Source organism: Variovorax sp. M-6 (assembly GCF_052114385.1).
Taxonomy (GTDB): domain Bacteria; phylum Pseudomonadota; class Gammaproteobacteria; order Burkholderiales; family Burkholderiaceae_C; genus Variovorax.
This window is the reverse complement of the sequence record NZ_JBFREQ010000006.1, coordinates 54828-109585: the sequence shown is the minus strand read 5'-3', so window position 1 is coordinate 109585 and position 54758 is coordinate 54828. Positions and strand designations below refer to the sequence as shown.

56 protein-coding genes and 1 tRNA gene (1 of these 57 only partly in view) are annotated in these 54758 nt (G+C 68.3%); 32 read left to right on the top strand and 25 right to left on the bottom strand.

Annotated features, from left to right (window positions below; all coding sequences use genetic code 11):
• From ssuD to AB4Z46_RS09190, 5 genes are all read right to left on the bottom strand, one after another.
• On the bottom strand, positions 1-568 hold the beginning of the coding sequence (gene ssuD / locus AB4Z46_RS09210; protein WP_442283180.1) for an FMNH2-dependent alkanesulfonate monooxygenase. It extends 602 nt beyond the left edge of the window; only the first 568 of its 1170 coding nucleotides appear in the window; the start codon lies at positions 566-568; its stop codon lies off the left edge, out of view.
• Positions 569-637: 69 nt separating this feature from the next.
• On the bottom strand, positions 638-1594 hold the full coding sequence (locus tag AB4Z46_RS09205) for a sulfonate ABC transporter substrate-binding protein (protein WP_442283179.1): 957 nt from the start codon (positions 1592-1594) through the stop codon (positions 638-640).
• A gap of 31 nt (positions 1595-1625) precedes the next feature.
• Positions 1626-1766 (bottom strand): hypothetical protein, encoded by a 141-nt coding sequence (locus AB4Z46_RS09200; RefSeq protein WP_442283178.1) that lies wholly within the window; start codon positions 1764-1766, stop codon positions 1626-1628.
• Positions 1767-1866: 100 nt separating this feature from the next.
• Positions 1867-2451, bottom strand: a complete 585-nt coding sequence (gene ssuE / locus AB4Z46_RS09195) for an NADPH-dependent FMN reductase (protein ID WP_442283177.1) — start codon at positions 2449-2451, stop codon at positions 1867-1869.
• A gap of 19 nt (positions 2452-2470) precedes the next feature.
• Positions 2471-3499 carry a sulfate ABC transporter substrate-binding protein gene (locus AB4Z46_RS09190; protein ID WP_442283176.1) on the bottom strand — a complete coding sequence of 343 codons (1029 nt, stop codon included), beginning with the start codon at positions 3497-3499 and terminating at the stop codon, positions 2471-2473.
• A gap of 128 nt (positions 3500-3627) precedes the next feature.
• Here AB4Z46_RS09190 and AB4Z46_RS09185 point away from each other — a divergent pair, with 128 nt between their 5' ends.
• On the top strand, positions 3628-3903 hold the full coding sequence (locus tag AB4Z46_RS09185) for an oxidative damage protection protein (RefSeq protein WP_442283175.1): 276 nt from the start codon (positions 3628-3630) through the stop codon (positions 3901-3903).
• A 20-nt stretch (positions 3904-3923) separates the two neighbouring features.
• Positions 3924-5798: an FAD-dependent 5-carboxymethylaminomethyl-2-thiouridine(34) oxidoreductase MnmC gene (gene mnmC / locus AB4Z46_RS09180; RefSeq protein WP_442283174.1), complete on the top strand. Its 1875-nt coding sequence runs from the start codon at positions 3924-3926 to the stop codon at positions 5796-5798.
• On the opposite strand, the gene AB4Z46_RS09175 is transcribed toward mnmC, so the two are convergent.
• Positions 5774-9016: a hypothetical protein gene (locus tag AB4Z46_RS09175; protein ID WP_442283173.1), complete on the bottom strand. Its 3243-nt coding sequence runs from the start codon at positions 9014-9016 to the stop codon at positions 5774-5776. The two genes, mnmC and AB4Z46_RS09175, sit on opposite strands and share 25 nt — an antisense overlap.
• A 111-nt stretch (positions 9017-9127) precedes the next feature.
• Between AB4Z46_RS09175 and AB4Z46_RS09170 the strand changes: the two genes are divergently transcribed.
• The 3 genes from AB4Z46_RS09170 to AB4Z46_RS09160 all read left to right on the top strand — a co-directional run bounded on the left by AB4Z46_RS09170 (position 9128) and on the right by AB4Z46_RS09160 (position 12687).
• Positions 9128-10024, top strand: a complete 897-nt coding sequence (locus AB4Z46_RS09170) for a transglutaminase N-terminal domain-containing protein (protein WP_442283172.1) — start codon at positions 9128-9130, stop codon at positions 10022-10024.
• Positions 10025-10215: 191 nt separating this feature from the next.
• Positions 10216-11229 (top strand): patatin-like phospholipase family protein, encoded by a 1014-nt coding sequence (locus AB4Z46_RS09165; RefSeq protein ID WP_442283171.1) that lies wholly within the window; start codon positions 10216-10218, stop codon positions 11227-11229.
• A gap of 3 nt (positions 11230-11232) precedes the next feature.
• Positions 11233-12687 (top strand): GntP family permease, encoded by a 1455-nt coding sequence (locus AB4Z46_RS09160; RefSeq protein WP_442283170.1) that lies wholly within the window; start codon positions 11233-11235, stop codon positions 12685-12687.
• A 9-nt stretch (positions 12688-12696) separates the two neighbouring features.
• Here AB4Z46_RS09160 and AB4Z46_RS09155 read toward each other — a convergent pair whose 3' ends face one another.
• On the bottom strand, positions 12697-12960 hold the full coding sequence (locus tag AB4Z46_RS09155) for a hypothetical protein (RefSeq protein ID WP_442283169.1): 264 nt from the start codon (positions 12958-12960) through the stop codon (positions 12697-12699).
• Between the two features lie 216 nt (positions 12961-13176).
• Here AB4Z46_RS09155 and AB4Z46_RS09150 point away from each other — a divergent pair, with 216 nt between their 5' ends.
• The 13 genes from AB4Z46_RS09150 (at position 13177) to AB4Z46_RS09090 (ending at position 26654) form a co-directional block, all read left to right on the top strand.
• Positions 13177-15243: a carbon starvation CstA family protein gene (locus tag AB4Z46_RS09150; RefSeq protein WP_442283168.1), complete on the top strand. Its 2067-nt coding sequence runs from the start codon at positions 13177-13179 to the stop codon at positions 15241-15243.
• Positions 15240-15458 (top strand): YbdD/YjiX family protein, encoded by a 219-nt coding sequence (locus AB4Z46_RS09145; protein WP_442283167.1) that lies wholly within the window; start codon positions 15240-15242, stop codon positions 15456-15458. The genes AB4Z46_RS09150 and AB4Z46_RS09145 overlap by 4 nt, the downstream gene beginning before the upstream one ends.
• Before the next feature lie 53 nt (positions 15459-15511).
• On the top strand, positions 15512-17128 hold the full coding sequence (locus AB4Z46_RS09140; protein WP_442283166.1) for an MFS transporter: 1617 nt from the start codon (positions 15512-15514) through the stop codon (positions 17126-17128).
• A 204-nt stretch (positions 17129-17332) separates the two neighbouring features.
• A complete protein-coding gene (locus AB4Z46_RS09135; RefSeq protein WP_442283165.1) occupies positions 17333-19114 on the top strand; it encodes a nitrite/sulfite reductase in 1782 nt (593 codons plus the stop codon).
• Positions 19111-19503 (top strand): DUF934 domain-containing protein, encoded by a 393-nt coding sequence (locus AB4Z46_RS09130; RefSeq protein WP_442283164.1) that lies wholly within the window; start codon positions 19111-19113, stop codon positions 19501-19503. Before AB4Z46_RS09135 ends, AB4Z46_RS09130 begins: the two co-directional genes overlap by 4 nt.
• Before the next feature lie 43 nt (positions 19504-19546).
• A complete protein-coding gene (locus AB4Z46_RS09125; protein WP_442283163.1) occupies positions 19547-20167 on the top strand; it encodes a phosphoadenosine phosphosulfate reductase domain-containing protein in 621 nt (206 codons plus the stop codon).
• A 44-nt stretch (positions 20168-20211) separates the two neighbouring features.
• Positions 20212-21165, top strand: coding sequence for a sulfate adenylyltransferase subunit CysD (gene cysD / locus AB4Z46_RS09120; protein ID WP_442283162.1), 954 nt, complete (start codon positions 20212-20214; stop codon positions 21163-21165).
• A gap of 125 nt (positions 21166-21290) precedes the next feature.
• Positions 21291-22619 (top strand): sulfate adenylyltransferase subunit 1, encoded by a 1329-nt coding sequence (locus tag AB4Z46_RS09115; protein ID WP_442283161.1) that lies wholly within the window; start codon positions 21291-21293, stop codon positions 22617-22619.
• A gap of 41 nt (positions 22620-22660) precedes the next feature.
• Positions 22661-22990 (top strand): ferredoxin FdxA, encoded by a 330-nt coding sequence (gene fdxA, locus AB4Z46_RS09110; RefSeq protein WP_158719560.1) that lies wholly within the window; start codon positions 22661-22663, stop codon positions 22988-22990.
• The gene (locus tag AB4Z46_RS09105; RefSeq protein ID WP_442283160.1) at positions 22948-24012 is read left to right on the top strand and encodes an NAD(P)/FAD-dependent oxidoreductase; all 1065 of its coding nucleotides are present in this window, start codon (positions 22948-22950) and stop codon (positions 24010-24012) included. The genes fdxA and AB4Z46_RS09105 overlap by 43 nt, the downstream gene beginning before the upstream one ends.
• 94 nt (positions 24013-24106) lie before the next feature.
• A complete protein-coding gene (locus tag AB4Z46_RS09100; protein ID WP_442283159.1) occupies positions 24107-24673 on the top strand; it encodes a phosphatase PAP2 family protein in 567 nt (188 codons plus the stop codon).
• 116 nt (positions 24674-24789) lie between these two features.
• Complete coding sequence (locus tag AB4Z46_RS09095) at positions 24790-25005, top strand: FmdB family zinc ribbon protein (RefSeq protein WP_442283158.1); 216 nt, start codon at positions 24790-24792, stop codon at positions 25003-25005.
• Between the two features lie 311 nt (positions 25006-25316).
• Positions 25317-26654: a purine-cytosine permease family protein gene (locus AB4Z46_RS09090; protein ID WP_442283157.1), complete on the top strand. Its 1338-nt coding sequence runs from the start codon at positions 25317-25319 to the stop codon at positions 26652-26654.
• Here the strand turns inward: AB4Z46_RS09090 and thiD are convergent.
• The gene (thiD, locus tag AB4Z46_RS09085; protein WP_442283156.1) at positions 26599-27444 is read right to left on the bottom strand and encodes a bifunctional hydroxymethylpyrimidine kinase/phosphomethylpyrimidine kinase; all 846 of its coding nucleotides are present in this window, start codon (positions 27442-27444) and stop codon (positions 26599-26601) included. The genes AB4Z46_RS09090 and thiD overlap by 56 nt on opposite strands.
• 47 nt (positions 27445-27491) lie before the next feature.
• On the opposite strand from thiD, the gene AB4Z46_RS09080 reads away from it, so the two are divergent.
• The 5 genes from AB4Z46_RS09080 (at position 27492) to AB4Z46_RS09060 (ending at position 30720) form a co-directional block, all read left to right on the top strand.
• Positions 27492-28595 carry an FAD-dependent oxidoreductase gene (locus tag AB4Z46_RS09080; RefSeq protein WP_442283155.1) on the top strand — a complete coding sequence of 368 codons (1104 nt, stop codon included), beginning with the start codon at positions 27492-27494 and terminating at the stop codon, positions 28593-28595.
• A gap of 5 nt (positions 28596-28600) precedes the next feature.
• A complete protein-coding gene (gene thiS / locus AB4Z46_RS09075; RefSeq protein ID WP_442283154.1) occupies positions 28601-28798 on the top strand; it encodes a sulfur carrier protein ThiS in 198 nt (65 codons plus the stop codon).
• 11 nt (positions 28799-28809) lie between these two features.
• On the top strand, positions 28810-29628 hold the full coding sequence (locus tag AB4Z46_RS09070; RefSeq protein ID WP_442283153.1) for a thiazole synthase: 819 nt from the start codon (positions 28810-28812) through the stop codon (positions 29626-29628).
• A gap of 5 nt (positions 29629-29633) precedes the next feature.
• Positions 29634-30542 carry a thiamine phosphate synthase gene (locus AB4Z46_RS09065; RefSeq protein WP_442283152.1) on the top strand — a complete coding sequence of 303 codons (909 nt, stop codon included), beginning with the start codon at positions 29634-29636 and terminating at the stop codon, positions 30540-30542.
• Positions 30543-30644: 102 nt separating this feature from the next.
• Positions 30645-30720: transfer RNA gene (locus AB4Z46_RS09060), tRNA-Asn, on the top strand.
• Positions 30721-30826: 106 nt separating this feature from the next.
• Here the strand turns inward: AB4Z46_RS09060 and AB4Z46_RS09055 are convergent.
• Positions 30827-31210 (bottom strand): YkvA family protein, encoded by a 384-nt coding sequence (locus AB4Z46_RS09055; RefSeq protein ID WP_442283151.1) that lies wholly within the window; start codon positions 31208-31210, stop codon positions 30827-30829.
• Positions 31211-31245: 35 nt separating this feature from the next.
• Complete coding sequence (locus AB4Z46_RS09050) at positions 31246-32106, bottom strand: protein NO VEIN domain-containing protein (protein ID WP_442283150.1); 861 nt, start codon at positions 32104-32106, stop codon at positions 31246-31248.
• A 192-nt stretch (positions 32107-32298) separates the two neighbouring features.
• Between AB4Z46_RS09050 and AB4Z46_RS09045 the strand changes: the two genes are divergently transcribed.
• The gene (locus AB4Z46_RS09045) at positions 32299-32823 is read left to right on the top strand and encodes a thermonuclease family protein (RefSeq protein ID WP_442283149.1); all 525 of its coding nucleotides are present in this window, start codon (positions 32299-32301) and stop codon (positions 32821-32823) included.
• A 9-nt stretch (positions 32824-32832) separates the two neighbouring features.
• Here the strand turns inward: AB4Z46_RS09045 and AB4Z46_RS09040 are convergent, their stop codons facing one another.
• Positions 32833-33201, bottom strand: coding sequence for a hypothetical protein (locus tag AB4Z46_RS09040; RefSeq protein WP_442283148.1), 369 nt, complete (start codon positions 33199-33201; stop codon positions 32833-32835).
• Between the two features lie 142 nt (positions 33202-33343).
• On the opposite strand from AB4Z46_RS09040, the gene AB4Z46_RS09035 reads away from it, so the two are divergent.
• On the top strand, positions 33344-33949 hold the full coding sequence (locus AB4Z46_RS09035; RefSeq protein WP_442283147.1) for a DUF2939 domain-containing protein: 606 nt from the start codon (positions 33344-33346) through the stop codon (positions 33947-33949).
• A 38-nt stretch (positions 33950-33987) separates the two neighbouring features.
• Here AB4Z46_RS09035 and AB4Z46_RS09030 read toward each other — a convergent pair whose 3' ends face one another.
• Positions 33988-34149 carry a hypothetical protein gene (locus AB4Z46_RS09030; protein WP_442283146.1) on the bottom strand — a complete coding sequence of 54 codons (162 nt, stop codon included), beginning with the start codon at positions 34147-34149 and terminating at the stop codon, positions 33988-33990.
• A gap of 136 nt (positions 34150-34285) precedes the next feature.
• The gene (locus AB4Z46_RS09025) at positions 34286-34666 is read right to left on the bottom strand and encodes an FHA domain-containing protein (protein ID WP_442283145.1); all 381 of its coding nucleotides are present in this window, start codon (positions 34664-34666) and stop codon (positions 34286-34288) included.
• A gap of 119 nt (positions 34667-34785) precedes the next feature.
• Here AB4Z46_RS09025 and AB4Z46_RS09020 point away from each other — a divergent pair, with 119 nt between their 5' ends.
• Positions 34786-34989 (top strand): hypothetical protein, encoded by a 204-nt coding sequence (locus AB4Z46_RS09020; protein ID WP_442283144.1) that lies wholly within the window; start codon positions 34786-34788, stop codon positions 34987-34989.
• Positions 34990-35000: 11 nt separating this feature from the next.
• Here the strand turns inward: AB4Z46_RS09020 and AB4Z46_RS09015 are convergent, their stop codons facing one another.
• The 5 genes from AB4Z46_RS09015 to AB4Z46_RS08995 all read right to left on the bottom strand — a co-directional run bounded on the left by AB4Z46_RS09015 (position 35001) and on the right by AB4Z46_RS08995 (position 40015).
• Positions 35001-35330 carry a hypothetical protein gene (locus tag AB4Z46_RS09015; protein ID WP_442283143.1) on the bottom strand — a complete coding sequence of 110 codons (330 nt, stop codon included), beginning with the start codon at positions 35328-35330 and terminating at the stop codon, positions 35001-35003.
• Between the two features lie 141 nt (positions 35331-35471).
• On the bottom strand, positions 35472-36956 hold the full coding sequence (locus AB4Z46_RS09010; protein WP_442283142.1) for a Do family serine endopeptidase: 1485 nt from the start codon (positions 36954-36956) through the stop codon (positions 35472-35474).
• A gap of 199 nt (positions 36957-37155) precedes the next feature.
• Positions 37156-38460: an ATP-binding protein gene (locus AB4Z46_RS09005; RefSeq protein WP_442283141.1), complete on the bottom strand. Its 1305-nt coding sequence runs from the start codon at positions 38458-38460 to the stop codon at positions 37156-37158.
• Positions 38461-38543: 83 nt separating this feature from the next.
• Positions 38544-39203, bottom strand: coding sequence for a response regulator (locus tag AB4Z46_RS09000; RefSeq protein WP_442283140.1), 660 nt, complete (start codon positions 39201-39203; stop codon positions 38544-38546).
• A gap of 41 nt (positions 39204-39244) precedes the next feature.
• Positions 39245-40015 carry an IclR family transcriptional regulator domain-containing protein gene (locus AB4Z46_RS08995; RefSeq protein ID WP_442283139.1) on the bottom strand — a complete coding sequence of 257 codons (771 nt, stop codon included), beginning with the start codon at positions 40013-40015 and terminating at the stop codon, positions 39245-39247.
• A 122-nt stretch (positions 40016-40137) separates the two neighbouring features.
• Between AB4Z46_RS08995 and pobA the strand changes: the two genes are divergently transcribed.
• Positions 40138-41319, top strand: a complete 1182-nt coding sequence (gene pobA, locus AB4Z46_RS08990; protein WP_442283138.1) for a 4-hydroxybenzoate 3-monooxygenase — start codon at positions 40138-40140, stop codon at positions 41317-41319.
• Between the two features lie 13 nt (positions 41320-41332).
• Here the strand turns inward: pobA and AB4Z46_RS08985 are convergent, their stop codons facing one another.
• Positions 41333-43660, bottom strand: coding sequence for a xanthine dehydrogenase family protein molybdopterin-binding subunit (locus AB4Z46_RS08985; protein WP_442283137.1), 2328 nt, complete (start codon positions 43658-43660; stop codon positions 41333-41335).
• Between the two features lie 115 nt (positions 43661-43775).
• On the opposite strand from AB4Z46_RS08985, the gene aat reads away from it, so the two are divergent.
• The 3 genes from aat to AB4Z46_RS08970 are packed head-to-tail and all read left to right on the top strand — an operon-like array spanning position 43776 to position 46099.
• Positions 43776-44528: a leucyl/phenylalanyl-tRNA--protein transferase gene (gene aat / locus AB4Z46_RS08980; RefSeq protein ID WP_442283136.1), complete on the top strand. Its 753-nt coding sequence runs from the start codon at positions 43776-43778 to the stop codon at positions 44526-44528.
• Positions 44525-45274, top strand: coding sequence for an arginyltransferase (locus AB4Z46_RS08975; RefSeq protein ID WP_442283135.1), 750 nt, complete (start codon positions 44525-44527; stop codon positions 45272-45274). Before aat ends, AB4Z46_RS08975 begins: the two co-directional genes overlap by 4 nt.
• A gap of 30 nt (positions 45275-45304) precedes the next feature.
• Positions 45305-46099, top strand: coding sequence for an IclR family transcriptional regulator (locus AB4Z46_RS08970; protein WP_442283134.1), 795 nt, complete (start codon positions 45305-45307; stop codon positions 46097-46099).
• 3 nt (positions 46100-46102) lie between these two features.
• Here AB4Z46_RS08970 and AB4Z46_RS08965 read toward each other — a convergent pair whose 3' ends face one another.
• The 3 genes from AB4Z46_RS08965 to leuA form a co-directional block, all read right to left on the bottom strand.
• Positions 46103-47293 (bottom strand): serine hydrolase, encoded by a 1191-nt coding sequence (locus AB4Z46_RS08965; protein ID WP_442283133.1) that lies wholly within the window; start codon positions 47291-47293, stop codon positions 46103-46105.
• Between the two features lie 116 nt (positions 47294-47409).
• Entirely contained in the window at positions 47410-48948 is a 1539-nt protein-coding gene (locus AB4Z46_RS08960) for a 2-isopropylmalate synthase (RefSeq protein ID WP_442283132.1), read from the bottom strand.
• Between the two features lie 10 nt (positions 48949-48958).
• Positions 48959-50662, bottom strand: coding sequence for a 2-isopropylmalate synthase (leuA, locus tag AB4Z46_RS08955; RefSeq protein ID WP_442283131.1), 1704 nt, complete (start codon positions 50660-50662; stop codon positions 48959-48961).
• 255 nt (positions 50663-50917) lie between these two features.
• Between leuA and AB4Z46_RS08950 the strand changes: the two genes are divergently transcribed.
• Entirely contained in the window at positions 50918-51763 is an 846-nt protein-coding gene (locus tag AB4Z46_RS08950; RefSeq protein WP_442283130.1) for a helix-turn-helix domain-containing protein, read from the top strand.
• 97 nt (positions 51764-51860) lie between these two features.
• Positions 51861-52205, top strand: coding sequence for a VOC family protein (locus AB4Z46_RS08945; protein WP_442283129.1), 345 nt, complete (start codon positions 51861-51863; stop codon positions 52203-52205).
• A 17-nt stretch (positions 52206-52222) separates the two neighbouring features.
• Here the strand turns inward: AB4Z46_RS08945 and pssA are convergent, their stop codons facing one another.
• The 3 genes from pssA to ilvN all read right to left on the bottom strand — a co-directional run bounded on the left by pssA (position 52223) and on the right by ilvN (position 54747).
• Positions 52223-53047, bottom strand: coding sequence for a CDP-diacylglycerol--serine O-phosphatidyltransferase (pssA, locus tag AB4Z46_RS08940; RefSeq protein WP_442283128.1), 825 nt, complete (start codon positions 53045-53047; stop codon positions 52223-52225).
• 147 nt (positions 53048-53194) lie between these two features.
• Positions 53195-54211 carry a ketol-acid reductoisomerase gene (ilvC, locus tag AB4Z46_RS08935; protein WP_442283127.1) on the bottom strand — a complete coding sequence of 339 codons (1017 nt, stop codon included), beginning with the start codon at positions 54209-54211 and terminating at the stop codon, positions 53195-53197.
• 44 nt (positions 54212-54255) lie between these two features.
• Complete coding sequence (ilvN, locus tag AB4Z46_RS08930; protein WP_076998466.1) at positions 54256-54747, bottom strand: acetolactate synthase small subunit; 492 nt, start codon at positions 54745-54747, stop codon at positions 54256-54258.
• Between the last annotated feature and the right edge of the window lie 11 nt (positions 54748-54758).

The following is a 54758-nucleotide window of genomic DNA, read 5'->3' as shown; positions in this document are numbered from 1 at the left end:
CCGCCAGGTCGTGCGCCGCGGCCGACGAGCCGCCGAACCACACCGGCGGATAGGGCTTCTGGATCGGCGGGAACAGCAGCCTGGCGCCCTTCACGCTCAGGTGCTTGCCCTCGTAGTCGAAGCTCTGGCTGTCGTGGCTGCGCGCGATGATCTCGCGCCAGATGCGGATGAACTCGGCCGACTGTTCGTAGCGCGCGGCATGGCCTAAGAACACGCCATCGCCCTCGAGCTCGGCCTGGTCTCCACCGGTCACGAGGTTCACCAGCAGGCGCCCGCCCGAGAGCCGGTCGAAGGTCGCGGCCATGCGCGCGGCCAGGCTCGGCTGGTGCAGCCCAGGACGCACCGCGACCAGGAACTTGAGCCGCCGGGTCGCGCCGATCAGGCTCGAGGCGATGACCCAGGGGTCTTCGCACGAACGACCGGTCGGAATCAGCACGCCTTCATAGCCGAGCGAGTCGGCCGCGCCGGCGATCTGCTGGAGGTAGTCCAGGTCGACCGCGCGTGCCCCCTCAGTGGTGCCGAGGTAGCGGCTGTCGCCGTGGGTGGGGAGGAACCAGAAAACTTGCATGGGACTCTCTATTCAGTTGAGGACAGAGCAAAAACTGCTGCGCAGGTTCTTGGTCTGTCCCGCAAGGTCTCAGGCAACGCCAGCGGCGGCGGCGTCGAGCAGGTTGATCTTCTTGGGGATCAGCCCGAGCGCGAGAAAGGTGTCGGCGATCTGCTGCTGCTCGGCCAGGATCGCCTTGGTGATCGGGCCGGTGCCGAAGCGGGTGCGCGACACCGAGAGCTCGACCACCGGTTGCGGCAGGCCCCACAGCGCCGCGAGTTCGGCGGCGAAGGCCCCCTTGTTGGCCTGGGCCCACTGGTCGACCTTGTCGAGTTCCTCGATCAGGACCTTGATCACGTCGGCGTTCTTGCCGGCATAGTCGAGCGACGAGAAATAGAAGGCCCGGTTGCCCACCACGCCGGTCGCATCCGCAAGCAGCCTCGCGTCGAGCGTCTTCTGCGCCGCCGCGAGAAACGGATCCCAGATCACCCAGGCGTCGATCGAGCCCTTCTCGAAAGCGGCGCGCGCATCCGCGGGCGGCAGGAAGACGACGTTGACGTCGCCGTACGCGAGGCCGTTCTTCTCGAGCAGCTTGACCAGGAAGTAGTGGACGTTGCTGCCCTTGTTGAGCGCGACCTTCTTGCCCCTGAGGTCCCTGACCGACTGCAGAGTCGAGGCCTTCGGAACGATCACCGCTTCGGATTGCGGACGCGGCACGGTCGCCGCCACATAGGCCAGGGGTGCGCCCGCGGCCTGCGCGAAGATCGGCGGCGCCTCGCCGACGTCGCCGAAGTCGATCGAGCCGACATTGAGCGCTTCGAGCTGCACCGGGCCCGCGGTGAACTCGGTCCACTTGACGCTGACGCCCAAGGGCGCGAGGCGTTTCTCGAGCGTGCCGCGGCCCTTGAGCAGGCTCAGGTTGCCCTTCTGGTTGCCGATGCGCAGCGTGCGCGCGGGGGCCTGGGCGAAGGCGGCGAACGCCGGCAGAGCGACGGCTGCGGCCGCGCCCTGGATCAGTCGTCGGCGGATCGAGGAATGCGAGGTCATGGTGGTGTTGCTTTCGTTCGGAGGGCAGGAGTTACAGGGGCGCGGCGGTGGCCGCGAGGGAGCCGGTGATCAGCGCGACCGCGGCCACCACCAGCAGGCTGATCGCGAGGTCGGCCAGGATCCAGCGCAATGGGCGCGAATCGTGGAAGTCGTCGGTGAGAACAGGCGGCATGCGTTTCTTTCGGGCAAAGGAAGTCCCGCGCCGCGGGGCGGCGAGTTCGATGGGGACGGGGTTCTGGAGAGAGGAGGCGCCGCGAGAGACGCCGGGCGCTTCAGACGCTACATCGCACGCGTGCGAAATCGATCGCCTCGAAGCCCCAGGCCGGCGGCAGCCTGAGCCCCTCGCTGGCGAGCGTGTCGACCGCGTCGTCGAGCCGCTGCGCGAGCTCGGCCTGCAGCTGGTAGGCACCCTCGGGCTGCAGCGTGACCTGGCCGTCGGTCGCATAGACGCCCGGCAGGATGTGCCGCGCCGCCAGCGACTGCAGCACCGGGCGCAACGCGTAGTCGAGCGCCAGCATGTGGTGAGGACTGCCGCCGGTGGCCAGCGGCAGCACGGTCTTTCCCTTGAGCGCGGTCTGCGGCAGCAGGTCGAGAAAGACCTTGAGCACGCCGCTGTAGGCGGCCTTGTAGACCGGCGTCGCGATCACGACCACGTCGGCACGCCGCACTTGGTCGGCCGCGTGCTGCACCGACGGGTGCGAGGCCTCGCCGAGCAGCAGCGCATGCGCCGCGAGTTCGCGGATCGCGAGCCGCTCGACCGGCACATGGCGCTCGGCGAGCCGCGCGGCCACCGCATCGAGCAGCACCGCCGAACGCGAGGGCGCGGAAGGGCTGCCGGCAATCAGGAGAACGGACATCGGTGACCTTGCGCGCTCGTTACTTCTGCTTGTTCAGGTAGATCTGGTCGAAGGACCCGCCGTCGGCGAAGTGCGCCTTGTCGGCCTTGGCCCAGCCGCCGAAGGCATCGTCGATCGTGAACAGCGTGAGCTTCGGGAACTGCGTCGCGTACTTGGCCTTCGCCTTGTCGGAGGTCGGGCGGTAGTAGTTGCGCCCCGCCACATCCTGGCCCTCGTCCGAATAGAGGTACTTGAGGTATTCCTCGGCCACAGCGCGCGTGCCCTTCCTGTCGACCACCTTGTCGACCACGGTCACGGTGGGCTCGGCCAGGATGCTGATCGACGGCACGACGATGTCGAACTTGTCGGGGCCGAATTCCTTCAGCGCCAGGAAGGCCTCGTTCTCCCACGCGAGCAGCACGTCGCCGACGCCGCGCTGCACGAAGGTGATGGTCGAGCCGCGCGCGCCGGTGTCGAGCACCGGCACGTTCTTGTAGAGGTTGGCGACGAACTCCTTGGCCTTGGCCTCGCCGCCGTACTTGCGCTTGGCGAACTCCCAGGCCGCCAGGTAGTTCCAGCGCGCGCCGCCCGAGGTCTTCGGGTTCGGCGTGATCACCTGCACGCCGGGCTTCGTCAGGTCGTCCCAGTCCTTCAGGCCCTTGGGATTGCCCTTCTTCACGAGGAAGACGATGGTCGAGGTGTAGGGCGCCGAGTTGTGCGGCAGGCGCTTCTGCCAGTCGGGCTTGACCAGCCCGCCGTGCGCGACGAGGGCGTCCGTGTCGCCGGCCAGGGCCAGCGTCGCGACGTCGGCGTCGATGCCGTCGATGATCGAGCGCGCCTGCTTGCCGGAGCCGCCATGCGACTGCTTGATCGTGACGTCCTGGCCGGTCTTGGCCTTCCAGTACTTGGCGAAGGCCTGGTTGTAGTCGACGTAGAGCTCGCGGGTCGGGTCGTAGGAGACGTTGAGCAGCGTCACGCCCTCCGCGAACGACGGCATTGCCGTCAGGGCGATGCTGGCGGCAGCGGCGGCGCCGAGGGAAAGCTTGATAAAGTCGCGGCGAAGGCTCATGGTCTTGTGCTCGTAAATGGCATAACGCTGAAGCCACGTATTCTGGATACGGCATATGGAATCGAGAACGACCGAGTTCTCAGTTCTAAATAACGAAATCAACTAAGACACCCACAAAGGCATCCAAAATGGCACGTATGGTCCAGTGCATCAAGCTCGGCAAAGAGGCCGAAGGCCTCGACTTCCCGCCCTACCCTGGCGAGCTCGGCAAGCGACTGTGGGAAAACGTCAGCAAGGAGGCCTGGGCCGCCTGGCTCAAGCAGCAGACCATGCTGGTCAACGAGAACCGCCTGAACCTGGCCGACGCGCGCGCCCGCCAGTACCTGGCGCGGCAGATGGAAAAGCATTTCTTCGGCGAAGGCGCCGACGTCGCGCAGGGCTACGTGCCGCCGCCCGCTTCCTGAGTTCCGGGTTTTCGCGCGCCATGGCCGAGCCCGTAGCCTGGCGCGCCGACGGTGTTCCGCGCAGCGAGCGCTTCGATGACATCTACCACTCCGAAAGCGGCGCGCCGGCGCAGGCCCGGCATGTGTTTCTGGGCGGCTGCGGCCTGCCTGCGGCCTGGGCCCACCAGTCGCAATGGCGGATTCTCGAAACCGGATTTGGCTTCGGCCTTAATTTCCTGACGGTCTGGCGCGCCTGGCGCGAGGATTCGTCGCGCCCGCGCCTGCTGCACTTCGTCTCGATCGAGGCCTTTCCGGTCTCGCGCGACGACCTGCTGCGCGCTGCCGCCGCCTACCCGGAGCTTCTTCCGCTGGCCGAGGCGCTGGCGGCGCAGTGGCACGGCCTGCTGCCCGGCTTCCACCGCCTCTCGTTCGACGAAGGACAGGTGCTGCTCACGCTGTGCATCGGGGACGTCCAGCCGATGCTGCGCGCCCAGCGCTTCGAGGCCGACAGCATCTTCCTCGACGGCTTCAGCCCGCAGCGCAATCCGGCGATGTGGTCGGCCGACACGCTCAAGGCAGTGTCGCGCTTTGCCCGGCGCGGCACGCGGCTCGCCACCTGGACGATTGCGCGGGCGGTCTGCGACGCCCTCGCACAGAACGGCTTCCAGCTCACCAAGGCGGCCGGGCTGCCGCCCAAGCGCGACTGCCTGCAGGGCGTGTTCGCGCCGGCCTGGCAGGTCCGCCAGCGCGGGCCGGCGCCTGTGCCGCCCGCGACGGCCGGCCGTTGCGCGGTCGTCGGCGCCGGCCTGGCCGGGGCGGCGGTCTCGGCCAGCCTCGCGCGCCGGGGCTGGGAGGTGCAGGTGCTCGAAGCGGCCGACCGTCCGGCGGCCGGCGCCTCCGGCCTGCCGGCCGGGCTGCTGGCGCCGCACGTCTCGCCCGACGACGCCCTGCTCTCGCGCCTGACGCGCGCGGGCATCCGCGCCACCTGGCAGCAGTTGGCGCAGTGGCTGGTGGAAGGCTCGGACTGGCGCGCGAGCGGCGTGCTCGAGCGGCGCGCCGCCGACGACGATCGCCTGCCGGCCGACTGGGCCGCCGAAGGGCCCAACGAGTCGTGGCATGCCGATCCGGACCGGCTTCGCGCGTCGGGCCTGCCGGCCGGTTCATCCGCGCTCTGGCATGCGCGCGCCGGCTGGGTCCGGCCGGCACGGCTGGTCGAGGCCTGGCTCGCCCGGCCCGGCATCCGCGTGCAGACCGGCTGTCGCGTGGCCCGGATCGAGCGCATCGGCACCGACCGCGCGCAATGGGCCCTGCGCGACGCGAACGGAACGCTGCTGGCCGAGGCCGATCGGGTCGTCATCGCGGCCGGCTTCGAGAGCCGCGCGCTGGCGCCCGCCTATCCCCTGCAACCCGTGCGCGGCCAGGTCGAGTGGGGCCGCATGACGGACGCCATGCGCCTGCCCGAAGCGCCGGTGAACGGCGACGGCCACCTGATCGCCGGCGTGCCCGGCGCCGAAGGCGCACTGTGGTGCGCAGGCGCCACCTTCGACCGCGACAGCATCGATGCCAGGCCGCGCGCCGCCGACACCGCCTTCAACCGCGAGCGGCTGGCGCGCCTGCTTCCCGAGGCCGCGGCGCAGCTCGATCGCGCATTCGCGGACGGCACCGCCCAGGCCTGGACCGGCGTGCGCTGCGCCTCGGCGGATCGCCGGCCGCTGGTCGGTCCGCTGTCGCCCGAGGGGGCCGATGGCGTCTGGCTCTGCACCGCCCTCGGCTCGCGCGGACTCAGCTTCGCCGCCCTGTGTGCCGAGTTGCTGGCCGCGCGGTGGCACGGCGAGCCGCTGCCGCTGCCACTCAAGCTGGCGCAGGCGCTGGACAGCGCGCGAGCGGCCGATCAGAGGTTGGCCAGCGCCATGTAGTCGAGCAGCGTCGAGCCGCCCAGGGTCGCGAAAGGCAGCAGCACGGCCTTCAGCAACGGCTGTTGCCAGAACGGCGCGAAGGCGCCCTCATGGAGCCCCTCCACCCGCGCATGAAGGAGCTTGAGCTGCTCGACCGTCGGTTCATCGGCAGGCGGCGAGCCGTTTGAAACGAGATCGGTGCGGCCGGCATGGGCCCGCATCAGCGCATCCCGGATCTGGTCGAGCGCGCTGCGGCGCGAGGCCTCGGCCGCCAGCCGCAGCGCCAGCGCGCAGCCCACCGCGATCGCCGCACCCGCCCCGGCCAGCATGATGGTGCTGGTCGGCATGAACCAGTCGTCGAAGGCGGCACTGCGCGACAGCAGCAGCAGCGACAGGACGATGAACGGGTAGTAGATCAGGCGGGTGACGCAACGCGTGCGCAGGGCAATGAACTGAAGGTCGATCCAGCTGTCGAGGAACTCGCTGGGTATGCCGAGCCGACGCTGGAAGGCTTCCTTGGTGGAAGTCGGCCAGTTGGCGGCCTGCTCGCGCAGGCCGCCAACGAAGCCGACGCACAACGTGGTGGCGTCGACCACGAAGAACTCCAGGTAGTACATCGCCACCACGGCAGGGATCAGCAGCGCCCGGTGCACGTGGCGCGAGAGCTCGCCGCGCTGCGGCACGAACAGGTCTTCGCCGAGGGCCTGCATCAGCAGCCAGCTCAGGCCCAGCATCAGCGCGACGTAGACCGTGGTCCGCACCAGCCGCGCGCTCAGGCGGTTCTGCACGATGTGCCGCTTCCAGAAGTCGAGCGCCACCGCAGGCATCCCGTGGCCCGGCAAGGTCTGCGGCGCCGAGCGGGGCACGAACTCCAGCGAGAACATGCACAGCAGCCGCTCCCACCAGGGCAGGCCGGCATCGACCGCGCGCTGCTCGGCCACCAGCTCGCGCCGCGTCGGGCCCAGGCGAAACCGGCCGCTGATCTCGTCGAGGTTGCGGTCCAGCATGGTCCAGCCACGCATCAACAGGTAGAGGCACAGCAGCAGCGCGAACAGGCGGATGGCTTCGGTGGGCCAGAGGCTGATGCCCTCGAAAGCCACCAGCGGCTTGCCGTCGCGCGTCAGCCAGTCGGCAAAGGGCTGCCACAGCGAGGCCATCCACCAGGGCAGCGCAAACTGCAACAGCACCAGCCCCAGGGCCAGCGCGCCGTACCGCAGCAGTCGCCCGGTCGGCCCCGCGGCGCCGGCGACGAAGCCCGCCAGTGCGCGCCGCGCTGCGCGGCTGAGCCACAGCGCGGGGGCCCACAGCGCGAGCAGTGCCGCGCTCAGGATCAGGGCCAGCATCGCACGGCGAGGCTCCGGATAGCGCGGCGAGCCCGGCGGGTGGATGTGCTCGCAACTCATCCAGTCCCGCTCCCTGCAGGGCTTGACCTGGGCCTCTCCCGCGCTGAAGTCAAAGGCCGTGGTTCGCCCGATTTCGAAGATGCGCGGGGTGTCGAACCAGCTGCTCCTGATCTCGGCCTGCGTCGCGGATCGGCGTGCGCCGTCGTCGTGCGCGGTCGAGAAGCCGGCGCGCTGCGCATCGTCCATCGCGATGCGCGTCGAGAAGAAGGCCGAGGTCTGATAGCTGTCGCGAAACGGCGGTGCGCCGCCCTGCAACCGGCTGTCGAGACTGAGCCCGAAGTTCGAAACGACCAGCAGGTTGCGGCTCCAGGCCTGCTCGCGCGGATGCAGGAAGCGGGCATCGAGATCGGTGGTGAAGAAGATTGCGTTGGGAAACTCGGGCTGCAGGGCCTGCAGCACCAGCAGCTTGTCGTGCACGTCGTTGCCCAGCACGCCGATCGCGCGCAGCCCGCGCCCGTCGGGACTGGACTTGCGCACCCTCTGGTCCTGCGCATGCATCTGCACGGCCAGCCGGCGCAGGTAGTCGAACTGGCTCTGGCCTTCGGCGCGTTCGACGAAGGTGCCGTCCTTGCGGCGGGCCGCATCCTTGTCGTTCGGCGCCGGCTTGCCGTTGTCGCCGGAACCCGCCGCGCTGTCGGCGCCGCTGCCGGTGGGCAACTGGCCATCGAGCCCGCGCACGTAGTTGAAGCGATCGACGCAGAAGCCCGGCTCGCCCTTCTTCGCCATGAAGGCGCGCCGAAGGCTGCGTCCGTACAGCGTGTCCCATTCGGCGACCACCGCGATATGGCTCGGCGAGCCGCGCCGCGCATCGCCCTGGGGACGACAGGCGGCCGCGTAGCCGCCTGCGATCTCGGCGCCCTCGTTGGCTTCCAGCTGGCGCGCGACCAGGCCGCGGCGCACCAGCTCGCCGACCAGGGCGGAGACCAGTTGCTGGTCGCTGCCGATGGTCCTGAGCAGCGTCACGCCCTTGGTCGCGAGGAAGTCGGACAGGTTCGATTGGCCGTCGTAGTCGGCCTTGTTCTCCAGCAGCGTGCCGTCGGGCACGGTCGCGTAGTGGGAGTAGTAGCTGACCCGCTTCAATCCGAGCGTCGCAGGCTGGAAGTCCCGCTCCACCGTCTCCTCGACCATCGCCTTGAGGCCGTCCGATCCCCACGGGCCAAGCACCCGCCAGTTCACCCGCGCCGGCTCGAAGACGCGGGTCAGGTCCTTCATGCGCTGCAGCGGATGGTCGGCGAAAGCCTCGCTCTGCAGCCACATCACGAGCACGGTCGGGCGGGGCCGGTCGCCCTCTCGCGGGCGCATGTCGACGGCGGGCTCGAACCACTCGTAGGGCACGGCTTCCTGCAGGCTCGTCGTCGTCGAGCTCGCGGGCGGCGGGATGAAGTAGCCCAGATGCTCGTTGTCCACGGGCGCGTAGCCGCTGACATTGAGGCCTGCCAGCACGGCGTAGCGCGTGCGGCGGCGGCTTTCCACGCTGTCCGAGTACGGACCGCCGCCGAGCATGACGGCGAGAATCTCCACGCCCTCGCGGCGCCGGACCGCCTCGGCCAGCTTCTCCGCGCTGCGCTGCTGCGCTTCGTCCTCGGCCGTCTTGGACGGCGGCTTCTTGCGGGCCTCGGCGCGCCCCTTGGCGACGGCGCTGAAGGGGTCCTGCCACAGGCGCGCATCGATGTCCTGCAGCGAGAAGTGCTGCTCCATCCGCTGATCGCCCGCCGGCGGGCGATGGGTCTCCAGCGGGATCTCGCGCACGAACAGTGCGCCGGTGGCCAGCAGCAACACGGCGATCAGGCCATTTCCGGAGAGCCCTCCGGCGCCGGATTTCGACTCCTTGTCCATGCGGCCCCCTGTCCCTGCCCGGGATGCGGCAGGCCTGCTCATTTCACGCCGCGGACCCGGCCGGGCGCAACCCCAAATGGAACGAAAACGCCAGCGCGGCCACAATGCCCCATGGCCATCCAGTACGACATCACCCACACCACCGTCTACCGCTACAGGACGCCCGTCACCTTCGGGCTGCATCGCGTGATGTTCAGGCCGCGCGACAGCCACGACCTGCGGGTGCTCGCGACCGACCTGGAGGTCAGCCCCCAGGCCTATGTGCGGATGATCCAGGACCCGCACTCCAACTCGGTGGCGCTGGTGCAGCCGATGGGCGAGGCGACCGAGCTGCGCATCGTCTGCTCGTTCACCATCGAGCACGTGCCCACGCCGCTGAACGAACTGGCGCTGGAGCCTTCGGCGGAGCTGCTGCCCTTTGCCTATTCGGTGCAGGAACGACTCGATCTCGAACACTACCTGCGGCCGCACCACGACGACCCCGACGGCACGCTGATCCGCTGGGCGCACCAGTTCCTCCACACCGACCAGCCCAACAGCACGCGCGAGGTTCTGACCCGCATGAACGCCCACATCGGCCAGAGCCTGCGCTATGTCGCGCGCGACGAGGAAGGCACGCAGACACCGCTGCAGACGCTCGCGCTGGGCAGCGGCAGTTGCCGCGACTACGCGCTCCTGATGATGGAAGCCGCGCGCCGCCTGGGCGTCGCGACGCGCTTCGTCTCCGGCTATCTCTACGACGCCGCGCTCGACACCGGCGAGGCGGAGCCGGGGCAGGCGGTCACCGGTTCCGGCAGCACGCATGCGTGGCTGCACGCCTACCTGCCGGGCGCCGGCTGGATCGCGTTCGACCCCACCAACAATCTGATGGCGAGCACCCAGCTGATCCGCGTCGGCGTCGCCCGCGACCCGGCCCTGGCGGCGCCGATCTCGGGCAGTTGGTACGGCGACGCCGAGGCCTATGAGGGGCTGGAGGCGAGCGTGGTGGTGCGGCGGGTGTCGAGCTGATTCCCGGGTGGCCGCGTCGCCGGCAGGCGCCCCGTGAAATCCGCGTGTCGGCCGCATGAAGCTTTTTTGAAGTTGCCGGCACGCGAATTGCGTTGCCGTTGGCGAGCCGGGCCGCCGGATTCGGATTTAGGATTCGCCCCAGCCAACAAAAACCGCACGTTCCGTGCAACACAGCGCCTGAGGAGGCCCCATTGAAGATCATTCCCATTGACCTTGCCTTGCAGGGTGGCGGTTCACATGGTGCTTTCACATGGGGCGTTCTCGACCGCATGCTGGAAGTGCCGTCGGTGCGTCTCGACGGCATCTCGGGCACCTCGGCCGGCGCGATGAATGCGGCGGCACTGGTGTCCGGCTATGCCGCTGGCGGTGCCGAGGGCGCGCGCGAATCGCTCGACAAGTTCTGGCGCGGCGTCTCCGATGCCGCCAAGTACAGCCCCTTCAAGCGCGGCTGGATCGACATGATCACCGGGACCTGGAGCCTCGAGAACTCGCCGGCCTTCATGGCCGCCGAGCTGGCGACGCGCCTGTGGTCGCCCTACGACCTGAATCCGCGTGGCATGAATCCGCTGCGCGGCATCCTGGCCGAGCTGATCGACTTCGACCGCCTCGCAGCCTCGCCGATCAAGCTTTTCGTCACCGCGACCAATGTGCGCACCGGCCGCGGCCGGGTGTTCCGCAATGCCGAAATGACGCCCGAGGTGCTGATGGCGTCGGCCTGCCTGCCGACGATGTTTCACGCCGTCGAGATCGACGGCGACCCCTACTGGGACGGTGGCTACGCGGGCAATCCGACGATGACGCCGTTGATCCGCGAATGCCAGGCAAGCGACACGATCCTGGTCCAGATCAACCCCATCGAGCGGCCCGGCGTGCCGCGCAGCGCGAGCGAGATCAACAACCGGCTCAACGAGCTGTCGTTCAATTCGCCGCTCCTGAAGGAGCTGCGCATGATCGCCCTGCTGCGCCAGGTGGCGGATCCGGGCAAGGGCGAAGGCGCGGCCTGGGCCCGCATGCGCATCCACCGCGTCGCCACCGACGCGATGCTCGACCTCGGCGCCTCGTCGAAGATGATCTCGGAGTGGCCCTTCCTGTGCAAGCTGCGCGACGAAGGTCGGCGCTCGGCCCAGGCGTTCATCGACGCGCACAAGGGCGACATCGGCAAGCGCTCGACGCTCGACCTCGACGCCCTTCTCGAAGGAGTCTGAACCATGGGACTCGCAGGCATCTTCCTCGGCCTCGGCCTCCTGATCTGGCTCTCCTACCGGGGCTGGAGCGTGCTCGTGCTGGCACCGGCGGCGGCGCTGATCGCCGCGCTGTTCGCCAGCGAACCGCTGCTGGCGCACTGGACGCAGACCTTCATGGGCTCGGCGGCCGGCTTCCTGGCCCAGTTCTTCCCGCTGTTCCTGCTCGGCGCCGTCTTCGGCAAGCTGATGGACGACAGCGGCTCGGTGCAGACCATCGCCCGTTTCATGACCGAGAAGCTGGGACCCAAGCGCGCGATGCTCGCGGTCGTGCTGGCCGGTGCGCTGGTCACCTACGGCGGCGTCAGCCTGTTCGTCGCCTTCTTCGTGCTCGCGCCGATGGCGCAGGCGCTGTTCCGCGCCGCCGACATCCCGGCGCGCCTGATGCCGGCCGCGATCGCGCTGGGCACTTCCACCTTCACCATGTCGGCACTGCCCGGAACCCCGGCGATCCAGAACGCGATCCCGATGCCCTTCTTCGGCACCACCGCCTTCGCCGCGCCCGGACTCGGCGTGATCGCCTCGGCCATCATGCTGGGCTTCGGCATGTGGTGGCTGCGGCGCGCCGAATCCCGGGCGCGCGCAGCCGGCGAGACCTTCGGCGCCCTGACGTCGGATGCCCACATCGACGCCGCCGACGATCCGGTGGTGCGCGAACGCGCCACCACCGCCGGCAGCTTCGATCCGGCCGAGGTCCAGCACGGCGAACACGGCGCCGGCCAGCCCGGCATCGCCGTGGCGCTGGCGCCGCTGGTGGTGGTGGTGCTCGTGAACCTGTTGATGGCGCTGGTGGTGTTGCCGAACCTGGACACCGATTTCCTGGCCGAGCCCCGCTTCGGCGGCATCAGCCTGGCCAACGTGGGCGGTGTCTGGGCGGTGCTGGTGGCGCTGGCCGCGGCGATGGCGGTGCTGGTCGCGCTGAACTGGAAGCGCTTGCCCTCGCTGCGCGCCACGGTCGATGCCGGGGCCAACGCGTCGGTGCTGCCGGTGGTCTGCGTCGCCAGCCTGGTGGGATTCGGCGCCGTGGTGGCCGCGATGCCGGCCTTCGAGATGGTGCGCGATTGGGTGCTGGGCATCGGCGGCGGACCGCTGGTGTCGCTGGCGCTGTCCACCAACATCCTGGCCGCCCTCACCGGCTCGGCCTCGGGCGGCCTGACGATCGCGCTCGACGCGCTGGGCGGCACCTTCATGCAGCTGGCCGACACCACCGGCCTCGATCCGGCGCTGATGCACCGGGTCGCGGTGATCGGTGCCGGCACGCTCGACAGCCTGCCGCACAACGGCGCCGTCGTCACGCTGCTGGCGGTCTGCGGCACCAAGCACCGCGAGAGCTATTTCGACATCGTGATGGTCGGCATCGTCGGCGCCCTGATCGCGCTGATCGCGGTCATCCTGCTCGGCACGGCCGTCGGCTCGTTCTGAGCCTCCGGCTCAACCCACTCGCTGCCGCAGGCCGGCGAAGTGCGGCTCCGGCGGGGCCGCGAGGCGGCGCGCATAGGCCGCCTCGGCCTCCTCCAGGGCTTCGCAGAGGCGGTCGAGCGCCCGGATGTCCTGCACGCCCGGCGCCGCGCCGCTGCCGCACATGAAGTCGCCGAGCGCCTCGATCATCTCTTCGCGCGCGGCTGCCACCAACAGCCGGCAGCGCACCATCTCGCCCCGCAGCTTCGCCAGCTCGCCTCTTTTCGACCGATGCACGGCATCTCCCCCGGTTGTTATTCGACTACTTCGCCAACCTTAGGGCCTGGGCGACGCCGGGTCCATATGGCTTAGGCCCTATCCACTCCGCGCAGTCGCAATCCGATTCAATCTGCGTCTTGCGCCGGAGCCGCCACGGCAGGAAGATGGCAGCCGCCGAAGGAGACATGCCGACGGTCATGTCCGAATCGGCGCCCTCGAGACAGGAGCCGCGTCATGAACAAGCTGACCTCCCTGCTGCTGTGGCCGGCCATTGCCCTCCTCGGTGCCTTCTCCTTCGCCGCGCTGGCGCTGGGCCGAGGCGAAAGCGTCAACGCGGTCTGGCTGGTCACCGCGGCGCTGTGCGTCTACTTCATCGCCTATCGCTTCTACAGCAAGTTCATCGCCGACAGGGTGCTGCGGCTGGACGACACGCGCGTCACGCCGGCGCTGCGGCACAACGACGGGATGGACTACGTGCCGACCAACAAGTGGGTGCTCTACGGCCACCATTTCGCCGCCATCGCGGGCGCCGGGCCGCTGGTCGGGCCGGTGCTGGCGGCGCAGATGGGCTACCTGCCCGGCACGCTGTGGATCCTCACGGGGGTGGTGCTGGCCGGCGCGGTGCAGGACTTCATCGTGCTGTTCGCCTCGGTGCGGCGCGACGGCAAATCGCTCGGCGAGATGATCAAGATGGAGCTCGGCCCGGTGCCGGGCACGCTGGCCCTGGTGGGCGTGCTGGCCATCATGATCATCATCCTGGCAGTGCTGGCGCTGATCGTGGTGAAGGCGCTGACCGGCAGCCCCTGGGGCCTGTTCACGATCTTCGCCACCATCCCGATCGCGCTGCTGATGGGCGTCTACATGCGCATCATCCGGCCCGGTCGCGTCGGCGAGGCCTCCGTCTTCGGCGTGGTGCTGCTGCTGGCCTCGATCTTTCTGGGCCGCGTGGTGGCCGAGAGTCCGGCCTGGGCGCCGTGGTTCACCCTCACCGGCCCGCAACTGGCCTGGGCGCTGATTGTCTACGGCGCGATCGCCGCCAGCCTGCCGGTGTGGCTGATGCTGGCGCCGCGCGACTACCTCAGCACCTTCCTCAAGATCGGCACCATCGTCGCACTGGCGCTCGGCATCTACTACGTCGCGCCGCTGCTTGCGATGCCGGCCACCACGCGCTTCATCGACGGCAGCGGCCCGGTGTTCTCGGGCAAGCTGTTCCCGTTCCTGTTCATCACGATCGCCTGCGGTTCGGTGTCGGGCTTCCACGCCCTGATCTCCTCGGGCACGACGCCGAAGATGGTCGAGAAAGAGTCGCACATGCGCTTCATCGGCTTCGGCGGCATGCTGGCCGAGTCCTTCGTGGCCGTGATGGCACTCACCGCCGCCAGCGTGCTCGACCCCGGTATCTACTTCGCGATGAACGCGCCGGCCGCGGTGATCGGCACCACCGCCGCCCACGCGGCCGAGGTGATCTCCGGCTGGGGCTTCACGATCACACCCGAGATGATCAACCAGACCGCGATCGACATCGGCGAGACCAGCATCCTGTCGCGCGCCGGCGGCGCGCCGACGCTCGCGGTCGGCATGGCGCAGATCCTCGGCCAGGCCTTCGGCGGCAAGTCGATGGAGGCCTTCTGGTACCACTTCGCGATCCTGTTCGAGGCCCTCTTCATCCTGACCGCGGTCGATGCCGGCACCCGGGTCGGCCGCTTCATGATCCAGGACATGCTGGGCCACGTCTACAAGCCGCTCGGCAACACCGAGTTCCTGCCCGCCAACATCGTCGCCACGCTGCTGTGCGTCGGCCTCTGGGGCTACTTCCTGTACCAGGGCGTGGTCGATCCGCTCGGCGGCATCAACACGCTGTGGCAGCTGTTCGGCGTCGGCAACCAGATGCTGGCCGGCATCGCGCTGCTGCTGTGCACCAGCGTGCTGGTGAAGATGAAGCGCGAGCGCTACGTCTGGGTCACGCTGGTGCCGACCGCGTGGCTGCTGGTCACCACGCTCACCGCGGGCGTGCAGAAGGTCTTCCATCCCGACCCCGCCATCGGCTTCCTGGCGCTGGCGCGCAAGTTCGGCGACGCCGCCGCGCAGGGCACGCTGATTGCGCCGGCCAAGTCGATCGCCGAGATGCAGCGCGTCGCCTTCAACAACACCCTCGACGCGGTCGTCTGCGGCTTCTTCGTGCTGCTGGTGCTCGCCATGTGCGTCTTCGCGGCCAAGATCTGCCTGCAGGCGCTCAGGCAGGCCAGGCCGACCGCACAGGAGATCCCGCCGATGACCGGCGCACAAGGAGCAGTGCCATGAACGGGGCCCTCGACGTCGACGGCCAGCGCCCGGCGGGCGAGCGCTGGCGCAGCCTCTGCTCGGCATGCCGCCAGGTGTTCGGCATGCCGGACTACGAGCGTTATCTCGAACACGCCGCCGCGCGCCACCCGGGTGCGCCGGTGCTGTCGCGCAACGACTACTGCGCCAGGGTGATCGAACGCCGCTACGGCCAGGGTGCGGGGCGCTGCTGCTGAATTCCCGGGAGCTCCGGCGGACGGCTAACATCCGGGCCCGAAAGCAGGCCCCCGTGAAACCCCAGAACTTCGACTTCCACCATCCGCTCGCGTTCTGGACCGGCTGTATCGCCATCATCGGCGGCGTGCTCGCGCACCTGCCGATGTTCATGATGGGCAGAAGCACCGGCTATCAGATGGTCGGCATGGAGATGGACGCCACGATGCTGACCGGCATGGCGATGATCCCGTTCGGCGTGCTGCTCGCGGCCTATGGCCTGATGCCGCGCATCGCCGGCATGCGCAAGAGCCTGCACGGCGACAGCCACCTGCAGTTCCATGTGGCCGACGGCGTGCCGCTCAACCGCGAGCACTGGAAGCTGGTGCTCGTGCTGGTGGTTGCGCTGGCGGTCGACGTGCTGAAACCGGCCACGCTGGGCTTCGTGATGCCGGGCATGACGCACGAGTACGAGATCAGCCGCGAGCGCGCCGGCGTGCTGGCCCTGGTGGCGCTGACCGGCACCACCGTCGGCTCGGTGCTCTGGGGCCGGCTGGCGGACCTGTTCGGGCGCCGCTCGGCAATCCTGCTGTCGGCCCTGATGTTCATCGGCACCGCGATCTGCGGCGCCATGCCCAGCTTCGAATGGAACCTGGTCATGTGCTTCCTGATGGGCGCATCGGCCGGCGGACTTCTGCCGATCACCTTCACGCTGATGGCCGAGACCGTTCCCGCGGCGCACCGCGGCTGGCTGCTGGTGGCCTTGGGCGGCATCGGCACCTCGGCCGGCTACCTGCTGGCGGCCGGCTCGGCGGCTCTGCTGGTGCCGGAGTTCAGCTGGCGCGCGCTCTGGCTGCTCGGCTTGCCTACCGGCCTGCTGATCGTGTTCCTCGGCCGCTACATCCCGGAATCGCCGCGCTTCCTGTCGAATGCCGGCCTGGCCGACGAGGCCCGCGCCGTGCTCGCCCGCTTCGCCGGCCGGCAGCCGTCGAGCACGGGCGCCGCGGCCGCCGCCGCGGTGATCGCCGAGGAGGAGGTCCCCGCCGGCGGCCTCGCGCAATTGCTGCGCGGCGGCCACGCCCGCGTCACCTGGGGCCTGGCGGTCTGCGGCGTGGCTTGGGGACTGGTCAACTTCGGCTTCCTGCTGTGGCTGCCGACCAACCTCGGCAGCATGGGCATGGACGCCAGCGCCGCCAGCGCGCTGCTGGCCCGCTCCGCCCTGCTCGCGCTGCCCGGCATCGCGCTCGTGATCTGGCTGTACCACCGCTGGAGCAGCATCAAGGCGCTGGTGCTCTTCATCGGCCTGACGGCCGCCACGCTGCTGGTGTTCTTCGCGCTCGGCCTGGCGCAGGTGCATTCGGCGCTGGCGATGGTCGTGACCACGGCGCTGCTGCTGGTGAGCTCCAGCGGCGTGATCGCGATGCTGATTCCCTATGCGGCCGAAATCTACCCGGTGCACCTGCGCGGCACCGGCTCCGGCGTGATCGCGGCCAGCTCGAAGTTCGGCGGCATCCTCGGCGCCGGCTTCGGCGTCGCCGGCGTGTTCGAGCACTTCACGGCCTCGGCGCTGCTGATCGCGCTGCCGATGGCCGTGGCCGCCCTGATGCTGGTGCGCAGCGGCATCGAGACCCGCGGCCGGCGGCTCGAGGACATCCAGGCCGCCTTCGCGGCGGCGCGAAAGCCGCTCCCCTGACATCCGGACGCGCGCCTTCCGACCGGTTCTGCCTTATCCGGAAAATCCGCCAAATCGCCTCGAAACCCGCATGGCGACTGGTGAATATGCTTATCCGCATAAGGCGCGAACCAAAAAATAGTTTGTTTTCATAAGCCTCGCTTCTACATTCCACGCTCGCCTTGACGGGCGGTGGACGCACCGCTTTCCAGCTTCTGACACACGATGTACCAATACACAGATTTCGACCGCCAGTTCGTGCACCTGCGTGCCGCCCAGTTCCGCGACCAGCTCGAACGCTGGCAGTCGGGCAAGCTCGCGGAGGACGAATTCCGACCGCTGCGCCTGCAGAACGGCTGGTACGTGCAGCGCTACGCACCGATGCTGCGCGTGGCCGTGCCCTATGGCGAGTTGTCGAGCCGCCAGTTGCGCGTGCTGGCGAAGATCGCGCGCGTCTACGACGAGCCCGAGGCCGAGGTCTACAAGAACGCGCTCGCCACCCAGGGCMAGCTCGGCACGCACAAGCTGCCGACGCACTACGCCCACTTCACGACGCGCCAGAACGTCCAGTACAACTGGATCCCGCTTTCGAAGTCGGCCGACGTGATGGACCTGCTGGCCACGGTCGACATGCACGGCATCCAGACCAGCGGCAACTGCATCCGCAACATCACGAGCGACGAGCGTGCCGGCGTCGCGGTCGACGAGATCGCCGACCCGCGCCCGTTCGCTGAAATCATGCGGCAGTGGAGCACGCTGCACCCCGAATTCGCCTTCCTGCCGCGCAAGTTCAAGATTGCGATCACCGGTGCCACCGAAGACCGCGCCGCCACGGGCTGGCACGATGTCGGCCTGCACCTGGTCAAGAACGAGGCCGGCGAGCTGGGCTTCCGGGTCCAGGTCGGCGGCGGCATGGGCCGCACGCCGATCATCGGTACCGTCCTGCGCGAGTTCCTGCCGTGGAACCAGATCATGAACTACCTCGAAGCGGTGGTCCGGGTCTACAACCGCTACGGCCGGCGCGACAACATCTACAAGGCCCGCATCAAGATCCTCGTGAAGGCCGAGGGCCAGCGCTACATCGATGACGTCGAGGCCGAATACAAGCAGGTGATCGAGCACGACGGCGCGCCGCACACCATCACCCAGGCCGAGCTCGACCGCGTGAGCGCGTCTTTCGTGCCGCCGACGCTGGCGACCCGCGTGTTCCGCAGCGCCGAGGAAACCGATGCCGCCCTGCGCGCCCAGGCCGCCGACGACGTGATGTTCGCGCGCTGGCTGCAGCGCAACGTGGCGCCGCACCGCAACCCCGCGCTGCGCGCGGTCACGCTGTCGTTCAAGCGCCTCCTGCAGGCGCCCGGCGACGCCTCGGCCGACCAGCTCGACACGGCGGCCCTGCTGGCCGACCGCTTCAGCGCCGGCGAAGCCCGCGTCACGCACGACCAGAACCTGCTGCTGCCCTGGGTCCATGCGGAAGACCTGCACGCGCTGTGGCTGGCGGCCCGCGAGGCCGGCTTCGCGAGCGCCAACGTGCACCTGCTGACCGACATGATCGCCTGCCCCGGCGGCGACTTCTGCGCGCTGGCCAATGCGCGCTCGATCCCGATCGCCGAAGCCATCACCGAGCGCTACCAGGACCTCGACGAACTCGACGACCTCGGCGAGATCGATCTCCACATCAGCGGCTGCATCAATTCCTGCGGCCATCACCACAGCGGCCACATCGGCATCCTGGGCGTCGACAAGGACGGCAAGGAGTGGTACCAGGTCACGCTCGGCGGCTCCGACGGCTCCGCGCTCAGCGGCGCGGCGCAGGCCGGCAAGGTGGTCGGCCCCTCGTTCTCGGCGGCCGAGGTGCCCGACGTGATCGAGGCCGTGCTCAACACCTACCGCGACACCCGCGAAGCAGGCGAAACCTTCATCGACGCGCTGCGCCGGGTCGGCATCGAGCCCTTCAAGGCCGCCGCCAATGGCGCGCGCTTCAAGGTCGAGGAGGTGGCAGCATGAACAAGACGCTTCGACTCGTCGCCGCCGAGGACCACGTCGACAACGGCGACCCGAACGTGCTGCAGTTGCCCAACGACGCCGACCCGCTGGCGATCGAGGTGTGCCTCGCGGACGTCGAGCGCATCGACCTGAACTTCCCGAAGTTCACCGATGGCCGCGCCTACAGCCAGGCCTTCCTGCTGCGCCGCCGCCTGGGCTTCCAGGGCGACATCCGCGCCACCGGCGACGTGTTGATCGATCAGCTGGTGCAGATGCAGCGCACCGGCTTCTCGAGCGCGGTGCTGAAGGAAGGCGTCGACGCCTCTGCCGCCCAGCGCCAGTTCGACCGCTTCGCCGCCTTCTATCAAGGCGACGCGGTGCAAGCCACGCCGATCTTCAAGCGCGCCTGAGCGGGCCGTCGGCACGCCCTTGCCCCCACTGGAACCCTCGCCAATGAGCATCGATCTCGCACAAGTCAACGCCAAGCTCGGCCACAACGCCGAAGGCCTCGTGGACTGGGCCATCGGCCTGGACCGGCCGGCGATCATCACCACCAATTTCAGGCCCTTCGAGGCGGTGATCCTGCACATGGTCACGCGCGCGAAGCCCGACGTGCCCGTGGTCTGGATGGACAACGGCTACAACACCGACGCCACCTACCGCTTTGCCGACGAGGTGACGAAGCTGCTGGACCTGGACCTGCGCATCTTCTTGCCTCGGCGTTCGAGAGCGCATCGCGAAGCGGTGGAAGGCCCGACGCCGGTGCTCGACGATCCGCGCCACGCCGCCTTCACCGAGGAGGTGAAGCTGGAGCCCTTCGCGCGCGCGCTGCGCGAGACGGCACCGCAGGTCTGGTTCACCGCGCTGCGGGCCACCGACACCGCCGTGCGCGCGCAGATGGACCCGGTCAGCATCAATCCCGATGGCCTGATCAAGGTCGCGCCGCTGCTGCACTGGTCGTCGAAGGATCTGCACGCCTATTGCCAGGCGCATGGCCTGCCCAACAACTTCGACTATCTCGATCCGACGAAGGGCGAGGACAACCGGGAATGCGGTCTGCACCTCGCGCACTGAAGTCCCATGCCGCATCCGATCCACTTTCTGAGCGCCCGATTTTCATGAACGCCCGAACCGAACCCGACCTGCTGCTGCCCACCACGCAGTCGCTCGCGCGCCTGTCCAACACCCAGCTCGATGCGCTCGAGGAGGAAACCATCTTCATCCTGCGCGAGGTGGCGGCCTCGTTCGAGCGGCCGACGCTGCTGTTCTCGGGCGGCAAGGATTCGCTGGTGCTGCTCAAGTGCGCCGAGAAGGCCTTCGGCGTCGGCCGCATTCCCTATCCGCTGCTGATGATCGACACCGGCCACAACTTCCCCGAAGTGACGGCCTTCCGCGACGCCCGCGCCAAGGAACTCGGCGCCGAGCTGATCGTGCGCAACGTCGAGGACTCGATGAGGCGCGGCACCGTGCGCCTGGCGCACCCTGAAGAGTCGCGCAACGTGCACCAGTCGGTCACGCTGCTCGAAGCCATCGAGGAATTCCGCTTCGACGCGCTGATCGGCGGCGCCCGTCGCGACGAAGAAAAGGCACGCGCCAAGGAACGCATCTTCTCGCACCGCGACAGCTTCGGCCAATGGCAGCCGAAGGACCAGCGCCCCGAGTTGTGGACGCTTTTCAACACGCGTCTGGCACCGGGCGAACACTTTCGCGTGTTCCCGATCTCGAACTGGACGGAGCTCGACGTCTGGCAGTACATCGAGCGCGAGCACATCGCCCTGCCCTCGATCTACTACAGCCACAAGCGCGAAGTGATCGAACGCCGCGGGCTGCTCGTGCCCGTGACCGCACTCACGCCGCCGCGCGACGGCGAGCAGGTCGAAGTGCGCGACGTGCGCTTCCGCACCGTCGGCGACATCACCTGCACCTGCCCCGTGGACAGCCTCGCCGCCGATGCGGCCGACGTGGTGCTCGAGACGCTGGCGGCCGACGTCAGCGAACGCGGGGCCACGCGGATGGACGACAAGACCTCCGAAGCCTCGATGGAAAAGCGCAAGAAAGACGGGTACTTTTAGCTCGCCCCCAGGTTGGGCTCACTGCGTGTAGCCCGCCCACCCCCTGCCGGGGGCAACACCAGAGGCCCGGCGGAGCCGGTTCCTCGGTGTTTCACGAACAAGACAGTGCATTGCAGAGAATGACCATGAACGCGACGACTTCAACTCTTGAACAGCAAGCCGAAACCGGCGCCGCCCTGCGCTTCATCACCTGCGGCAGCGTCGACGACGGCAAGAGCACCCTGATCGGCCGCCTGCTGGTCGACAGCAAGACCGTGTTGCAGGACCAGTTGGCCGGCGTCCAGCGCGGCGGCGAGACCGACCTGGCCCTGCTGACCGACGGCCTCTCGGCCGAGCGCGAGCAAGGCATCACGATCGACGTCGCCTACCGCTACTTCTCCACCGCCCATCGCAAGTTCGTGATCGGCGATGCGCCGGGCCATGAGCAGTACACGCGCAACATGGTCACGGCCGCTTCGAGCGCCGACGCCGCCGTGGTGCTGGTCGACGCGACCAAGCTGGCCTGGGCCGCCGAGGTCGGCGACGGCGAAGTGGTCAAGCGCGAACTGCTGCCTCAAACCCGCCGCCACACGCTGCTGTGCCATCTGCTGCGCGTGCAGTCGATCGTCTTCGCGGTCAACAAGCTCGATGCGATCGACGACGCCGAACTCGCCTTCGAGCGCATCTCCGCCGCGCTCTCGAACTTCGCCGACGCCGCCGGCGTGCAGGTGACCGCCACGGTGCCGATCTCGGCGCTCAAGGGCTGGAACGTGGCCTCGCGCCATCCCGCCTGGGCCGGCTACGAAGGCCCCAGCCTGCTCGAACTGCTCGAGCAACTGCCGGTCACCGCCCAGGACGAGGCCGTCCCCTTCGCCTTCCCGGTGCAGTGGGTCGAGAAGTTCTCCTCATCGGCCGACACGTCGCGCGGGCGCCGCGTGTTCTGGGGCCGGGTGGCCAGCGGCCACGTCGAGCCTGGACAGCGCATCACCGTACTGCCGAGCAACCAGCACGCCACCGTGGCCCAGGTGCTGAGCCACACGCGCGACCCGAAGACCGTGCACGCCGGTCACAGCGCCGGCATCGTGCTGGACCGGGAGCTCGACGTCTCGCGCGGCGACTGGCTGCTGGCGCCCGATGCCTTCGAGCCGGTTCGCGAGATCACCGCGACCGTCGCCTGGCTCGACGACGAGCCGCTGGTCGCCGGCCGGGTGTACTGGGCGCTGCAGGGCCACCGCTGGGTCAAGGCCAGGGTGGCGCGCATCGTCGACCGGCTGAACATCACGACCCTCGAAGCCGAACCCACCGACCAGCTCGAAGCCAATGCCATCGGCGACGTGGTGCTGGCACTGCAGCAGCCGCTGGCCGTGCTGCCGTTCACTCAATCGCGAGCGCTGGGGTCGCTGATCCTCGTGGACACCGCTTCGCATCGGACCTCCGCCGCAGTGCTCGTGCGGCCCACCGCCACAAAGGCCTAAAATTCGGGGTTTCCCCGATCATTCCCCCGCTAGCCAAGACCATGACCCACGTCGTCTCCGAATCCTGCATCCGCTGCAAATACACCGATTGCGTCGATGTCTGTCCGGTCGATTGCTTCCGTGAAGGGCCGAACATGCTGGTGATCGACCCCGACGAATGCATCGACTGCGCGGTCTGCATCCCCGAGTGCCCGGTCAACGCGATCTACGCCGAGGAAGACCTGCCCGCCAACCAGCTGGCCTTCATCAAGCTCAACGCGGAGCTGGCCCTGGCCGACGGCTGGAAGAGCATCACCAAGCGCAAGCCGGCGCTGCCCGACGCCGAAGAGTGGAAAGACAAGACCGACAAGATCGGGGAGTTGGTGCGCTGAACACGACAGCGGCCCCGGTCGAAACCGATGCGCTGATCATCGGCGCCGGCCCGGTCGGGCTGTTCCAGGTATTCCAGCTCGGCCTGCTCGAGATCTCCTGCCACATCGTCGACGCCCTGCCCCGCGCCGGCGGCCAATGCGTCGAGCTCTACGGCGACAAGCCGATCTACGACATCCCGGGCACGCCGCTGACCACCGGACGCGGCCTGGCGGAATCGCTGCTGCAGCAGATCGCACCGTTCAAGCCGCAATTCCATTTCGGCGAGCAGATCGCGACCCTCGCCCGCCAGGACGACGGCCGCCTGCGGCTGGCCACGTCGCGCGGCAGTTCCTTTCTGGCCAAGACGGTCTTCATCGCCGGAGGCGTCGGCGCCTTCGTGCCCAAGCGCATTGCCGTCGAAGGCATCGAGCGGCTTGAAGGCGCCAGGCTCTTCTATCATCCCGACGCCCTCGATCGCTTCGCGGGGCTGTCGGTGATCGTCCATGGCGGCGACGATGCCGCGATCGACACCGCACTGGCGCTCGCGCCCCTGGCGAAGAAGGTCACGCTGCTTCACCGCCGCGACGTCTTCCAGGCCGACGATGCAACGGTGCGGGCACTGCGCGAGCGCATCGCGGCCGGCGCGATCCGCCTGCAGATCGGCCAGCCCGTCGGCTTCGACGACACGCAGCTCCAGGTTGCCACGCCGGACGCGCAAACCGTGGCGCTGCCCTTCGACGCCTTGATCGGCTGCCTCGGCATTTCCCCACGCCTCGGACCGATCGCCGAATGGGGCCTGGCGCTCGAGCGCAAGCAGGTGCCGGTCGACACCGAGAAATTCGAGACGCGCGAGCGCGGCGTGTTCGCCGTCGGCGACATCAACACCTACCCCGGCAAGAAGAAGCTCATCGTCTGCGGCTTCCATGAGGCCACGCTGGCGGCCTGGGGCGCCGCCGCCATCGTCTTTCCCGACAAGGCGATTCCGCTGCAATACACCACCACCAGCACACGGCTGCACACGCTGCTCGGCGTCGAGCACTGATCCGGGATCCCGGGCCGCCGCTGCTTGCGGCCCTGAACCGGAAGTGAACCGTGCGTTCATGCTGCCGACACGCATTGCCCCTAGGATGCGCGCCATGCAGCCGCTGAACATCGCACTCTTTCAATGGCTCGGTGCGGGCCACGCACCCAACGCCCAGCTCCTGGGCTTCGCGTCGCTGGTGGCCGGCGGCGCCTCATGGCTCTGCCTGGCCCTGCTGGGCGGGGTGGCCTGGCGCCGGCCGGCGCAGCGCAGCTACGCGATGGCGGCCCTGGCCGCCGCGGCGGTTGCCGCCATCGCCGCACACGCCCTGGCCGATGCCCTCCACATGCCGCGGCCCTTCGTCGCCGGCCTGAGCCCGGCCTACATCGAACATGGCGCCAGAGGCTCACTGCCCAGCGCCCACGCTTCGGTGATGTTCACGGTGGCCCTGGTGCTCTGCCTGCGGCCGACCCTGCGGACGCTCGGACTGGCGGTGTTCGCGATCGCGCTCGTCACCGGCTGGGCACGCATCTACGTGGGCGTCCATTTTCCGCTCGACATCGCGGCCGGGCTGGGTCTGGCCGCGCTGATCACGGGCCTGTTCTGGGCGCTTTCGATCGCCGTCCGGCGCTTCGCCGTCCCGCTGATTGCCCGCGACGACGCGCGGACGATGCATCCTTGACAATCCAACTGCCCGAGTGCCGGTGCCGGCCCCTGGCTCACCTTGCACCGGGCTCCCGAAAAAGGGTTTCCAAGGCGGCGCCATCGTCGTAGCATGAGGCGCCGGGAGCGGGCGCCATGCCTCATGGGCCGAACCTGCGCATCCCGCTCCCGCGGTGGAGGAGTGCCATGCCTACGTACCAGTATCGTTGCGCAAAGTGCGGCGAGGTTTTCGAGCACATCGAACACGTCGCTGAGCATGAGACGGCCCATTTGCGTTGCCCGAAGTGCGCCAGTGAGGCCGTTGAGCATCAGCCGACGCAGTTCTTCGCGAAAACCTCCAAGAAGAGTTAGGCGATCCCAGGCCTGATTCTGTCCCGCGCCCGCATCGTCGCCATCGAGCCTAAAATGGCCGCTCGCTAGGGGTGCTGGGTCGGCTTGCCGGTCCAGCTGAGAAAAAACCCTTTGAACCTGTTCGGTCGAGATCTTCATTGCGCACCGCCGTCGCGAGAGGATCAAGACTGGAGTCCCACGAAGTTCCGCTTGGTGGGCCTGAGGTAATCCTCGCGCAGGGAAGCTGGTCCGGCGGCCGCCACGTTGTCTCGCGCGGCGGTCCTTCTGCTGGCCTCGCCCACCTGCCAAACGATTTGCATGGGAGCAATTGGATGGCAAACACGAACGCCCCTTCGGCGCCGGACGGCGCCAACGAGGCACTGACGCCGCTGCGCGAATCCGGCCGCGTCTTCCAGCGGCGCGACCACATGGCGCTCTGGTTCAGCCTCGGCGTCGGCCTGCTGGTGATGCAGATCGGCGCCTACCTGGTGCCGGCGGTCGGCACCCGCGACGCGGTGCTGGCGATCGTGCTGGGTTCCTGCATCGGCGCCGGCCTGCTGGCCTGGACCGCGCGCGTCGGCTGCGAGAGCGGGCTGGCGAGTGCCGGCCTCATGAACGCGACCTACGGCAGCGCCTTCGCGCGGCTGCCGGTGGTGCTCAACATCGTGCAGCTGGTCGGCTGGACCACCTTCGAGCTCGTGATCATGCGCGAGGGCACGCAGGCCATCGGCGGCCAGGCCTTCGGCTGGTCGCTCGGCAGCCCGCTGGGCACGGTGCTGACCACGCTGCTGTGGGGCGCGGTCCTGCTCGCGCTGCTGGCCGGCTCGATGGTCAAGCTGGTGCGGCGCTTCGTGACCCGTTTTGGCCTGCCGCTGGTGGTGCTCTCGCTGGCCTGGCTGACCTGGCAGTTCGCAAGCCGGCTCCAGGCCAAGGGCCTGGAGGCCTTCTGGTCGCGGCCCGGCGACGGCAGCATGGGCATGTTCGGCGCCCTCGACCTGGTGATCGCGATGCCGGTCTCCTGGCTGCCGCTGGTGGCCGACTACGCGCGCCACGGCAAGCGCAGCACGGGCGGCCTGGGCGGCGCCTTCAGCGGCACCTGGATCGGCTACGTGCTGGCCAACATCTGGTGCTATGCGCTCGGCGTGATGGTGGTGAGCGTCGCCGAACCCGGCACCAACCTGGTCGCGGCCCTGCTGCTGGCACAGGGCGGCCTGGTGGCGCTGGGGCTGATCCTGATCGATGAACTCGACAACGCCTACGGCGACGTCTACTCAGGCTCGGTCTCGGCCCACAGCCTGCAGCCGCGCTGGAGCGTGCGGCGCTGGGGCCTGCTGCTGGCCTCGGTCTGCATCGCCTTTGCATTGGTGCTGCCGATGCACTCGCTCGAACCCTTCCTGCTGCTGCTGAGCTCGGTCTTCGTGCCGCTCTACGGGGTGATCCTCGGGCGGCTCGGCACCGGCAACGCACCGGTTCCGGTCGGCACGCGCCGCGTGGACCTGCCCGCGGCCGCCATCTGGATCGCCGGCATCGCGATCTACCACGCCTGCGCGGCCTGGGCGCCTCAGTGGGGCTCGGCGTTGCCGACCCTTGCGATCACCTTCGCGCTCGCCTGGATCACGCGCCAGTCGCCGGCAGGCGGACGCTCGGCACTGGCGCAAAGCCGTGGTTGAGGGGACCGTGCCCCGCACCGACCTTGACATCGGCCCCCGCCGCCATCGCGGCGACGACGTAGCCGCGCGCGCGCTCCACCGCCTGCGGCAACCCGAAGCCGAGCGCCAGGTGCGCGGCGATGGCCGACGACAAGGTGCAGCCGGTGCCGTGCAGGTTGCGGCTCCGGATGCGGGTGGAGGCCAGCCGCAGCCGCTCGCCGTCGGACTCGGCCAGCAGGTCGACCACATCGTCGCCCGGCAGATGGCCGCCCTTGAGCAGCACCGCCCTGGCACCGAGCGCGAGCAGTTCGCTGGCGGCGTCGTCGAGCGCATCGACGCCGTCGATGGCATGGCCGATCAACAAGGCCGCCTCGTCCAGGTTCGGCGTGACCACCACGGCGCGCGGGAACAGTTCGCGCACCAGCACCGCCACCGTTTCGGCGGCGATCAGGCGGTCGCCGCTGGTGGCGATCATCACCGGATCGAGCACCACGTTCGGCAACTGGTAGCGGTCGATGGCCCAGGCCACCACTTCGACGACCTCGGGCGCATGCAGCATGCCGAGCTTGACCGCATCGACGCCGATGTCCTCGACCACCGCCTGGATCTGCGCCTTGAGGAACTCCGGCGGCACCCCGTGGATGCCCGACACGCCCAGCGTGTTCTGCGCGGTCAGCGCGGTGATGGCGGTCATTCCGTAGCAGCCCAGCGCCGAGAAGGTCTTCAGGTCGGCCTGGATGCCGGCGCCTCCGCCGCTGTCGGAGCCGGCGATCGAGAGTACGCGTGCGTAGCGAGAGAATGCAATGGTCATGTCGAAAATTATCCGCCACGCACACCGAGGCCGAGCCTGAGGATGCAATGAGCCTGCAAGCCGAACTTCCTTTCCGTTGCGCCGCCGTGCTCGGCGCCGGGCTCATGGGGCGCCTGCTCGCGCTGACGCTGGCGCAGGCGGGCAGCGAGGTCGACCTGTTCGAGGCCGGCGGACCGGAGGCCGAAGGCGCGGCCGCGCGGGTCGCCGCCGCCATGCTCGCGCCGCTCGCCGAATCGGCGGTGGCGCCGCCCGCCGTGGTCCGCATGGGGCACTACGCACTCGACCGCTGGCCGGCGCTGATCGCACCGCTGGCGGCGCCGGTGTTCTTCCAGCGCGAGGGGACGCTGGTGCTGTGGCACCGCCAGGATGCCGCCGAGGCCGCGCGTCTCCAGCGCGTGCTCGCGCACACCGGCGAGCTGGTGCCCGAACTGCCCGCCATGCGGATGCTCGATGCCGCCGGCATCGAGGCCGCCGAGCCTTCGCTGGGCCGGCGCTTCGCGCAGGGCCTGCTGCTGCCCGATGAAGGCCAGCTCGACAACCGCGCGCTGCTCACGGCATTGCTCGCCACGCTGCAGGCCCTGCCGAAGGTGCGCCTGCACTGGCACTCGCCGCGCACCGTCGACGACTTCGCGCCCGGCGAACCGGGCCAGCCCGAGCGCGTGATCGATTGCCGAGGCCTCGGCGCCAAGCCGCAGTGGAATGCCCTGCGCGGCGTGCGCGGCGAAGTCATCCGCGTGCACGCACCCGAAGTGACGCTGCGGCGGCCGACGCGCCTGGTGCATCCGCGCTATCCGCTCTACATCGCGCCCAAGCCCGACCACCTGTTCGTGATCGGCGCGACCGAGATCGAATCGGACGACATGTCGCCGGCCAGCGTGCGCTCCACGCTCGAGCTGCTGAGCGCGGCCTATGCGGTGCACAGCGGCTTCGCCGAAGCGCGCATCGTCGAGATCGCGACCCAGTGCCGGCCGACCCTGCCCGACAACCTGCCGGCGGTGCGCCAGCTGCGCCCGAAGGTGATGCAGATCAACGGCCTCTACCGCCACGGCTTCATGATCGCGCCGGCGATCCTCGACGTCGCGATGGAGCTGCTCGCGACCGATCGCTCCGCGCTCGCCGGCCGCTTCGGCCTCGCGACCCGCCTCGAATGACCTCCATGAACCTCCGGATCAACGACACGCCCTGCACGCTGCCGCCCGACGCGAAGGTGGCGGACGCGCTCGCCCTCATCGACGCCAAGCCGCCGTTCGCGGTGGCCGTCAACCGCCAGTTCGTGCCGCGCTCGAACTACGCCTCGCATGCGCTGCAGGCCGACGACCGCATCGAAGTGATCCGCCCCGTGACGGGCGGCTGAGAGAGAAGACCATGACCCTTGCTTCCGCCAACGACCCGCTCGTCCTCTACGGCCAGAGCTTCCAGAGCCGCCTGCTGCTGGGCACCGCGCGCTATCCATCCCCCGACGTGCTCGAGGCGGCGGTCCGGCGCGCGCAGCCCGCGATGCTCACGGCCTCGCTGCGCCGCCAGACCGCGACCCCGAACGGCGGCGGCAGCGACAACGGCTTCTGGGAACTTCTGCGCCGGCTCGGCGTTCCGGTGCTGCCCAACACAGCCGGCTGCCACAGCGTGCAGGAGGCCATCGCCACGGCCCAGATGGCGCGCGAGCTGTTCGACACGCCCTGGATCAAGCTCGAACTGATCGGCGACGACTACACGCTGCAGCCCGACACGCTGAACCTGGTCGACGCCGCATCGCAGCTGATCCGCGACGGCTTCCAGGTGTTGCCCTACTGCACCGAGGACCTGGTGCTGTGCCAGCGCCTGGTCGACGTCGGCTGCCAGGCCGTGATGCCCTGGGCCGCCCCGATCGGTACCGGCCGCGGGCCGGTCAATCCGTATGCATTGCAGGTGTTGCGCGAGCGGCTCTCGGTGCCACTGCTGGTCGATGCCGGCCTCGGCCTGCCCTCGCATGCCTGCCAGGTGATGGAGTGGGGCTACGACGGCGTGCTGCTCAACACCGCGGTGGCACTGGCGCAGGACCCGGTCGCCATGGCCGGCGCGTTTGCCGATGCGGTACAGGCCGGTCGCTGCGCGCACCACGCCGGCGCCATGGCGGCACAGGATTCGGCCCAGCCGAGCACGCCGGTGCTGGGCACGCCGTTCTGGCATCACGCATCTTCCCAATGACCCCCATGATCGACTCCCATTCCATCGCGCGCGCCATCGTTGCGGCGCAGGCGTCGCGCTTCGGCGAAGCGCCGGGCGCAACCGCATCGTTCTCCGCGGACGACGCGCTCTACCAAGGCGTGAAGCAAGCCTGCGCAACGCTGGGCTTCATCGACATCGATGCCGAGTGCCTGGCGCGCGCGTGGCGGGCGCAGACCGATCGCAGCGGCAGCTTCGATCCCCAAGCCTGGCCCGAATCGCCAGCCGATTTCGGGATGCGCGCCTTTCCGCCGACGACGCGCGGCGATGCGTTTCCGCCCTGCCCGACCCGGCTCGGCCTCTATGCGGTACTGCCCGATGCGAAGTGGGTCGCACGCATGGCGCGCGCCGGCGTGCCGACGGTGCAGTTGCGTTTCAAGTCGGACGATGCAGCGGCCATCGAGCGCGAGGTGGTCGCGGCGGTCGAGGCGGTGCGCGGCACCGGCGCCCTGCTCTTCATCAACGACCATTGGCGCAGCGCGATCGCGGCGCAGGCCTACGGCGTGCATCTCGGACAGGAAGACCTCGATGCGCTGAAGCCCGAGGAACTGAAGACGATCCGGGCCTCCGGCCTTCGCCTGGGCGTCAGCACCCACGGCTATGCCGAGATGGTGCGCGCCGATGCCGCCAGCCCGAGCTATATCGCGATGGGCGCGGTGTACCCGACCACGCTCAAGCGGATGGCCACCGCGCCGCAAGGCGTCGCACGCCTTGCCGCCTACGCGCGCCTCATGCGCGGCTATCCGCAGGTCGGTATCGGCGGCGTCGACGAGCAGCGCATGCCCGAGGTGCTCGCCACCGGCGTCGGCTCGGTGGCCGTGGTGCGTGCCTTGGTGGCCGACCCGGAACCCGAGGCAGCGGCGGCCCGGTTGATGGCGCTCTGCAACGGCACTTGAGCCCCGCGCGTCACGGCCTTCAAAAAAAAGTTGGAGAAAAATGTCGATTCGATCGGCGTCGGCCAGAGAGCCCAAAAAAGGACGCTATAATCTGAGGCTTGTTCCTCGATAGCTCAGTCGGTAGAGCGCCGGACTGTTAATCCGTAGGTCCCTGGTTCGAGCCCAGGTCGAGGAGCCACTACAAGCCGCAAGGCCTCTGGATGCCCCGCTATTCAAAAGATGGCGGGGCATTTCCTTTTGGGGCGCATGTTTGTTTGGCAATCGCCAAAATCCGGTTGGCGGTGCTATCGCAGCCAAGCCCAGAGAACGGCTCCGGCACCCAGCCAGATTCCAATGACAAGCGCGGCGCCCCAAGCGCTGCGGGGCTTCCCTTCGCCGCGGCTCATCCACTCGTCGGCCTTGATGCGACAGTCAGCGAGGATCTCTTGCGGCAGCATCCGGATCGCGAGCCAGATCAGCGCAGGCAGCAACAGGGCATCGTCGACATACCCCAACACCGGGATGAAGTCGGGGATCAGGTCGATGGGACTCAGTGCATAGGCGACGACGAAGGCCGCCAACGCCTTGGGAAGCCACGGGGTGCCCGGATGGCGACACGCGAACCAGAGGGTCACCGCGTCGCGCTTGACGCGCCGCGCCCATCGACGGATGTCGTTCAGAACCGACACCGGGAGTTCGGAACCTTGGGCGACCTCAACGCTTGCTATTCAAGCAGCGGTTCGAGGCCGGGCGCCTTGTCGACCTCGGAGGGCTTGTAGAGCTTGTGCTGCGCCGCGGGGCCGATGGCGTCCGTGACCACCGCGAGGCGCCAGGGATCCCCCCGCTTTGCGCACGCGCGCTCCTCGCCCGTGAGTTGGAAGCCAGCCATTCCAGCGGCAGTGCCCTTCACCGCGAGCTTGAGCAACGTGGCGCCCTTCTTGTCCGACACCTCGATGTCGTAGCCGAGCTTCTGGCTGGCCACGTTCTCGGTCTTGTACCCGTAGCCCGCGAAGTGACGCGTGAGGTAGTCCAGCGCGGCCGCCTGCACTTCTTCTCGGGAGGCCTGGCCCGCCGGGGGCTCGGGCGCCGCAGCCGGAACGCTGCCTCGCGCCCGTGCGGCTTGCATGTCTTCTTCGGTCGGCAGCCACCCGCGCGGGCCGCGGACCAGAACCGCGATTTTCTGATCGGGATCCCACGCGGCGACGTGCCACTCCTGGTCGTCCGGCACCCGCATCGAAACCTTGGCGGCCTTGTCGGTCTCCAGATCGGAAATGGCGACCCGGTTCGTCTGCAGCACGGCCCTCAAACCCTGGCCGGCGTCCAGCGAGCGCTTGAGCAAGTGAAGTCGGTCTTTGGCTCGCTGGATTTGCAGCGCAGTCCGCTCGCCGCCGGCCAGTCGATGTTGCGTATCGAGGGACTCTAGACAGAACCATCGCCCGCCGGCGCCGATGCTCACGAACTCCGCCCAAATGGTGGCGATGACGTTGTCGCCCGTGGCCAGCCAGGCGTGCTCGGACGCCTTCTCGCGCGCATCGAACACGCCCATCTTGGCAATGATTTCGACGGGCGTGCGCTTCTCGCCCAACAGGCGCTTTTCGTTGATGACCGCCAGTACCGCGGGGTCTACTTCTTTGTCCATTCGGAAGAATTCAGGTGTGTTGTGACCGCTTCAAGTATGCCGCGAAGCGCGGTGCACTCGTCAGCGGATTCGCCATCGGCGAGGCGAGTTTTCGTTGAAGCCTCGATCGAACGGTTGGCTCGACGCGAGAATCGTTCGATGCGACGACTTCTTGCGATTCTCCTGCTCACTCTTCCCCTTGCGATCCACGCCGCGCCACGCACTTGCCTTGTCGTGGGCGTTTCCGACGGCGACACGCTCAAGGCGCGCTGCGGCCCGGGCGGACGCCACGAGGCACTCAAGGTTCGGCTCAACGGCATCGACGCGCCCGAGAGGCGCCAGCCCTTCGGCGAGCGCGCCAAGCGGGCCATGTCCAACCTGGTCTTCATGCGGGAGGCCGAGATCGACTGCATCACCATCGATCGCTACGGACGCAGCGTCTGCAAGGTGATGGTGGCGCCAGCGTCGGCGCCGGGCGGGCCCAAGACGCTGGACGCGGGTCTCGCGATGGTCACACTCGGGATGGCCTGGTGGTACAGGGCCTATGCCATGGAACAAACGGCCCAGGAGCGCGGGCAGTACGAGTTTGCAGAGACGGAAGCCAGGGCGAAACGCGCCGGGCTCTGGCGCGATGCCGACCCGGTGCCGCCGTGGGACTGGCGCAAGGCCGGGCACGGCGGCTGAGGGCCGGACTCAGTCGCGATCGCCTCGGTCATCCCAATCGCGGCGATGGTGATGCCGATGGCGCCAACGCTCGCCCGGTTCGTAGTAGCCCTGCGCAGGCGGCCCGTAGTACACCGGCGCCGGGCGGTAGTACACCGGCGGCGGGCTGTAGTACGCAGGAGGAGCCGGCTGATAGTAGATCGGTGCCGGGCGCGAATAGACCGGTGCCGGCTCGTAATACACGGGGCCAGGCTCGGCCACACCGATCGACACACCGGGCGCGCTGACGCCGACCGACCAGTTGACCTGGGCATTGGCCGACGCGGCGGCGAAAAGTGCGCCGGCCGCCACGACACCGGCGGCGGCCCATTTGAAGAAAGAAGATCGTTCGACGTTCACGGAGATTCCCCAGATGAAGGGGGCGAAAACCGCCCCCTGTGCAGCACACAACGTGCGCCACCTCCAAAGAGCCTACGTCCGCGCGGTGAAGATGGTTGCCGAACGTGACGGCGGCAGCGAGCGCAGGCGGCAGAATCGCCGCATGAAAATACGCCATGCAGCCGCCGCCGTCCTCGTCCTGCTCCTGGCCCTCGCGGCCTACTGGTACTGGTCGCCCTTCCTGGCCGTTCGCCAGTTGCAGACGGCGGCACAGAGCGGTGACGCGGAGAGCTTCAATGCGCACGTGGACTATCCGAAGCTGCGCGAAAGCCTCAAGGGCCAGTTCTCCGCCCTGCTCGCGCAGAAGCTGGGTGCGCCCCGGGATGCGGCCAATCCGTTCGCGGCGCTGGGCAGCCTGATCGGACTCGGGCTGGTCAATCAGCTGGTGGATGCGATGGTCCGTCCTGAAACGGTCATGGCCGCGATGCAAAACGGGAGGCTGGGCAAGGCGCCTTCCGAGCCGCCCTCGGCCTCACCGCTTCCAGGCGGCGCGCCGGACCCTGCAGGCGACGCCCCGCCCGAAAAGAAGGAGAAGGCCCGCTGGGTCATCGACCGCGAGGGCGCCAATCGGATGACGGCCTACGCGGTCGATCCCGCCAGGCCCGACGAACCGAACGCCGATCGCCTGGCCTTGGTGTTCGAGCGCAGCGGCTTCGTCGACTGGAAGCTCACGGACATCCGGATGCCGGCGTCGACCTTCAAGAAGTAGTCAGCAGCGACCCATACGAAACGGGGAGCGTGGGGCTCTCAGCGCAGCGGCGTGCCGCGCATCGTGTCGACCGACTTCTTGATCTGGTGGGTCATCTGGCGCTGCAGCGGCGACGGCTCCCGATGACTGAGCACGTCGATCAGCCAGCCACCCGCAACGAGGATCGCCAATGCGCCTAGGGTCAAGACCTCTGAGTCCATGCTGTGCTCCTGCAGTCATCAAGCACGGGACTGTGCACCGGAAATGCGCACGCGGGCATCCTCCAAACGGAGGGTGTTGCCATCCGATCGGCGTGCGAGGGTGTGCCTTTCTTCCGCGTCATCGGCGCAGCGAGGTTCAGGGTTTCGCGCCGAGCCTCTGCAAGTCGATGTCTGTCAGCCGGCCCGGCACCGTCACGAGCCGGAGCGCCTCCGCAGGAGCAATCGGACCGCCCTGCGACAAGAAACGGATCTGGTAGCCGCCGATCTTGATCTCGTCGCCGTTGCCGAGCACGACCGATTCGATCCGCTCGCCATTCACATAGGTTCCGTTGTGGCTCTGCAGGTCGCGGATCGTGAGCGCAGCGCCCATGGCCTCGAACACGGCGTGAGAACGGCTCACGAGCGGGTTGTCCAGCACCAGGTCGCAGCTGTCGGCGCGACCGATGACGAAGGGGGTGTTCGTCACGTTGACCTGCCTGGCCGAGCCATTTTTCTGCAGCACGATCAGTCTCGTCATATCCATTTCCTTTGCTTGCTCTGAAGGCGGTGCCCTCTTCCGGCCTATGCCGCTTTGGGGGTGCCTTGCCTCCTTCGGAGAGATTGGCGAAGGAGCGGCAACCGCGTAACTTCAGGATCATGCAACATCCCTTCACGCTCGCCGCCAGGTTTCTGCTGCCGTTCGCGGCGGTCGGCTTCCACCGCAGGTCCCCGGCGCGCTGCATCGAGCCGACCCCGCCGCGGCTGGTGCTGCGTGGCGTCTCCCAGCGATGCACGATCCGCTCGCAAGCGGCCCGGGTGATCGCGGTCACGGCGCTGCATTTCGACGCCCGGGACCGCTGACGTCCGGCGCGCTACAAGACCGAGTGGTCGGTCGTGAACATGCACGAGTCTGGATCGTCGGAGGACATGGCAGCCGACCTGCCCAAGTCGGGCGAAGGGCTTTCCCCGATGCCCACCGGCGTCTTCGGCTTGCCGAAAGGAGCGAGGCCTTGCAGCACGCGAAGTGCCGAGGCCCCCTGGATCAGGGCTTCCGAATAGTCCGGAACCCCCTGTGTCGAACAGTCCACAGGCCGGAATCCCAGGCAATCCTCGGACTCGGCCTGGACTGCCTCCATCAGAACCCAGTGAAATTCATTGGGTTCGAGCTCAAGAACAGTCAGTGCAATGTCGCGAAGTGCCACCGGGAAACCCCTTATTCAGTTGTTGACGGATTGTTACTGTTCGTCGAATTTCATGCCAAGGCACTTTTGCACGGTGCCTTGACGATGAGACCGCGAACCGGCACTTTGTCGCACTTGAGGCCGGCTTTGCGCAGCGCGGGCTCAGCCCAGGCGCACCGGCACGAAGATCTTGTTGCCGTCGCGCTGGATCAGCAGGGCGACCGACTTGTCGGCCTTCGCCACCACCTCCCGCACCTGCTCGATGCTCTTCGCCGGCGTGCCGTTGATGGCCAGCAGCACGTCGCCGGTCTGGACCCCTGCCAGCGCCGCCGGGCCGCCGACATCCGCGATCAGCAGACCGCCGTCGACCGCGGCCTCACGCTGCTCCTGCGGCTGCAGCGGGCGCAGTGCGAGGCCGAGCTTGCCCTGGTTGGCGCCACCCTCCTCGTTCTTCGCCACGGTGGCGGACTTCTCGGCCGCGTCGCCGAGTTTGGCGGAGATTTCCTCGCGCGCGCCCTGGCGCCAGATCTCGAGCGTGATCTTGCTGCCCGGCTTCTTCTGGCCGATCAGCGCCGGCAGGTCGCCCGATGCGACGACGGATTCGCCGTCGACCTTGCGGATCACGTCGCCCGAGCGCAGGCCGGCCTGGTCGGCCGGGCCACCCTTCTCGACGTTCGACACCAGCGCGCCTTCGGGCTTGTCCAGCTTGAACGAATCGGCGAAGGCCTGGTTCACCTCCTGCACCGCGACGCCGAGGCGGGCGTGCGTGGCGCGGCCGGTGGCGACGATCTGGTCCTTGACCTGCATCGCGACCTCGATCGGGATCGCGAACGACACGCCCTGGTAGCCGCCGCTGCGGCTGTAGATCTGCGAGTTGATGCCGACCACCTCGCCGCGCGTGTTCAGCAGCGGGCCGCCCGAGTTGCCGGGGTTGATCGCGACGTCGGTCTGGATGAAGGGCACATAGCCGTCATCGGGCAGCGAGCGGCCCTTGGCGCTGACGACGCCGGCGGTCACGGTGTTCTCGAAGCCGAACGGCGAACCGATCGCGAGCACCCATTCGCCGGCCTTCAGGTCCTTGGTGTTGCCCACGGAAAGCACCGGCAGGTTCTTGGCCTCGATCTTGATCACGGCGACGTCGGTCTTGGGGTCGGAGCCCAGCACCTTGGCGCTGAATTCGCGGCGGTCGGTCAGCTTGACCGTGACTTCCTTGGCGTCCTTGACGACGTGGGCGTTGGTCAGAATGATGCCGTCGGCGCTCAGGATGAAGCCCGAGCCCTGGCCGCGCACCGGGGTCTCGCGCTGCGGCTGCTGCTGGCCACGCGGGCCCTGGCCGCCGCCGAAGCGACGGAAGAATTCGTACATCGGATCGTCCGGATCCATCTGCGGACCGCCCTGCGCGCCAGCGGTCTTGGTGCTGCCGGTGACGCTGATGTTGACCACCGCCTGGCCGTCGCGCGCGGTGATGGTGGAGAAGTCGGGCATGGTCACCACCGGAGCGGTGGTGCCGGCAACGGCAACGGCCTGCGCCGGCGGCGCGGCCACGGCACGGGCGCTGGTGTAGGCGCCAGTGCCGACGGCACCGATCACGCCGGCGGCGGCCAGCGAAAGCACGAGCGCGCGGGGCGAGGTCAAACCGGTTTTCATCAGGAATCCTTTCGAGTGTTGGAAGAGAGCACGAAAGGAATGTCGGGCCGGACCCTTAAGAAAAGCTTAAGGCTCGCCCCCAGGTTGGGCTCACTGCGTGTAGCCCGCCCACCCCCTGCCGGGGGCAACACCGGCGGCCCGGCGGAGCCGGTTCCGCGGTGTTTCACGAACGCCCGGGCTGCGCCGGCCGGGGTTTGCGTCAGGGTGGGAAACGCACTTGCACTCGCAGGCCGCCAAGGGGGGAGCGGTCGAGCGACACGGTCGCCGCGTGGAGATCGGCGATCGACTTGACGATCGCCAGGCCCAGGCCGCTGCCGGGGGCCTGGGCTTCGCCCACGCGGTAGAAACGATCGAGAACGCGCTCGCGTTCGCTCTCGGGCAATCCGGGCCCGCTGTCGTCCACGCTCAGCTCGACCCCGCGCGCGCCGGCCACGATTCCGATGTCGACGCGACCGCCGGGCGGCGTGTACTTGACCGCGTTGTCGATCAGGTTGCGCAACAACGTGCGCAGCGCTTCGGACTGGCCCTGCACAGTGGCCGGATCGGCCTGCGCGATGCCGATGTCGATGTCGCGCGCCTGGGCCGCGGCCACGGTGTCGGAAATGGCCAGGCGCGCCACCTCCGGCAGGCTGACCCGTTCCGGCTGCGCACCGGCCGCCGCGCTCGCCTCGTGGCGCGCCAGCGCCAGCATCTGCTCGACCAGCCGCGTCGCGCGGTCGATGCCGGCCGCCAGGCGGGCCACGGCAAGTTCGCGGGTCGCGTCGTCGCTCGCGCGCTGCAGGCCCTGCACCTGGAGCTTGAGCGCCGCCAGCGGGGAGCGCAGTTCGTGTGCCGCATCGGCGACGAAGTGCTTCTGCGCCTCGAAAGCCTGGCGCACCCGCACGAACAGCAGGTTCAATTCGTGCACCAGCGGGCGCACCTCCTCGGGCAGGTCGCCTTCGCTGAGCGGCGACAGGTCGTCGGCCTGCCGTGCCGCCACCTGCCGGCGCACGCGTGCCACCGGCGCCAGCGACCGGCTCACGACCCACCAGACCACCAGCATCAGCAGCGGCGCCGCCAGCACGATCGGGCCGACGGTGCGCAGCGCCAGCGTGCCCGCCATCCGGCGGCGCGCCGCCATGTCCTGCGCGACCTGGATCACCAGTGCGCCGGTCGCCAGCGAGAAGACGCGGTAGGTGGTGCCGCGCGCCTGCACGTTCGAGAAGCCGAGCACCGCGCGCTGCGGCAGCGCGGCCTGGGCCGCCGATTCGAAGATCCGGATGCCGTCCAGCGTCCAGACCTGGACGATGAATTCGAAGTTCTCCTCGCCGCCGCCAAGGCCGCCGACCGCGGAACTGGGCGGCAGCCCGGCCCGAAGCGACAGCGCCATCTGCCGCATGTGGTGGTCGAAGATGCCGTCGGCCTCCTCCAGCACCGCACGGTAGGCCACGAAGGCCTGCGTACCGGCCGCGAGCACGATCGCGGCCAGAAGGAACCACAACAGGCGCGCCCGCAGCGATTTCATGGGTCCCCAGGCTCTGCGCGGCGCGTCCTCGCTGCCCGCCGAGGGGGCGCTCGCCTGCTTGGGGCGGCCCGGCCCGGCGCTCGTCATTCCTTGGGCACCATGTAGCCCACCCCGCGCACGTTGCGGATCAGGTCGGCGCCGAGCTTCTTGCGCAGCCCGTGCACATAGACCTCGACCGCATTGCTGCTGATCTCGTCCTTCCAGCTGTAGAGCTTCTCCTCGAGCTGGGCCCGCGACAACACCATGCCGGGCCGGGCCAGCAGCGGCTCGAGCACCGCCCATTCGCGCGCCGAAAGCAGCACCGGCCGGCCGCCCACCGTGACCTCGCGCGTGGCCGGGTTGACGCTCACGCCCATGTGCTCGTAGACCGGCTCGGCCCGGCCCGAAGCGCGCCGCAGCAGTGCACGGATGCGCGCCAGCAGCTCGTCGAGGTCATAGGGCTTGAGCACGTAGTCGTCGGCGCCGGCGTCGAGCCCCTCGATGCGCTGCTGGACCGAGTCGCGCGCGGTCGCGATCAGCACCGGCATGCGCTGCTTGCGGGCGCGCAGGGCGCGCAGTACATCCAGGCCGTCGCGCCGCGGCACGCCGAGGTCGAGCAGCACCAGGTCGTACTGCTGGGTGCGCAGCGCGGTATCGGCGGCGTCGCCGTCCTTGACCCAGTCGACCGCGTACTGCTCCGCGCGCAGCAGGTCGAGCACGGCTTCGCCGATCATCACGTCGTCTTCGAGCAGCAGCAGTCGCATGGGTCAATCATCCGGGGTGGGCGGGTCCAGATGGTAGCGACTCACAGCAGCGCGCGGACCTCGCGCGCCGCTTCGAACAGCAGCGGCAGCAGGTCGCGGCGCAGCGCCTCCTCCTGGTGACGGCCGCCGGACAGCACCACATTGAGCGCCGCCACGGTGCGCCCCTGCATGTCGCGCAGCGGCACCGCCAGCGCCTGCACGCCGAGTTCGTGTTCCTCGCTGGCGAAGCAGAAATCGTCCTTGCGCGCCTGCGCAATGCGCTGTCGCAGCAGGCGCGCCTGGGTGACCGTCTGGGGCGTCAGACGCGACAGCCGGCGTGCCTTGAGCCACTGCGTGAGCTGCGCCGGGCTCAGCGCGGCCAGCAGCACCCGGCCGGTGGAGGTCGCATGGGCCGGCAGCCGGGCGCCGAGATGCAGGCCGTAGGCCAGCACGCGCGTCGGCGCGCCGTAGCTGCCGCTGCGCGCGATGATGACCACCTCCTCGCCGTCGAGCACCACGGCCGAGAACGACTCCAGCGTCTGCGCCGCGAGCCGGTTCAGGGTCGGCTGCAGCGCCCGCGGCAGCCGCGACGAGGCCAGGTAGCTGCCCGAGAAACGCAGCACCTTGGGCGCCATCCAGAAGTAGCTGCCGTCGGTCTCGAGGTAGCCCAGGTGCGCCAGCGTCAGCAGGTGGCGCCGGGCGGCCGCCCGCGTCAGGCCGGCGCGCTCGGCCGCCAGGGTGGCATTGAGCCGCTGACGCTCGGTGTCGAAGCTCTCGAGCACGGCCATGCCCTTGGCGATGCCCTCGATGAAGTCTGGTTTGGCGATGGTCATGGAACGAACTGTTGCGCGATCATCGCGCAGGTGGTTTCATGATCGCACAGAGCCGCGCATCGCGGCGCCCCGGATCGGCCTGTCCGCCCTACGCTTGCCCGAAACCGCAACAGGAGACACGCATGCGAACACAAGTCGCCATCATCGGCGCAGGCCCCGCCGGCCTTTTGCTCGGCCAGCTGCTGTACAAGGCCGGCATCGACAACGTCATCCTCGAGCGCCAGACCGGCGACTATGTGCTCGGACGCATCCGCGCCGGCGTGCTCGAGCAGATCACGATGGACCTGCTGGCGCGCGCCGGCGTCGACGCGCGGGCCAAGGCCGAGGGGCTGCCGCACGAGGGCATCGAGCTCCTGTTCAAGGGCGCCCGGCACCGCATCGACATGCACGGCCTGACGGACGGCAAGCAGGTCACGGTCTACGGCCAGACCGAGGTGACGCGCGACCTGATGGCCGCGCGCCAGGCCGAAGGGCTGACGACGATCTATGGCGCCTCCCCGGTCAGCCTGCACGACTTCGACGGCGCCCGGCCCCGCGTGCGCTACGAGAAGGACGGCGCCACGCACGAGATCGAATGCGACTTCATCGCCGGCTGCGACGGCTACCACGGGGTGAGCCGCGCCAGCGTGCCGGCCGAGGCGCTTCACACCTACGAGAAGGTCTACCCCTTCGGCTGGCTCGGCGTGCTGGCCGACGTGCCGCCGGTGTCGCACGAACTGATCTACGCCAACACCTCGCGCGGCTTTGCGCTGTGCAGCATGCGCAGCGCCGCCCGCAGCCGCTACTACGTGCAGGTGCCGACCGACGAGAAGGTCGAGAACTGGAGCGACGAGGCCTTCTGGAACGAACTGCGCCTGCGGCTCGACCCGGAAGCGCGCGAACGCCTCGTGACCGGGCCTTCGCTCGAAAAGAGCATCGCGCCGCTGCGCAGCTTCGTGGCCGAGCCGATGCGCTTCGGCAGCCTCTTCCTGGCCGGCGACGCGGCCCACATCGTGCCACCCACCGGGGCCAAGGGCCTGAACCTGGCGACCGCCGACGTCGGCTACCTGTCGCGCGCGCTGGAGATCTACTACCGCGAGAAATCGGCCTCGGCGCTCGACCGCTATTCCGACCTCTGCCTGCGCCGGGTCTGGAAGGCCGAGCGCTTCTCGTGGTGGTTCACCTCGCTGATGCACCGCTTTCCGGACACCGGCGAGTTCGGCCAGAAGATCCAGGAAGCCGAGCTCGACTACCTGGTGCACTCGCGCGCCGCCTCGACCTCGCTGGCCGAGAACTACGTCGGGCTGCCGCTCGAGGACTTCTGACCCGCAGACGACGTCAGGCCGGCTGCATCAACTGCCAGACCCGGTCCGGCGTCAGCGGCATGTCCAGATGCGGCGCCCGCCCGGCCATGCCGTTGCGCGCCAGGGCATCCGCCACTGCGTTCACCACCGCCGGCGTGGCGCCGATGGTGCCGAGCTCGCCGACGCCCTTCACGCCCAGCGGGTTGTTCTTGCACGGCGTCGACTCGTCCATCTCCATGTGGAACATCGCGCCGATGATGTCGGCGCGCGGCGCCGCGTAGTCCATCAGGCTGCCGGTCAGCGGCTGGCCGGTCTCGGCGTCGTACACCACCCGTTCGCACAACGCCTGGCCGATGCCCTGCACCGCGCCGCCCTCGAGTTGGCCGCGCACGATCAGCGGATTGACCACCCGGCCGACGTCGTTGACCGAGGCGTAGCTCAGCACGCTGATCTCGCCGGTCGGCGGGTCGAGTTCGACCTCGGTGATGTGGCAGCCGTTGGGCCAGGTCGGGCCGGAGACGGTGCTGGTCGAGTCGACGAAGATCTCCCCTTCCGGCTGCTTGCCGGCCAGCGCGAACAGGTCGATCTGCAGGTCGGTGCCCGCCACCTTGAAGACGCCGGCGGCGTAGTCGATGTCGGCGGCCGCCACCTCGAGTTCCTTGGCGGCCAGTTCGCGGCCGCGGTCGATGGTGCGCTCGGCGCCGACCCGCACCGCCGAGCCGCCGGTGAACAGCGAGCGCGACCCGGCGCTGCCGAAGCCGTCGCCACGGTCGGTGTCGCCCAGGACGATGTGCACCTGCTCGATCGGTACGCCGAAGGCATCCACCACCAGCTGTGCCAGCGTGGTCGCGATCCCCTGCCCCATCGCGTTGACCGCCGAGAACACCTCGATGATGCCGTCGGGCCGCACCGAGACCGTCACGCGCTCCTCGAACACGTTGCCGCCGGTCCATTCGAGGAAGGTGGCGATGCCGAGGCCGCGCAGCCGCCCGCTGTTCTTCGATTCAGCGGCCCGGACCTCGAAGCCCCGCCAGTCGGCCAGCGCCAGCGCCTGGTCCATCACCGATTCGAAGGCGCCGGTGTCGTAGACCTGCCTCATCGGGTTGGTGTAGGGCATCTGCTCGGGCCGGATGAAATTGCGCCGGCGCAGTTCGATCCGGTCGATGCCGGTCTGGCGCGCGGCTTCGTCCATCAGGCGCTCGATGGTGTAGATCGCCTCGGGCCGGCCGGCGCCGCGGTAGGCGCCGGTCGGCGCGGTGTGGGTCAGCACCGCCTTGAAGTGGAAATCGATGGTCTGGATGTCGTAGACGCTGGTCTGGACCCAGGGACCGATCAGGAGCTGGATCGCGACCCCGGTGCCGGTCGCGTAGGCGCCGACGTTGGCGTGGGTCCTGATGCGCAGGCCGAGGATCTTGCCGTCGGCGGCCAACGCGAGTTCGGCCCGCGCCTCGATGTCGCGGCCATGCGCGGTCGAGAGGAATTCCTCGCTGCGATCGGCCACCCACTTGACCGGCCGGCGCAGCGCCCGCGCCGCGAAGGCGACCGCGATGTCCTCGGGATAGGCACCAGTCTTCATGCCGAAACCGCCGCCCACGTCGCCCACCACCACCCGCACTTTTTCCTTCGCGAGACCGATCGCGTCGCAGACCGAGTCGCGAACGCCCGAGGGCATCTGCGTGCTCATGCGGATCGTGATCCGGTCCGAGGCGGCGTCGAAATCGGCCAGCACGCTGCGCGGCTCGATCGTGAGCGCGACCACCCGCTGGTTGACGACGTCGAGCGCCACCACATGGCTGGCCTTGGCGAAGGCCGCGGCGGTCGCCTCGGCACTGCCGTGGCGCATCTCGGCGGCGATGTTTCCGGTGGCCGGCTCCCAGACCTGGACCGCGCCCTCGGCGGTGGCGCCCTTGAGGTCGACCACCATCGGCAGCGACTCGTAGTCGACCATCACGGCTTCGGCCGCGTCGCGCGCCTGCGAAGCCGTTTCGGCGATCACGATCGCCACCGGTTCGCCCACGAAACGCACCCGGTCGAGCGCCAGCACATGGCGCGGCGGCGTCGCGCAGTCGGCGCCATCGGCGCGCTTGAAGGCCGCGGCGCCCGGCATCGGCTTGACGCCGGCCCGGGCCAGATCCGCGCCCGTGAAAACGCCCACCACGCCGGGCATGGCGGCGGCGGCCGCGGTGTCGACCGACGCCAGCCGGGCGTGCGGATACGGGGAACGCACGAAGCACAGCCAGGTCTGGTCCGGCAGGGTGAAGTCGTCGGTGTAACGGCCGGCGCCGGCCAGCAGCTTCTCGTCTTCCAGCCGCCTGACGGCCTGGCCGCTGCCGAAACGCATGGGATTCGTGTCAGTAGTCACCGGGGTTCCTTTGTCTTGATCATTTCTTGGCAAGCGCGACAACGACTATATGGGCTTCCGGAGCATTCGGCATGCGGCCGCGCCGAGGGCCTCGAAGCCGTGTATACCTTCGACCATGCAACTGCCCTGGCTCGACCCCGGTGACCCCCTGCCCGATGCCGCCCTCGCATGGGGCGAATCCGACCCCGTGCCCGGCCTGCTGGCGGCCGGCGGCGGCCTCGATGTCGCCAGCCTGCTGCAGGCCTACGGCAGCGGCATCTTCCCGTGGTTCAGCGAGGGCCAGCCCATCCTCTGGTGGAGTCCCGATCCGCGCATGGTGCTCGATGTCTCGCGCTTCAGGCTGCACCGGTCGCTGCGCAAGACGCTCGAGCACTTTCGGCTCGCCGAAGGCTGCGAGGTCCGCATCGACCATGGCTTCGAGGCCGTGATCTCGGCCTGCTCGACGGCGCCCCGGGCGGGCCAGTCCGGCACCTGGATCCTGCCCGAAATGATGGCCGCCTACACCGCGCTGCACCGTGCCGGCCATGCCCACAGCGTCGAGACCTGGATCGACGGCGAACTCGCCGGCGGCCTCTACTGCGTCGCGATCGGGCGCGCGGTGTTCGGCGAATCGATGTTCACGCGCCGGCCCGATGCCTCCAAGATCGCGCTGGCGGCGCTGGTCGCGTTCTGCCGCCGGCACGGCATCGCGATGATCGACTGCCAGCAGAAAACCAGCCACCTCGCCAGCCTCGGCGCGCGCGAAATGCCGCGCGAAGTCTTCGTGTCGCATGTCGCCCACGCACGCGCGCTGAGCGCCCCTCGCTGGCGCTTCGAGCCCGTATACTGGACCGAACTCCTGCCTGCGCGAACCTCCTTCCCGACGTGACGCACCTCAAGGATCTCCCGCTCCACACGCTGCAGTTCTACGCAACGGCGCCCTATCCGTGCAGCTATCTGCCGGACCGGCAGGCGCGTTCGCAGGTCGCCACGCCCAGCCACCTGATCCACAACGATGCCTACTCGGACCTGGTGCTGAACGGCTTCCGGCGCAGCGGCATGTTCACCTACCGGCCTTATTGCGATGGCTGCAGCGCCTGCGTGCCGTTGCGCGTGCTGGTCAATGAATTCAAGCCCACCCGCAGCCAGCGCCGCGCCCAGTCGCGCCATGCCGGCCTGCAGGCGCGGGTGCTCAAGCTGTGCTTCGTGCCCGAGCACTACCAGCTCTACCTGCGCTACCAGAACGGCCGTCACTCGGGCGGCGGCATGGACCACGACAGCATCGACCAGTACACCCAGTTCCTGCTGCAGAGCCGGGTCAACTCGCGGCTCGTCGAGTTCCGCGAGACACTGCCGGACGGCAGCGCCGGCGCGCTCAAGATGGTGTCGATCCTCGATGTGCTGAACGACGGGCTGTCGGCGGTCTACACCTTCTACGAGCCCGAGCCGGGTGCGAGCTATGGCAACTACAACGTGCTGTGGCAGATCGACCAGGCGCGCCAGCTCGAGTTGCCTCACGTCTACCTCGGCTACTGGATCGAAGGCAGCTCCAAGATGACCTACAAGGCTCGCTACGCACCGCATGAGTTGCTGATCGACGGGCRCTGGCAGGCACCAACCCATTTCACCAAGTAAAATGGCGACCGGTCTTCAACCGCGTTGCACATGAGAAAACCACAATCCGACGTTCCTGCCACGCCCGTGATCCAGGTCATCGAGCGAATGTTCTCGCTCATCGACGTGCTGGCGTCCCGTGAAGAAGCGATTTCACTCAAGGAAATCAGCGAAAAGACGGGGCTGCACCCGTCCACCACCCATCGGATCCTCAACGACCTGGCGGTCGGCCGTTTCGTCGACCGTCCCGAGGCCGGCAGCTACCGCCTCGGCATGCGCCTGCTCGAGCTCGGCAACCTGGTCAAGGGGCGGCTCAACGTGCGCGATGCCGCGCTGGCGCCGATGCGCGAGTTGCACAAGCTGACCCAGCAGCCGGTGAACCTCAGCATGCGCCAGGGCGACGAGATCGTCTACATCGAGCGCGCCTACAGCGAGCGTTCCGGCATGCAGGTGGTGCGCGCCATTGGCGGCCGCGCCCCGCTGCACCTGACCTCCACCGGCAAGCTGTTCCTGGCGGCGGACGAACCGCAGCGCATCCGCAGCTACGCCACGCGCACCGGGCTGGCCGGCCACACGCGCAACAGCATCACGCAACTGCCGGCGCTGGAACGCGAGCTGTCGAAGGCCCGCCAGTACGGCATCGCGCGCGACAACGAGGAACTCGAGCTCGGCGTGCGCTGCATGGCCGCCGGCATCTACGACGATCAGGGAAGATTAGTGGCCGGGCTGTCGATCTCGGCACCGGCCGACCGGCTGGACGAGGGCTGGCTGCCGAAGCTGCAGGCCACCGCCAACGAGATCTCGAGCGCGCTCGGCTTCAAGGCCGACCAGCCGGCGGCCGCCTGAGGATCAGCTCGCCGCGTGCGCGAAGCTCTGCTGCAGGCCGGGGTTGCTGCGGGAGGTGGCTTCGACCCAGCGGCGAACGCGCTCGGCGTCGCCGATGCGGCTGAGCTTGCCGGCCGAATCGAGGAACACCATGATCAGCTTGCGGCCAGCGATCTTGGTCTGCATCACCAGGCATTGGCCGGCTTCGGAGATGTAGCCGGTCTTCTGGACGCCGATGTCCCAGTCCGGGCTCTTGACGAGCCGGTTGGTGGTGTTGAACTGCAGCACGCGGTTGCCGACTTCGACCTGGTACTCCGGCGAAGTCGAGAGCTGGCGCACGGTGGCGTCGGCATAGGCGGCGTTCACCAGCAGCGCCAGGTCCTGGGCGCTCGACTGGTTGCGGCTCGACAGGCCTGTCGGCTCGACGTAGCGCGTGTCCTTCATGCCCAGCATCTTGGCCTTGGCGTTCATGACGCTCACGAACGTGGCCAGGCCGCCGGGATAGGTGCGGCCCAGCGCGTGTGCCGCGCGGTTCTCGCTCGACATGAGGGCCAGGTGCAGCAGTTCGCCGCGCGGCAGCATGGTGCCGATGTTCAGGCGCGAGCGGCTTCCCTTTTCGGTGTCGACATCGTCCTGCGTGATCGTGATCAGTTCGTCGGACGGCAGCTTGGCCTCGCTGATCAGCAGGCCGGTCATGAGCTTGGTCAGCGACGCGATGGGCAGCACCGCATGGTCGTTCTTGCTGAACAGCACTTCCTGGGTGTCCTGGTCGATCACCAGGGCCACGCTGGACTTCAGGTCGAGCGCGTCTTCGGTGCTGTGCAGACCGGCCATCTGGCCGAAGGACTGCCGTGCCGGCGCGGCCTCGGCCACACGAACGATCGAGCGGCGCTGCACGGCGACGACGGTCCGGCCGTTCTTCTGGCGAATCGATGCAACCACGTTGCGCCCACCGCTCACGACCTTGTCGGCTTTGTCAACCTTCGCGACTTGCCTGGAGCCTGCTCCGCGCTTCGAAGCCTCGGCCGAGGGCGCCGCCTTGCGCTTCGCATCCACGCTCACCGACGGCTTCTTGGAAGCGGCCGCCTTCTTCGAAGCCGTCGCGGCGTTCGCGCCGGGCAAGAAAAACGCCGTGGCGCAGAGCACGACGGCGGCAAGGCGAAGGGCGGGAAGGAACCGCTGGCTGGAAACTCGGTAGGAACGGGCTTCAGACATTTAAAACTCTCCAGCGGCGACAAAAAGGTGCCGTAGTGTATCGAAATCAAAAAAGACACGCAATATCAGTTACTTGCACCCTCTTCTTCAATCGAAAACAAGGAGCACCGTGAAACCTAACCTTGTGCAGCAACTCTCTCAGCTTGGCTCTGTAACTTGTTGAGAGCACTTAAGTATGCTTTTGCCGACGCGACCACGATGTCGGGGTCGGCACCGACCCCGTTGACCACCCGGCCGGCATTCTGCAAGCGCACTGTCACCTCCCCCTGGCTCTCCGTCGATCCGCTGATCGCATTGACCGAATAGAGCACCATTTCGGCCCCGCTCTTCACGTGGGACTCGATCGCCTTCAGTGACGCATCCACGGGACCGTTCCCGTCGGATTCGCCGGTGACCTCCTTGCCCTGCACCGTGAACACGACGCGCGCGTGGGGGCGCTCACCTGTTTCACTGTGTTGCGACAAAGATACAAAGCCGAACTGTTCAGCAACGTGCGAGTGCGCCTCTTCGCTGACCAGAGCGAGGATGTCTTCGTCAAATATTTCGCTCTTGCGGTCGGCGAGCTCCTTGAAATGCAAGAACGCGGCGTTGATGTCGGCCTCGCTCTCCATCTCGACGCCGAGTTCCTGCAGCCGCTGCTTGAAGGCGTTGCGGCCGCTGAGCTTGCCCAGCACGATCTTGTTGGCGCTCCAGCCGACGTCCTCGGCGCGCATGATCTCGTAGGTGTCGCGGGCCTTCAGCACGCCGTCCTGGTGGATGCCCGAGGCATGGGCGAAGGCATTGGCGCCCACCACCGCCTTGTTCGGCTGCACCACGAAGCCGGTGGTCTGGCTGACCATGCGGCTGGCGGCCACGATATGGCGCGTGTCGATGCCGAGATCGAGCCCGAAGTAGTCCTTGCGCGTCTTCACCGCCATCACGATCTCTTCGAGCGAGCAGTTGCCGGCGCGCTCGCCCAGGCCGTTGATGGTGCATTCCACCTGCCGGGCGCCGCCGATCTTCACGCCGGCCAGCGAATTGGCCACCGCCATGCCGAGGTCGTTGTGGCAATGGACCGACCAGACAGCGCGGTCGCTGTTCGGAATGCGCTCGCGCAGCGACTTGATGAAGTTGCCGTACAGCTCGGGAACCGCATAGCCCACGGTGTCCGGCACGTTGATGGTGGTTGCGCCCTCGTTGATGACGGCTTCGATCACCCGGCAGAGGTAGTCGGGGTCGCTGCGATAGCCGTCTTCGGGGCTGAACTCGACGTCGGCCACCAGGTTGCGCGCGAAGCGCACCGCGAGGCGGGCCTGCTCGAACACCTCGTCGGGCGTCATGCGCAGCTTCTTCTCCATGTGCAGCGGCGAGGTCGCGATGAAGGTGTGGATGCGCCCGTTGGCTGCGCCCTTGAGCGCCTCGGCCGCACGCGAGATGTCGCGGTCGTTGGCGCGCGACAGTCCACACACGGTCGAGTCCTTGATCGCGCTGGCGATCGCACGGACCGCGTCGAAATCGCCGTTCGAGCTGGCCGGGAAGCCGGCCTCGATGACATCGACCCGGAGCCGCTCGAGCTGGCGCGCGATGCGCAGCTTCTCATCCTTGGTCATGGAGGCACCCGGCGACTGTTCGCCGTCGCGCAGGGTGGTGTCGAAAATAATCAGCTTGTCGGCCATCGTGGATCTCCTAGGCGGGTTCAGCCATCGATTGTGCGCTGCGCGCGCCCTGGGCCCGGGCCCTGGCCAGGCCCGACAAGACGGCCTTCAGCGAGGCGGAAATGATGTTCGCGTCGACGCCGACGCCGAAGAGGGTGACCGATTCGTCGACGCGCAGTTCGAGGTAGGCCACCGCCTGGGCGTCGGCGCCGGCGCCGATCGCGTGCTGGTGGTAGTCGATCACGCGGATCGCGTGCCCGGTGGCGCCCGCCAGGGCGTGGATGAAGGCGTCGATCGGTCCGTTGCCTCGGCCTTCGATGGCGCGCACTTCACCCTCCCACGGCAGATCCGCGCGCAGCAGCACCGAGGCGCTCGCGCCCTCCCCCTGCTCTTCGAGCACACGGTGCTGGGGACCGGCCGCGTCGCGCAGGCCGTACTCGCGCTCGAACAGGGCGTAGAGATCGGCCGCGGTAAGTTCCTTGCCCGCGACGTCCATCACGCGCTGCACGTTCTGGCTGAACTCCATCTGCAGGCGGCGCGGCAACTCGAGGCCGTACTCGCTCTCGAGCAGGTAGGCGATGCCGCCCTTGCCGGACTGGCTGTTGACGCGGATCACGGCCTCGTAGCTGCGGCCGACATCCTTCGGATCGATCGGCAGATAGGGCATGTCCCAGATGTCGCCCTCCTGGCGGGCACCGAAGGCCTTCTTGATCGCATCCTGGTGCGAGCCCGAGAACGAGGTGTAGACCAGGTCGCCCACATAGGGGTGGCGCGGGTGCACCGGCAACTGGTTGCAATGCTCGACGGTGGCACGGATCTCGTCGATGTTCGAGAAATCGAGTTCGGGCGAGACGCCCTGGGTGTAGAGATTGAGCGCGACGTTCACGAGGTCGAGATTGCCGGTGCGCTCGCCATTGCCGAACAGGCAGCCTTCGATGCGGTCGGCGCCGGCCATCAGCGCGAACTCGCCGGCGGCGGTGCCGGTGCCGCGGTCGTTGTGCGGGTGTACCGAGAGCACGATCGCTTCGCGGCGTGCGAGGTTCCGGTGCATCCACTCGATCATGTCGGCGAAGATGTTCGGCGTCGAATGCTCGACCGTCGACGGCAGGTTCACGATGCACTTGCGCGCCGGCGTCGGCGCCCAGACCTCCGTCACCGCGTCGACCACCCGCTTGGAAAACGCGAGGTCGGTGCCCGAGAACATCTCCGGCGAATACTCGAAGGTCCAGTGCGTGGCCGGCTGCTTCGCGGCCAGCTCGCCGAACATCCGCGCGTGCGTGGTTGCGAGCTCGACGATCTGGTCCTCGTCCATGCCAAGCACCACGCGGCGCATCACCGGTGCCACCGCGTTGTACAGGTGCACGATGGCACGCGGCACGCCCTGCAGGGCCTCGAAGGTGCGCTCGATCAGCTGGTCGCGCGCCTGCGTGAGCACCTGGATGGTCACGTCGTCGGGGATGCGGTCTTCCTCGATCAGCTTGCGCACGAAGTCGAACTCGACCTGCGAAGCGGAGGGGAAGCCCACCTCGATTTCCTTGAAGCCGATCGCCACCAGCGTCTCGAACATCTTCATCTTGCGGGCGATGTCCATCGGCTCCACCAGCGCCTGGTTGCCGTCGCGCAGGTCGGTCGACAGCCAGATCGGCGCGCGGGTCAGCACGGCGTCGGGCCAGGTGCGGTCCTTCAAACCGATCGGAGCGAAGGCGCGGTACTTGCGGTTGGGTTGCTTCAACATCTTGGATTACTCGCTGTGGTTGGAATCCACCAGCAACCCCAAACAAAACGGCCCGTTGCTGGTGCGAACGGGCCGTGGTGAGGGATTTGCGCGCGCGCTCTACCGTCTCCGCCCGAAGGGGATCAGTAGTAGGGCCAGCGAAATCTTTTTCATGAGGAGACGCGAATATAGCAGAACCTGCGGCAAGGAAGCCAGCTGCACCGCGTACGCGGATGCGATCATGGTTGCCCGAATCCCTCCAATTGCCCGAAGCTGATGCCCGACGCGCCTGATGTCCATTGGAAGTACCTGCCGGCCCCCCGCTCTCCCGAGATGGAGGCCTGGGGATGCACGCTGTCCGGGTTCGAGGAATGGCTGCCGCACCCTGTCCGGCGCCTGGAAGTCCCTGCGCCTGTCATCAAGCTGATCATCGGATTCGGCGCCCGCTACCGGTTGTCTTTCGCGACCGAGGGCGCGCGAAGTCATCAGTCGTTCATCGTCGGCCTGGGGGGCGGACCGGCGGTATCCGATCATGCGGCTGCCCAATCGTGCATCGAGGTGGCGCTACCGCCCTGGGCGGCCTACCGCCTGTTCGATGGCGCGTCCGATGTGCTGTCGTCCCCTGTGGTGGATCTCGCCGATGCATGGGGCGGCCAGGCCTCGCTGCTGTCGGAACAACTGCACCACGCCGTCACCTGGGAAGCCCGCTTCGCTCTGGTGGAGCAGGACTTGACGATACGTCTGCGGCGCGCTCGCCGCGAGGCTGGTCCCGAACTCCGCTGGGCCTGGAATGAGTTGGAGCGCCGCCACGGAAACGTATCGATCGCCAGTCTGCGCCGAGCGATCGGATGGAGCGAAAGGCATTTGTCGGCGCAATTCCGGCGCCAGTTGGGCATCACGCCGAAACTGGCCGCGCGGCGTCTGCGTTTCGACCGGGTCCTTGGCAGTCTCGATGCCAGCGCCGCCATCGGGCTCGCCGACATCGCCGCCGAGTGCGGGTACGCCGACCAGAGTCACCTCAGCCGGGAGTTCCGCGCATTCGCCGGCTGCGCCCCCCAGGCCTACCGGCAAGCCGGTCTCCCCGGGGCTCTCGGCAAACCTGCAACACTGCTGGCCGGCTGACGCCACGGGCGCAAGTCGCTGGTCACATTTCTTCAAGACTCGCTGCACCCGAAGACCGAGACTCGGCAGCCTCAACAACAAGCAGCAGGAGTCGACCATGAGCGGCAGTGTTTCCTACCTCGAGATCGGCGCCGCAGACGCGGCGGCGTCGCAGCGGTTCTTCGGCGGTTTGTTCGGCTGGCCATTCCACCCGACGCAGGTGCCCGGCGAGGGCTGGTTCCAGCATGCCGCCATGCGGATCGGCTTGCATGGCGCCGATCCGGTGCCGGGCATTCTCGTGTTCTTCCAGGTGGCCGACATGGCCTTGAGCGTCACACGTGTCGTGGAACTTGGCGGGACCGCAGAGGCATCGGGGCCCGCCGAAGAGGGGTTCGGCACCTTCTGCCTCTGTGCCGATCCTCAGGGCGTCCCTTTTGGCCTTCGCCAGTTGCCGGCAACCTGAGCCGGCCCGGGGCGGGACTAGTTGTGCAGGCCTCGTTCGTCCGGTTCGTCGGTCGAGATGCTGATCACGCTCACCTGCTGACCCTTGGCCTTGCGCCAGGCATAGACCACGTAGCCGCTCAATCCATAGGCGACGAAGACCCCGAACAGGACGGTCGGCGGATGGATGTTGATGACCGCGATCCCGAGCGCGATCAGCACGATCACCGCGAAGGGCACGCTCTTCTTCATCTGGATGTCCTTGAAGCTGTAGAACGGCGCGTTGGTCACCATCGAGAGCCCGGCATACAGCGTGAAGCCGAAGGTGATCCAGGTGATCTGGTTCCACGAGAGGTACAGCACCTCGCCGCCGCGCTTGCCCCATTCGGTCATGAGCCAGATGAAACCCGCCACCAGTGCCGCCGCCGCGGGCGAGGGCAGGCCCTGGAACCAGCGCTTGTCGACCACGCCGGTGTTGACGTTGAAGCGCGCCAGCCGCAGCGCCGCGCAGGCGCAGTAGACGAAGGCCGCGATCCAGCCCCAACGGCCCAGGCCCTTGAGCGACCATTCATAGGCGATCAAGGCGGGCGCGGCGCCGAAGGACACCATGTCGGACAGCGAATCCATCTGCTCGCCGAACGCGCTCTGGGTGTTGGTCATGCGGGCCACGCGGCCGTCGAGGCTGTCGAGGATCATCGCGGCGAAGACGCCGAGCGCCGCCAGGTCGAAGCGCGCATTCATCGCCATCACGACCGAGTAGAAGCCACCGAAGAGTGCCGCCAGCGTGAACAGGTTGGGCAGGATGTAGATGCCCTTGCGGCGCTTGCGCGTGGGTACCTCGTCGGGCAGCGTGTCGTCATGCATGGGGTCGGCCTCCAGCGCGAAAGGGGCTCGGGTACGGGGCAGGACGGGGGGTAGCAAACATCGGTGGCAGTGTAGTTCAGGCGCAATGCGCGCCTCCATGAAAAAGGGCCACCGCGTGGTGGCCCTTCTGGCGTCGGAAGGCTCCGATCAGTTGCGGGTCTGGTCGACCAGCTTGTTCTTCTTGATCCAGGGCATCATCGCGCGCAGCTGTTCGCCGACGACCTCGATCTGATGCTCGGCATTGATCCGGCGACGGCTGATCAGCGCGGGCTGGCCGGCGGCGGCTTCGAGGACGAAGCTCTTGGCATATTCGCCGGTCTGGATGTCCTTCAGGACTTGCTTCATGACCTTCTTGGTTTCCTCGGTCACGATGCGCGGGCCGGTCACGTACTCGCCGTACTCGGCGTTGTTCGAGATCGAGTAGTTCATGTTGGCGATACCGCCTTCATAGATCAGGTCGACGATCAGCTTGAGCTCGTGCAGGCATTCGAAGTACGCCATTTCGGGCGCATAGCCGGCTTCCACCAGCGTCTCGAAACCGGCCTTGATCAGCTCGACCGTACCGCCGCACAGAACCGCTTGTTCGCCGAACAGGTCGGTCTCGGTTTCTTCGCGGAAGTTGGTCTCGATGATGCCGGCCTTGCCGCCGCCGTTGGCCGTGGCATAGGACAGCGCCAGGTCGCGCGCCTTGCCGCTCTTGTCGGCATGCACGGCGATCAGGTGCGGCACGCCGCCGCCTTGCGTGTAGGTGCTGCGCACGGTGTGGCCCGGTGCCTTGGGAGCGACCATCCAGACGTCGAGGTCGGCGCGCGGCTGCACGAAACCGTAGTGCACGTTGAAGCCGTGCGCGAAGACCAGCGAAGCGCCTTCCTTGATGTTCGGTGCGACGTCGTTCTTGTAGACGTTGGCGATCTGCTCGTCGGGCAGCAGGATCATGACCACGTCGGCGGACTTCACCGCGTCGGCCACTTCAGCGACCTTGAGGCCGGCCTTGCCGACCTTGTCCCACGATGCGCCGCCCTTGCGCAGGCCGACCACGACCTTGACGCCGCTGTCGTTCAGGTTCTGCGCGTGCGCATGGCCCTGGCTGCCGTAGCCGATGATCGCAACGGTCTTGCCCTTGATGAGGCTCAGGTCCGCGTCCTTGTCGTAATAGACTTTCATGAGAGTGCTCCTTCGTTGATTCGCTGGTGTGTGGATGGATGGGTTCAGACGCGCAGGATGCGCTCGCCGCGGCCGATGCCGCTGGCGCCGGTGCGGACGGTCTCGAGGATCGCGCCGCGATCGATGGCTTCGAGGAACGCGTCGTTCTTGCCGTGGTCGCCCGTGAGCTCGATGGTGTAGCTCTTGTCGGTCACGTCGATGATGCGGCCGCGGAAGATCTCGGCCATGCGCATCATCTCTTCGCGCTCCTTGCCGACCGCGCGCACCTTCACCATCATGAGCTCTCGCTCGGTGTAGGCGCCTTCGGTCAGGTCGACCACCTTGACGACCTCGATCAGGCGGTTCAGGTGCTTGGTGATCTGCTCGATCACGTCGTCCGAGCCGGCGGTGACGATGGTCATGCGCGAGAGGCTCGGATCCTCGGTCGGCGCGACGGTCAGCGATTCGATGTTGTAGCCGCGGGCCGAGAACAGGCCGACGACGCGGGAGAGTGCACCGGGCTCGTTCTCGAGCAGCACGGCAATGATGTGTTTCATGTCAGCAGGAC

Excerpts from the sequence above, each read along its gene's own strand:
- AB4Z46_RS09205 (WP_442283179.1), bottom strand. The coding sequence starts at position 1,594 with ATGACCTCGCATTCCTCGATCCGCCGACGACTGATCCAGGGCGCGGCC.
- AB4Z46_RS09200 (WP_442283178.1), bottom strand. The coding sequence starts at position 1,766 with ATGCCGCCTGTTCTCACCGACGACTTCCACGATTCGCGCCCATTGCGC.
- ssuE (WP_442283177.1), bottom strand. The coding sequence starts at position 2,451 with ATGTCCGTTCTCCTGATTGCCGGCAGCCCTTCCGCGCCCTCGCGTTCG.
- AB4Z46_RS09190 (WP_442283176.1), bottom strand. The coding sequence starts at position 3,499 with ATGAGCCTTCGCCGCGACTTTATCAAGCTTTCCCTCGGCGCCGCCGCT.
- AB4Z46_RS09185 (WP_442283175.1), top strand. The coding sequence starts at position 3,628 with ATGGCACGTATGGTCCAGTGCATCAAGCTCGGCAAAGAGGCCGAAGGC.
- mnmC (WP_442283174.1), top strand. The coding sequence starts at position 3,924 with ATGGCCGAGCCCGTAGCCTGGCGCGCCGACGGTGTTCCGCGCAGCGAG.
- AB4Z46_RS09175 (WP_442283173.1), bottom strand. The coding sequence starts at position 9,016 with ATGGACAAGGAGTCGAAATCCGGCGCCGGAGGGCTCTCCGGAAATGGC.
- AB4Z46_RS09170 (WP_442283172.1), top strand. The coding sequence starts at position 9,128 with ATGGCCATCCAGTACGACATCACCCACACCACCGTCTACCGCTACAGG.
- AB4Z46_RS09160 (WP_442283170.1), top strand. The coding sequence starts at position 11,233 with ATGGGACTCGCAGGCATCTTCCTCGGCCTCGGCCTCCTGATCTGGCTC.
- AB4Z46_RS09150 (WP_442283168.1), top strand. The coding sequence starts at position 13,177 with ATGAACAAGCTGACCTCCCTGCTGCTGTGGCCGGCCATTGCCCTCCTC.
- AB4Z46_RS09145 (WP_442283167.1), top strand. The coding sequence starts at position 15,240 with ATGAACGGGGCCCTCGACGTCGACGGCCAGCGCCCGGCGGGCGAGCGC.
- AB4Z46_RS09130 (WP_442283164.1), top strand. The coding sequence starts at position 19,111 with ATGAACAAGACGCTTCGACTCGTCGCCGCCGAGGACCACGTCGACAAC.
- AB4Z46_RS09125 (WP_442283163.1), top strand. The coding sequence starts at position 19,547 with ATGAGCATCGATCTCGCACAAGTCAACGCCAAGCTCGGCCACAACGCC.
- cysD (WP_442283162.1), top strand. The coding sequence starts at position 20,212 with ATGAACGCCCGAACCGAACCCGACCTGCTGCTGCCCACCACGCAGTCG.
- AB4Z46_RS09115 (WP_442283161.1), top strand. The coding sequence starts at position 21,291 with ATGAACGCGACGACTTCAACTCTTGAACAGCAAGCCGAAACCGGCGCC.
- fdxA (WP_158719560.1), top strand. The coding sequence starts at position 22,661 with ATGACCCACGTCGTCTCCGAATCCTGCATCCGCTGCAAATACACCGAT.
- AB4Z46_RS09100 (WP_442283159.1), top strand. The coding sequence starts at position 24,107 with ATGCAGCCGCTGAACATCGCACTCTTTCAATGGCTCGGTGCGGGCCAC.
- AB4Z46_RS09095 (WP_442283158.1), top strand. The coding sequence starts at position 24,790 with ATGCCTCATGGGCCGAACCTGCGCATCCCGCTCCCGCGGTGGAGGAGT.
- AB4Z46_RS09090 (WP_442283157.1), top strand. The coding sequence starts at position 25,317 with ATGGCAAACACGAACGCCCCTTCGGCGCCGGACGGCGCCAACGAGGCA.
- thiD (WP_442283156.1), bottom strand. The coding sequence starts at position 27,444 with ATGACCATTGCATTCTCTCGCTACGCACGCGTACTCTCGATCGCCGGC.
- AB4Z46_RS09080 (WP_442283155.1), top strand. The coding sequence starts at position 27,492 with ATGAGCCTGCAAGCCGAACTTCCTTTCCGTTGCGCCGCCGTGCTCGGC.
- thiS (WP_442283154.1), top strand. The coding sequence starts at position 28,601 with ATGAACCTCCGGATCAACGACACGCCCTGCACGCTGCCGCCCGACGCG.
- AB4Z46_RS09070 (WP_442283153.1), top strand. The coding sequence starts at position 28,810 with ATGACCCTTGCTTCCGCCAACGACCCGCTCGTCCTCTACGGCCAGAGC.
- AB4Z46_RS09065 (WP_442283152.1), top strand. The coding sequence starts at position 29,634 with ATGATCGACTCCCATTCCATCGCGCGCGCCATCGTTGCGGCGCAGGCG.
- AB4Z46_RS09045 (WP_442283149.1), top strand. The coding sequence starts at position 32,299 with ATGCGACGACTTCTTGCGATTCTCCTGCTCACTCTTCCCCTTGCGATC.
- AB4Z46_RS09035 (WP_442283147.1), top strand. The coding sequence starts at position 33,344 with ATGAAAATACGCCATGCAGCCGCCGCCGTCCTCGTCCTGCTCCTGGCC.
- AB4Z46_RS09030 (WP_442283146.1), bottom strand. The coding sequence starts at position 34,149 with ATGGACTCAGAGGTCTTGACCCTAGGCGCATTGGCGATCCTCGTTGCG.
- AB4Z46_RS09025 (WP_442283145.1), bottom strand. The coding sequence starts at position 34,666 with ATGACGAGACTGATCGTGCTGCAGAAAAATGGCTCGGCCAGGCAGGTC.
- AB4Z46_RS09020 (WP_442283144.1), top strand. The coding sequence starts at position 34,786 with ATGCAACATCCCTTCACGCTCGCCGCCAGGTTTCTGCTGCCGTTCGCG.
- AB4Z46_RS09010 (WP_442283142.1), bottom strand. The coding sequence starts at position 36,956 with ATGAAAACCGGTTTGACCTCGCCCCGCGCGCTCGTGCTTTCGCTGGCC.
- AB4Z46_RS09005 (WP_442283141.1), bottom strand. The coding sequence starts at position 38,460 with ATGAAATCGCTGCGGGCGCGCCTGTTGTGGTTCCTTCTGGCCGCGATC.
- AB4Z46_RS09000 (WP_442283140.1), bottom strand. The coding sequence starts at position 39,203 with ATGCGACTGCTGCTGCTCGAAGACGACGTGATGATCGGCGAAGCCGTG.
- AB4Z46_RS08995 (WP_442283139.1), bottom strand. The coding sequence starts at position 40,015 with ATGACCATCGCCAAACCAGACTTCATCGAGGGCATCGCCAAGGGCATG.
- pobA (WP_442283138.1), top strand. The coding sequence starts at position 40,138 with ATGCGAACACAAGTCGCCATCATCGGCGCAGGCCCCGCCGGCCTTTTG.
- aat (WP_442283136.1), top strand. The coding sequence starts at position 43,776 with ATGCAACTGCCCTGGCTCGACCCCGGTGACCCCCTGCCCGATGCCGCC.
- AB4Z46_RS08970 (WP_442283134.1), top strand. The coding sequence starts at position 45,305 with ATGAGAAAACCACAATCCGACGTTCCTGCCACGCCCGTGATCCAGGTC.
- AB4Z46_RS08965 (WP_442283133.1), bottom strand. The coding sequence starts at position 47,293 with ATGTCTGAAGCCCGTTCCTACCGAGTTTCCAGCCAGCGGTTCCTTCCC.
- AB4Z46_RS08960 (WP_442283132.1), bottom strand. The coding sequence starts at position 48,948 with ATGGCCGACAAGCTGATTATTTTCGACACCACCCTGCGCGACGGCGAA.
- leuA (WP_442283131.1), bottom strand. The coding sequence starts at position 50,662 with ATGTTGAAGCAACCCAACCGCAAGTACCGCGCCTTCGCTCCGATCGGT.
- AB4Z46_RS08950 (WP_442283130.1), top strand. The coding sequence starts at position 50,918 with ATGCCCGACGCGCCTGATGTCCATTGGAAGTACCTGCCGGCCCCCCGC.
- AB4Z46_RS08945 (WP_442283129.1), top strand. The coding sequence starts at position 51,861 with ATGAGCGGCAGTGTTTCCTACCTCGAGATCGGCGCCGCAGACGCGGCG.
- pssA (WP_442283128.1), bottom strand. The coding sequence starts at position 53,047 with ATGCATGACGACACGCTGCCCGACGAGGTACCCACGCGCAAGCGCCGC.
- ilvC (WP_442283127.1), bottom strand. The coding sequence starts at position 54,211 with ATGAAAGTCTATTACGACAAGGACGCGGACCTGAGCCTCATCAAGGGC.
- ilvN (WP_076998466.1), bottom strand. The coding sequence starts at position 54,747 with ATGAAACACATCATTGCCGTGCTGCTCGAGAACGAGCCCGGTGCACTC.